The sequence below is a fragment of the Bacteroidota bacterium genome, assembly GCA_020402865.1.
Taxonomy (GTDB): domain Bacteria; phylum Bacteroidota; class Bacteroidia; order Palsa-965; family Palsa-965.
This window is the reverse complement of record JADBYT010000011.1, coordinates 1-57,671: the sequence shown is the minus strand read 5'-3', so window position 1 is coordinate 57,671 and position 57,671 is coordinate 1. Positions and strand designations below refer to the sequence as shown.

At 48.2% G+C, this 57,671-nt stretch carries 41 protein-coding genes and 1 pseudogene (1 of these 42 running past the window's edge); 29 read left to right on the top strand and 13 right to left on the bottom strand.

The window, feature by feature from the left end:
- The 10 genes from IM638_09545 to IM638_09500 form a co-directional block, all read right to left on the bottom strand.
- Positions 1-2,518: the 5' portion of a gliding motility-associated C-terminal domain-containing protein gene (locus IM638_09545; protein MCA6363271.1), read on the bottom strand. Its footprint begins 977 nt before the window's first position; only the first 2,518 of its 3,495 coding nucleotides appear in the window; the start codon lies at positions 2,516-2,518; the stop codon falls past the left edge of the window.
- Between the two features lie 342 nt (positions 2,519-2,860).
- Positions 2,861-6,391: a gliding motility-associated C-terminal domain-containing protein gene (locus tag IM638_09540; GenBank protein MCA6363270.1), complete on the bottom strand. Its 3,531-nt coding sequence runs from the start codon at positions 6,389-6,391 to the stop codon at positions 2,861-2,863.
- Between the two features lie 214 nt (positions 6,392-6,605).
- On the bottom strand, positions 6,606-9,734 hold the full coding sequence (locus IM638_09535; GenBank protein ID MCA6363269.1) for a gliding motility-associated C-terminal domain-containing protein: 3,129 nt from the start codon (positions 9,732-9,734) through the stop codon (positions 6,606-6,608).
- A gap of 125 nt (positions 9,735-9,859) precedes the next feature.
- Positions 9,860-10,411, bottom strand: coding sequence for a hypothetical protein (locus tag IM638_09530; GenBank protein ID MCA6363268.1), 552 nt, complete (start codon positions 10,409-10,411; stop codon positions 9,860-9,862).
- A gap of 47 nt (positions 10,412-10,458) precedes the next feature.
- Positions 10,459-12,354 carry a RecQ family ATP-dependent DNA helicase gene (locus IM638_09525; GenBank protein ID MCA6363267.1) on the bottom strand — a complete coding sequence of 632 codons (1,896 nt, stop codon included), beginning with the start codon at positions 12,352-12,354 and terminating at the stop codon, positions 10,459-10,461.
- Between the two features lie 220 nt (positions 12,355-12,574).
- Positions 12,575-13,423, bottom strand: coding sequence for a GNAT family N-acetyltransferase (locus IM638_09520; GenBank protein ID MCA6363266.1), 849 nt, complete (start codon positions 13,421-13,423; stop codon positions 12,575-12,577).
- 151 nt (positions 13,424-13,574) lie between these two features.
- The gene (locus IM638_09515; protein MCA6363265.1) at positions 13,575-16,838 is read right to left on the bottom strand and encodes a PD40 domain-containing protein; all 3,264 of its coding nucleotides are present in this window, start codon (positions 16,836-16,838) and stop codon (positions 13,575-13,577) included.
- Between the two features lie 149 nt (positions 16,839-16,987).
- The gene (locus IM638_09510; protein MCA6363264.1) at positions 16,988-17,542 is read right to left on the bottom strand and encodes a 2OG-Fe(II) oxygenase; all 555 of its coding nucleotides are present in this window, start codon (positions 17,540-17,542) and stop codon (positions 16,988-16,990) included.
- Positions 17,543-17,603: 61 nt separating this feature from the next.
- Entirely contained in the window at positions 17,604-18,077 is a 474-nt protein-coding gene (locus tag IM638_09505) for a hypothetical protein (GenBank protein MCA6363263.1), read from the bottom strand.
- A gap of 39 nt (positions 18,078-18,116) precedes the next feature.
- On the bottom strand, positions 18,117-19,022 hold the full coding sequence (locus tag IM638_09500) for a hypothetical protein (protein MCA6363262.1): 906 nt from the start codon (positions 19,020-19,022) through the stop codon (positions 18,117-18,119).
- Between the two features lie 111 nt (positions 19,023-19,133).
- On the opposite strand from IM638_09500, the gene IM638_09495 reads away from it, so the two are divergent.
- From IM638_09495 to IM638_09485, 3 genes are read left to right on the top strand one after another with little or no spacing between them, the layout of a single operon-like run.
- Entirely contained in the window at positions 19,134-19,730 is a 597-nt protein-coding gene (locus IM638_09495; GenBank protein MCA6363261.1) for a hypothetical protein, read from the top strand.
- A 13-nt stretch (positions 19,731-19,743) separates the two neighbouring features.
- A complete protein-coding gene (locus tag IM638_09490; protein ID MCA6363260.1) occupies positions 19,744-20,589 on the top strand; it encodes a hypothetical protein in 846 nt (281 codons plus the stop codon).
- Positions 20,586-21,413, top strand: coding sequence for a hypothetical protein (locus tag IM638_09485; protein MCA6363259.1), 828 nt, complete (start codon positions 20,586-20,588; stop codon positions 21,411-21,413). Before IM638_09490 ends, IM638_09485 begins: the two co-directional genes overlap by 4 nt.
- A gap of 9 nt (positions 21,414-21,422) precedes the next feature.
- Here the strand turns inward: IM638_09485 and IM638_09480 are convergent, their stop codons facing one another.
- Together IM638_09480 and IM638_09475 are read right to left on the bottom strand one after the other, a co-directional pair.
- Positions 21,423-21,956 (bottom strand): C40 family peptidase, encoded by a 534-nt coding sequence (locus tag IM638_09480; protein ID MCA6363258.1) that lies wholly within the window; start codon positions 21,954-21,956, stop codon positions 21,423-21,425.
- A gap of 6 nt (positions 21,957-21,962) precedes the next feature.
- A complete protein-coding gene (locus IM638_09475; protein ID MCA6363257.1) occupies positions 21,963-22,562 on the bottom strand; it encodes a methyltransferase domain-containing protein in 600 nt (199 codons plus the stop codon).
- A gap of 445 nt (positions 22,563-23,007) precedes the next feature.
- Here IM638_09475 and IM638_09470 point away from each other — a divergent pair, with 445 nt between their 5' ends.
- The 16 genes and pseudogenes from IM638_09470 (at position 23,008) to IM638_09395 (ending at position 46,054) form a co-directional block, all read left to right on the top strand.
- A complete protein-coding gene (locus tag IM638_09470; GenBank protein ID MCA6363256.1) occupies positions 23,008-23,592 on the top strand; it encodes a Crp/Fnr family transcriptional regulator in 585 nt (194 codons plus the stop codon).
- Positions 23,593-23,716: 124 nt separating this feature from the next.
- Complete coding sequence (locus IM638_09465; GenBank protein ID MCA6363255.1) at positions 23,717-24,073, top strand: nuclear transport factor 2 family protein; 357 nt, start codon at positions 23,717-23,719, stop codon at positions 24,071-24,073.
- A 54-nt stretch (positions 24,074-24,127) separates the two neighbouring features.
- Complete coding sequence (locus IM638_09460; GenBank protein ID MCA6363254.1) at positions 24,128-24,655, top strand: YceI family protein; 528 nt, start codon at positions 24,128-24,130, stop codon at positions 24,653-24,655.
- A complete protein-coding gene (locus IM638_09455; GenBank protein MCA6363253.1) occupies positions 24,652-25,062 on the top strand; it encodes a hypothetical protein in 411 nt (136 codons plus the stop codon). The genes IM638_09460 and IM638_09455 overlap by 4 nt, the downstream gene beginning before the upstream one ends.
- Positions 25,046-25,456, top strand: coding sequence for a DoxX family protein (locus IM638_09450; GenBank protein ID MCA6363252.1), 411 nt, complete (start codon positions 25,046-25,048; stop codon positions 25,454-25,456). The genes IM638_09455 and IM638_09450 overlap by 17 nt, the downstream gene beginning before the upstream one ends.
- A 5-nt stretch (positions 25,457-25,461) precedes the next feature.
- Positions 25,462-26,445: a VOC family protein gene (locus IM638_09445; GenBank protein MCA6363251.1), complete on the top strand. Its 984-nt coding sequence runs from the start codon at positions 25,462-25,464 to the stop codon at positions 26,443-26,445.
- Positions 26,446-26,641: 196 nt separating this feature from the next.
- The gene (locus IM638_09440; GenBank protein MCA6363250.1) at positions 26,642-28,957 is read left to right on the top strand and encodes a TonB-dependent receptor; all 2,316 of its coding nucleotides are present in this window, start codon (positions 26,642-26,644) and stop codon (positions 28,955-28,957) included.
- A gap of 4 nt (positions 28,958-28,961) precedes the next feature.
- Positions 28,962-29,762, top strand: a complete 801-nt coding sequence (locus tag IM638_09435) for a DUF4249 domain-containing protein (GenBank protein ID MCA6363249.1) — start codon at positions 28,962-28,964, stop codon at positions 29,760-29,762.
- A gap of 325 nt (positions 29,763-30,087) precedes the next feature.
- Positions 30,088-30,741, top strand: a complete 654-nt coding sequence (locus IM638_09430) for an esterase (GenBank protein MCA6363248.1) — start codon at positions 30,088-30,090, stop codon at positions 30,739-30,741.
- A 56-nt stretch (positions 30,742-30,797) separates the two neighbouring features.
- Positions 30,798-31,060, top strand: a pseudogene (locus IM638_09425) (ferredoxin family protein).
- A 105-nt stretch (positions 31,061-31,165) separates the two neighbouring features.
- Positions 31,166-31,516, top strand: coding sequence for a hypothetical protein (locus IM638_09420; GenBank protein MCA6363247.1), 351 nt, complete (start codon positions 31,166-31,168; stop codon positions 31,514-31,516).
- 227 nt (positions 31,517-31,743) lie between these two features.
- On the top strand, positions 31,744-32,577 hold the full coding sequence (gene prmA, locus IM638_09415) for a 50S ribosomal protein L11 methyltransferase (GenBank protein ID MCA6363246.1): 834 nt from the start codon (positions 31,744-31,746) through the stop codon (positions 32,575-32,577).
- A 31-nt stretch (positions 32,578-32,608) separates the two neighbouring features.
- Complete coding sequence (locus IM638_09410) at positions 32,609-37,138, top strand: hypothetical protein (GenBank protein MCA6363245.1); 4,530 nt, start codon at positions 32,609-32,611, stop codon at positions 37,136-37,138.
- 6 nt (positions 37,139-37,144) lie between these two features.
- Positions 37,145-37,813 (top strand): glycerol-3-phosphate 1-O-acyltransferase PlsY, encoded by a 669-nt coding sequence (plsY, locus tag IM638_09405; protein MCA6363244.1) that lies wholly within the window; start codon positions 37,145-37,147, stop codon positions 37,811-37,813.
- Between the two features lie 165 nt (positions 37,814-37,978).
- Positions 37,979-44,650, top strand: coding sequence for a PD40 domain-containing protein (locus IM638_09400; protein MCA6363243.1), 6,672 nt, complete (start codon positions 37,979-37,981; stop codon positions 44,648-44,650).
- Between the two features lie 57 nt (positions 44,651-44,707).
- Complete coding sequence (locus IM638_09395) at positions 44,708-46,054, top strand: 1-acyl-sn-glycerol-3-phosphate acyltransferase (protein ID MCA6363242.1); 1,347 nt, start codon at positions 44,708-44,710, stop codon at positions 46,052-46,054.
- An 8-nt stretch (positions 46,055-46,062) separates the two neighbouring features.
- Here IM638_09395 and IM638_09390 read toward each other — a convergent pair whose 3' ends face one another.
- Positions 46,063-46,560 (bottom strand): hypothetical protein, encoded by a 498-nt coding sequence (locus tag IM638_09390; protein MCA6363241.1) that lies wholly within the window; start codon positions 46,558-46,560, stop codon positions 46,063-46,065.
- Positions 46,561-46,816: 256 nt separating this feature from the next.
- Between IM638_09390 and IM638_09385 the strand changes: the two genes are divergently transcribed.
- The 10 genes from IM638_09385 to IM638_09340 all read left to right on the top strand — a co-directional run bounded on the left by IM638_09385 (position 46,817) and on the right by IM638_09340 (position 57,537).
- Entirely contained in the window at positions 46,817-47,020 is a 204-nt protein-coding gene (locus tag IM638_09385; GenBank protein ID MCA6363240.1) for a T9SS type A sorting domain-containing protein, read from the top strand.
- Positions 47,021-47,116: 96 nt separating this feature from the next.
- Positions 47,117-47,788, top strand: a complete 672-nt coding sequence (locus tag IM638_09380) for a hypothetical protein (GenBank protein MCA6363239.1) — start codon at positions 47,117-47,119, stop codon at positions 47,786-47,788.
- 3 nt (positions 47,789-47,791) lie between these two features.
- On the top strand, positions 47,792-48,091 hold the full coding sequence (locus IM638_09375) for a transcriptional regulator (protein MCA6363238.1): 300 nt from the start codon (positions 47,792-47,794) through the stop codon (positions 48,089-48,091).
- Positions 48,092-48,214: 123 nt separating this feature from the next.
- Positions 48,215-48,424, top strand: a complete 210-nt coding sequence (locus tag IM638_09370) for a hypothetical protein (protein ID MCA6363237.1) — start codon at positions 48,215-48,217, stop codon at positions 48,422-48,424.
- Position 48,425: 1 nt separating this feature from the next.
- Complete coding sequence (locus tag IM638_09365) at positions 48,426-48,752, top strand: hypothetical protein (protein MCA6363236.1); 327 nt, start codon at positions 48,426-48,428, stop codon at positions 48,750-48,752.
- Between the two features lie 9 nt (positions 48,753-48,761).
- Positions 48,762-49,094 (top strand): hypothetical protein, encoded by a 333-nt coding sequence (locus IM638_09360; protein MCA6363235.1) that lies wholly within the window; start codon positions 48,762-48,764, stop codon positions 49,092-49,094.
- A 176-nt stretch (positions 49,095-49,270) separates the two neighbouring features.
- A complete protein-coding gene (locus tag IM638_09355) occupies positions 49,271-51,172 on the top strand; it encodes a DUF4173 domain-containing protein (protein MCA6363234.1) in 1,902 nt (633 codons plus the stop codon).
- 80 nt (positions 51,173-51,252) lie between these two features.
- Complete coding sequence (locus tag IM638_09350; protein MCA6363233.1) at positions 51,253-51,639, top strand: diacylglycerol kinase family protein; 387 nt, start codon at positions 51,253-51,255, stop codon at positions 51,637-51,639.
- A gap of 181 nt (positions 51,640-51,820) precedes the next feature.
- Positions 51,821-55,285 carry a gliding motility-associated C-terminal domain-containing protein gene (locus IM638_09345; GenBank protein ID MCA6363232.1) on the top strand — a complete coding sequence of 1,155 codons (3,465 nt, stop codon included), beginning with the start codon at positions 51,821-51,823 and terminating at the stop codon, positions 55,283-55,285.
- A gap of 68 nt (positions 55,286-55,353) precedes the next feature.
- Entirely contained in the window at positions 55,354-57,537 is a 2,184-nt protein-coding gene (locus IM638_09340; protein MCA6363231.1) for a T9SS type A sorting domain-containing protein, read from the top strand.
- Positions 57,538-57,671 lie beyond the last annotated feature (134 nt).

Sequence of the window (57,671 nt, the reverse complement as noted above, 5' to 3'; positions counted from 1 at the left end):
TGGCTGTGATGATTTGTGTGGTGGCACCTGTGCTCCAGGTGTAGGTGAGCCCCGGATTGCCAGCATCGAGCAACTGAGCCGGCATATTTCCACAAAACAGGGTATCGCTGCCAAGTGCCACAAGCGGTGGCTGAAGTACAGTCAGGGTTATTGTAGTTGTATCGCGTACGATGCATGAACTGCTGTCTTCGGCAATGAGTGTAACGGTGTACACGCCGGGTAATGTGTAAGTGTGTACGGGAGCTGTATTTGTGTTTACCGGCGAGCCGTCGCCAAAATCCCAGTAGTAATTTACACCGTTGCTGTTATTTACAAAACTCACATTGAAAGGCGCACAGCCGGAGTTTGAAGGTATTGCTGAAGCCTGAGCCACAACACCTGTTGGCGGAAATGCAATTTTAAATGCGCACACATCATATCCTCCTGAATTATTTGTGGCGCTGAATGCACTTGACGAAACCGGGAAAATTAGAAGTGAATTCTGGCAGGTAGCATGATAAATTGTACCCGCTGAATCAAACCGGCATTTGCCGGATTCTGTATGGTTGCCACCGAAAAATGTGGCATGCGAAAGGGTCAATGCATCTTTTGATAATACGGCAATGTAAGAGCTGCCGGGCGAATTGGCTGCGGTATAAATTGCGTTGGCCGTAACCGGCGTGGTACCGTAAAAACCGGCAATATGAATATTCTCACATTCATCAATCATAAATGCTGTAAGCTGTGCCCAGTCCAGGATGTTGCCGGTTCCAATTTGTGTGGAATAAATTACAGTCTGTAACAGCGGATCAAACTTGGTAATGAACGTGGCACTGTTTGGGTTGCTGTACACACCAGCTGTGGCAGGAATACCCGATCCTCCTGTTGCATTGCCATATACATATATATTTCCTGCAGCATCGGTTTCAATAAATGCACAAAAATCAAATCCGGAAGTGCCATAATAGGTGGAGGAAACCAATGCAGTAGCTGATGAATTGAAGCGTGAAATAAATCCATCATTTATACCCAGAAAATTGCTTTGCAGGGGTTGCTGTAAGGGGAAATTTCCGCTGTTTGTATATCCGCTTACAATAATATCGCCGTTTACAGGGTCAATCACATTGTCCGTTCCCGTTTCGTCACCACTTCCTCCGAGATAAGTTGAAAAATCAAGTGTAGTTAATCCGGGCGATAAACTGAATAAAACCGCATCCACACCTCCGCCGGAGGTTTGCTGAAAGGTGCCCGCAGTAACCGGGAAATTGGTTGATAATGTATTGCCTGTAACTACAAGATGACCTGCAGATGTCAGGCTGATATCGCCCGGATCAGTGATTAATCCCCAGCCGTCATCATTGCTTCCTCCCACGTAGGTGGAGGCGAGCATTATACTTCCGGAGGCATCAATCTGGGTAATTACAAAATCATTTTGCCCGTTTGCAGTATTGTCATACACACCTGATGTAACCGGGAAATTAGTTGATGAAGATGCTCCGTAGATAAACAAATCGCCGGCGGGAGAAGTTAGCAGGGTGAAAGGCACATCAAAAAAACTTCCACCGATATAGGTTGAATATACCAATGCCGATGCAGTGCTGTTGTATTTGGTGATTGCCATATCAATTAAACCCGCAAATACAACACTGAACGCCCCCACCGTAACCGGGTATCCTGCGCCAAAGACCTGTGCACCACTTATTAAATTTCCCTGATTGTCGGGTGCTGCGCAGTTTCCGAAGGCTATAGCCGGTGAGCCCGAATAGGTAGAACCAACCAGCGTAGGATCAATAATAAGTGTGTATTCGGGATCATAACCATCCGGAAAATCAAAGCCAAGCAGATTGCCGTTTACCGTATAACGGCATTTTACAGGTACTTTACTGTTTCCGACATGTTGCCAGGCTACGGGTTGTTTTTCAATCATTTCGCCAGTACTCAATTTAATCAGCAACGAGCCGTCTTTCTGTAGTTCAATAGCTGCACCTTCGTAGCGGAGTTTAATCTCAGCTGCATCTCCGCCGGGATACACCTCAAAATCATATTTAAACCACTGCGCTTCGCTGTAGGTTTTAATATTGATATACGGATATACCCCGTACCCGGTAACATATTCAAACCGGCCTACACGCGATGCCCATTCGCTTTTATTGTTTCCGATAAAATAATTGCTGTAAGCCTCCTGCCTGTTGTGCCCTTCATACCGAATACTGTTTTGCCCCCCTTCAAAGTAAACAGCCCAGGTGTGACACTGTACTTGCTTTTGCATAGCAAGTATTTTTTCCGTTTGCGAAACGGCATCATGTAACTGTTCATGCACGTCGTGTATATCCTCCATACGCCAGGAGGAAAACAGGAGCCTGTTGTTTTCGAGAAATACACTTCCGGCCTGAAGATTGGCTTTAAATGCAGCCTGCAAAGGCCACTGCCCCTTGTTCTCCTCATATACAACCTGCGCCGGTTGGTTTTGTCCATTACTGGTTTCGTGAAAACACAAAACGATTAATACTAGTATTATTTTAATAAAAACTGATTTCATAACTAGTTGTTTGCCACAAGAAAATTACCACCTTTCTCTTTTTTCAGCAGGATAACTTTGCAACTGGCAAATCATACGTTTACTTAAATTACCGCAGTATGATAATTTTATATGATATAAATAATTGATTATCATTTTTTTAAATGGAAGGTAATTAGGCGGGTTACTAACAATGATACTGGTTAGGTTCTTGTTTTTCAGAAGCTTGATTTAATGTTGATTGAGAGGCAGTAGTTATGTATATGTGAAGAGGAATAACCATTCTAATTAATTAGATGGGAGTTAAATACAAAACGGCTGCAATCGGAAATTGCAGCCGTTTTGAGAATGTTATCATTTCAGTTACCTCAGCACATTCACATGGGTTACTTTTCGTTCCTGCCTGTTATTGTTGCAGGTGGTGCGGTAATCAATTACCACCACATAGGTATCTTCCTGCACAGTGGTGTTATTAAACTGCCCGTTCCAGCCATCGTAAATGTCGTTGCTGGTGTAAAGCAGTTGTCCCCAACGGTTGAATACGCGCATGCGGAATTCGGTAATTCCTGTGCCCATGGCAAGTAACTGTTCGTTTTTGCCGTCGCGGTTGGGTGTAAATGTGTTCGGAATGTACAGTGCGCCTTCGCCGGGCATGCCGGTTACCAGAATGCTGTCGGTAACTGTGCAGGGCCCGTTCTGAATTACCACACGATAGGTATCGGGCTGGGAAATCTGAATGGTGGGCGTTACTTCTCCGGTGTTCCAAAGGAAGGTTGCGGTGGGCGGGAATGTACCGGGATTGAGTGTGATATCAAGTACTTCGCAAAGCGTAATGGAGCTGCCTAACTCCGGTTGTGGTGTATAGGCAATGGCAATTGTATCGAGTGATGCACAGTTGTTTGCCGTAACCATTACGTGGTATGAACCTGCGGTGGTGGCGTTGAATGTTTGCGCGGCACTGCCATCCTGCCAGAGATAGGTGGCACCGGGATTGTCGGCATCGAGCAGCAGATCATCGGGTGTACACATGGTGGTGTCATTTCCAAGATTCACAACCGGATAGGGGAAGAAATGCACGTGTACGGTGTCGTAAAATACACAGGGGCCGTCGGTAATGGTTACATCATAATCGCCGGTGGTGGAAACAGTAATCGACTGAGTGGTGGCGCCGGTGCTCCAGAGCCAGGCTTGCCCGCTTCCTGCTGTTAATGTATGTGTTTGGCCTACGCAAAGCGAGTCGTTTACCAGCGGCGGCGGCGGTTGCACAAGTTGTACTACCACTGAGTCGGTATCGGAGCAGCTGCCGTTGTCGGCAATTACCCAGTAAGTACCTGCCGCAGTGGGCGAAATGGTTTGCGAAGTAGCTCCGGTGCTCCAGGTATAGGTGAGGCCGGGATTGCCCGCGTCCAGTGTGTATCCGCTTATGGTTGAGCAGAAGGTTGAATCGAGACCAAGATCAACTACGGGAGGAGCAAGTACGGTAATGGTGAACTGCAGTGTATCATGCGTTACGCACGACGTAGAATCGGAGGCAATAAGCGTAACCGTGAATGTGCCGGTTACCGTGTATGTATGCGTGGGCGAAACAACTGTGGTTGTCGGTGAGCCATCGCCAAAATCCCAGAGGTAATCTATGCCGGTACTGTTGTTGGTAAACGATACGGTGTAAGGTACGCAACCGGTATCGCTTGGTGAAGCTACCGCCTGTGCACTTACGCCCACCTGCTGGAAGTCGATTTTAAACGGACAAATATCCCAGCCCGGGCCGGGGCCGGTGTTGTAGGCGCCTGGCGTGGTGGGAAAGCCTGCACCGCCCTGACACACGCCATGATACACAATGCCCTGCGGGTCGAAACGGCTTGTGCCGCCGTCAACGTGGTAACCGCCGTAAAGTGTGCCGTAGTTAAGTGCCAGCGCATCTTTTGCAAGCACGGCAAGGTAACATGAACCGGGAGCATTGGCGGCTGTGTACAGTGCATTGGCAGTGGTGGGATAGCTGTTGCCACCAAAACCGGCAATGTACACGTTCTCGCAAATGTCAACCATAAAGGCTGTGGGAGAGAGCGTGCCGAACATAGTGCCCGAACCGATTTGTGTAGAATATATAATGCTTACAAAAAACGGATCGAGTTTGGCTACAAACATCGGGCTGTTGGGGTTGTTGTACACACCGGCTGTAATAGGAGCACCGGTGCCGCCGGGAGCAATACCGTAGATGTACACATCGTCGCCACTGTCGAGATCAAGGAAGAAGCACTGGTCATCGCCGGAAGTGCCAAAAAAGGTTGCTGCGGCAAGCATGGTGCCTGCCGGGTCGAGGTGAGCCACATACCCATCGCTTGTGCCACCCGGACTTACCGACTGGTAGGCCCAGGGTGAAGCCGGGAACGAGGCTCCAGAGGCGGTGGAGCCGCAGAAATAGACTTCGCCCGAGTTGGCACTTACGCGTACACCCTGACCGCTGTCGTTGTTTGTGCCGCCAAAGTAGGTGCAGAAATTCATGGTGGTAAGACCGGCGTTGAGCGAAAATACCACCGCATCCTGCTGGCCACCCAGTGCAGGCTGCACACAGCCCGGCGTGGTGGGGAAATTGGCAGAACTGCTTACGCTGGCCACTGCCGCATTACCGGCACCGTCCACAATAATTTCGCCACGCTGCTGATAGCCCAGCGCCATCATGTCAAGCCCGTCAGATCCGCTTCCGCCCACAAACGTAGAACCCACAAGCGCCGAACCTGTCGGGTTCAGTTCCGTAACCAGAATATCGCTTGAACCATTGTGTGTGCCATCAAAACATCCCGCTGTAACGGGATAGTCGGTTGAGTTTACACTTCCAAAGATGTAGAGGTTACCGTTGGTGTGCACAAACATACTGTGTACATATTCGTCAGATGTACCGCCTACATAAGTAGCCCAGAACAGGGTAGAAGCGGTCTGGTCGTATTTACTGATGGCAATATCCACATAACCTCCAAACGTTAAATCGTATGCGCCGGGTGTAGCCGGATATCCCTGACCGAAGCAACGACCACCGGAGAAAATATTTCCCTGATTATCAAACGTGGCTGAGTGGCCGTAGGTGGTGGCGGTAGAACCCGAGTAGGTTGCACCTACCAGTATGGGGTCAATAATGAGCGGAAGATTTTCGTTGTAGCCATCGGGAAACGAAAAACTCAGCACATTACCATTCAGTTTATAAAGGCAGCGAACCGGAATTTTTTTTCCGTTATCCATTTGCCATGCCACCGGTTTTTGTTCAATCACATTGCCTGTTTGCGGATTAAGCAATAGTGAACCGTCTTTTTGCAGCACCGGAGTTACACCTTCGTAGCGCAATTTAATTTGCGATACATCAGCTCCCTGTGCCACAATAAAATCATACTTAAACCAGCCTCCTGCACTGTATGTGCGCAGGTCAATGCCATCGTACAGTCCGTTGTAAAGTACACCGCCAAAACGCTGCACGTTTGAAGCCCAACGTTGCGGATTGTTGCCGATGAAATAGTTGCTGGTAGCCGTTTCGCGATTTTCTCCCTGCGCAGTTGTCTGCAGGTTACCTCCGTCGAAATGTACGTACCATGCATGGCATTTTACTTTTGCATTGCGTGCATTTTCCCAATCGGCATTGGTTTTTGCATCGTGTTCCATTTCATGGATGCGATCCAGATCGGCCAGACTGTGTGTGCCGAAAGTGAGTTTGTTTTTTTCGAGATACACAACGCCGCCCGGAAGATCTGCTTTGAACAGAACCTGAGAAGGCCACTGGTTTTTGTTTTCCTCGAAATAAATGTGCGGATCAGGAGCTGCTATTTTAGCTTGAGCCGGAGGGTTGCTGCCTGCATGAAGATACATGCCGGATACAGCAATAATTGTAGGGAGGAGGAGGTTTCGCATGTGCGTAACTTATTGTTTGCCAAGAGCAAGGTACGCCAGTTTTAGTATTCAGGTCAATAGGGCGGAGGATATTAATTTTAAATATCTTACGTATCCAAACCGAATTTCAAACTCATTTTCCAGACACAGATTACGTGAAATAGCTTTTTGCGGAGTGTCGCAAATAAACACGGCCGGAATTTCTCCGGCCGTGTTCAAAGGATTATCTGTGTGCTTAACGCACAATGTGTACGAATCCGGTTTCCGTCTGGCTTTCGCCTAAACAGTTTTGAAAAGTACATACCCAGTAATATACACCTTCCGATGCTGCTTTGCGGTCGAAATCGCCAAGCCATTTCACTGTCGGATCTGTTGTTTCAAACATCAGTCGCCCCCAACGATCGTATATGTGAAGATCAAAACCGGTTGATGAAGGAGTGCCTACATCAAAGGCGTCATTAATGCCATCGGCATCGGGCGAGAATACGTTTATGGGCTGGAATGCCCCGCCGGTGCCGGCATCAACCACAATTGTATCGCTTACCACACAGGGGCCGATAGTCATTTGCAGCCAGTACGTACCGGCTTGTGTAATTTGTATGGCTCTTGAGGTATCGCCGGTGCTCCAGAGGTATGAATTACCGGGGAAATTGGGTTGCAACTGGGTCGGTTCGCCGGGGCAGATGGTGAAGTTATTGCCCAGATCGGGCGGGGTAAGCGGCGCAATCACAATGGTATCACGCGCCGAGCAGGAAGCGGTGTTTACTTCCACCCAATACGTGCCCGGCTGTGTGGTGGATATACTCTGTGTGGTAGCGCCTGTACTCCACAGGTAAGCAGCCCCGCCCACGTTTGCCGATAGTGTAAGCGGTGCGGTGTTGCAAATTACCGTATCGGCACCAAGATTAACCGGGAGCTGGCTCACCACATCAATTACAATGTAGGCAGTATCCATCGGTTTGCAGCTGCTGGAGTCAATGGCAATAAGCGTTACAGTGTAAGTTCCAACTGCCGTGTAGGTATGCGTGGGGGCCGTTTGCGTGCTTGGTGGTGAATTATCGCCAAAGTTCCAGATGTAGCTGTTGCCCGTACTGCCGTTGTTGGTAAAGCTCACGGTGTAGGGTACGCAGCCGGTATCGCTGGGTGCGGCATTGGCCACCGCCTGTGTGCCCACGGCTTCAAAGTCGATTTTAAACACGCACACATCCCAACTAGGGCCCGGCCCTAAATTGTATGCATTGGGTTGTGTGGGAAAACCGCCACCACCCTGACACACGGCATGATATACAATGCCCTGCGGGTCGAAACGGCTGGTGCCGCCGTCCACATGGTATGCGCCGTAGTAAGTAGCAAAAATCAGCGACTGTGCATCGCGCTCAAGCACGGCCAGGTAACAGTTGCCCACTGAGGGGCCGGGATAAAATGCATTGGGTGTGGCCGGGTAGGCATTGGCACCAAAGCCGGCGATATATACGTTTTCGCAAATATCCACCAGAAATGCGCTGGGAGTGAGTGCCGAAAAGGAAGTGCCATCGCCAATTACGGTTGAATAAATGAGGGAGGTGTAAAGCGGATCAAATTTTACCACAAACATGGCGCTGCCTGGATTGCTGTACACCCCGGCGCTAACCGGCATAGCGCCCTGCGAGGAGCCATAGACATACACATCGCCATCGGCGTCCACATCAAGAAAATAGCCGATTTCGGCCGAAGGTGTGCCAATAAAGGTGGCGGCCGTTACGGCACTGCCGTTGGGTGTCAGATGCACGGAATAAGCGTCGGAGCCTCCCTGCAATGTGGGCTGGTAGGTGCCCGCCGTGGCGGGGAAGTTGGCGCTTGAGGTGGTGCCGCAGGTAAACACATCGCCGTTTGCCGCCACGCGCACGCCCAGACCCGAATCGTCGCCGGAGCCGCCTACAAACGTACACCAGTTCAGCGTATTCAGGTTGGCACTCAGTGAAAGCGCCACTGCATCCTGCTGCCCGTTCAGGGTTTGATCAAATGCGCCCTGTGTGGCCGGGAAGTTCGACGAAGAACTTGAACTTGAAATCACTGCATTTCCGGAGGCATCCACCACAATTTCGCCCCGCTGCTGGTAGCCGAATGCGGTTTGGTCAAGCCCGTCAGAACCGCTGCCGCCCACGTAGGTAGAACCCACCAGCGCCGAACCTGAAATGTTTAGGTGAGTTACCAGAATGTCGTCGCCGCCGTTGTGGCTGGCATCGTAGCAGCCGGCGGTGGTGGGATAATCGGTTGATTGTACCGAGCCGAAGATGTAGAGTTCTTCGTTGGTGTGTACAAACATACTGTGTACATATTCGGCAGCCGAGCCGCCCACGTAAGTAGCCCAAAGCAGCGCCGATCCGGTGGAGTTGTATTTGCTGATGGCAATATCCACGCTACCGGCAAAAGTAAGGTCGTATGCACCTGCCGTTACCGGATAGCCCTGTCCGAATGAGCGTCCGCCCGAGTAAATATGTCCTTGCAAATCATACGTGGCTGAGTGGCCGTAAGTGGTTGAGGTAGAGCCGGAGTAAGTGGAAGCCACAATTACCGGGTCAATAACCAGCGGGAGCCTGGTATTGTAACCGTCGGGAAATTCAAAGCCAAGTACATCACCTTTCAGCACATAGCGGCAGTTTACGGGTACACGCTGGCCGTTGTTTAGCTGCCAGGCCACAGGTGCCTGTTCAGTAATGGTGCCGCTGTGTGCATCAAGCAGTAATGTGCCCTGCGGAGAAAGCCGCACCTGTATGCCGTTATAGCGAAGTTGAATCAGTTCTGCACGCGCACCTGCATTAAGCAGGAAGTCGTATTTGAAATTGGTGCCGTCGCCATAAGCCTTCAGGGAAATGCCCGGATATAATTCCTGATAGGTTACGGCATTGTACCGGGGCACATTGCCTGCCCATTTGGTGCGGTCGTTGCCAATGAAATAGTTCGAATACTCTTTGCGCTGCCCCTGCGGAACTACCGTGGCATTGCGGTTTGCTCCTTCAAACTCCACATACCAGGCATGGCACTTTACTTTCTCATTGTCCGATTGGTGTGCATTGCCTGCATGTCCGTTTGTATGTGCCGACTCGTGGGCGTGAAACTCTTCGTCGTGAATACGGTTCAGGTCGGCCAGACTGTGCGTGGTCCAGGTCAGCCGGTCGCTCTCCAGCCAGACAGAACCACCGGATACATTGGCTTTGTATAATACCTGTACAGGCCATTGGGCCAAATTCTTTTCATAATAAACCGCAGCCTGTGTGTGTTGTGGTGCCTTTGCGGGCAGCCGGCCGGCTGACTGAGCATATATTCCAAATCCCCCAAGCAGGGTAATGCCCATAAAAATCTGACGTGCATACATAAGTTTCATTGTTTTACCGTTCACAATTTACAATACTATTTACGACTAAAACAAAAAAAGACACGAAAAGATCTTTCGTGTCTTACCTATTCAGCCTGAAATTAAAGGGCGAATTAATCCGGCTTTAATGTCTGCTACTTGGTGTCTTTACCAATGCTCACTTTCATCAGTCGGGTTTCTTCTTTATTGAACATCAGATACAAGTACACCCCATAGTTGGCAAAGCGGTAGCTGTTTTCCGCATAACTATCGGAAATTTTCCATTTTTTCAGCTTGGCTTTTGCCACACTGCCACTCAAACCGGGAATAAGATTCAATTTTCCCGCTTTCAAAGCACCTGTATAATTATCACTAAGGTTGTAGATATTATCATCTACGTTACGGTCGAGGAAAAACTGCACTTCACTCACCGTGCCTGATGGTTTTTCTCCGTTTTTCTTTTCAAAAATTACAATACCTTTCTTTTTATAGATATGGAGTTTATTAAATCCCACAAAAACAGAATCAGGTGCTCCCAGTTCATTGAGCAGCGGTGCAATCTGCCAGTTAGAAGAGACAAGGATTTTATTTATGCTAAAGCCTTTTTTGGAAACACCCGCTGTGGTTGATCCGCCTGTTCCGGCTGCAAAAGAAAGCAGGGTAATACAAAAAATGCCGAGCGCCAGCAGTTGGGGGATTTTTTTCATAGTGGTTCTGGTTTGATGAAGTTGCAAGATAAGCATTCTTCAGTTTTTTAGTTTTTTTCCACCCGGTCGTCCGTCACACTAATCATGCCTGAGTCGGCCATTTCGCGGATTGTTTGTACCACTTCTTTCTGCTGGGTATCCGGAAAGTGCAGGATGAGTTTTTCCAGCATTTGCGGCTGGTTGAGCAGGCTCATTATTTTTTGTGCAAGTGTATCGGTATTTTCGTGTGCTGTATTTTTTGCAGTGCGGCACACATCACATTTTCCGCAGTCTTCGGCCTTTGTTTCGCCGAAATAGTGCAGGAGTGTTGACTGACGGCAGCGGGTGTTATCCGTTACAAACTCCTGCATGGCTTTCACGCGGCGTTCGGCAGCAAGGCGGCGTTCGCGCAGGTGTTGCGGCGAAATGTACAGGTGTTTTGCATCCGCACGCTGGCTTATGAAAGTAAGCAGCGGTTGTTCGTTTTGCGGCAGGTAGCTGATCAGGTCGTGTTTCTGCAAATCGTTCAGCCACTGCACCACATCGCGCACCGGGCGGCCCAAACGTTTGGCCAGATCAAACTCGCTTATTCTGGTAAACTGGTCAAACAATCCCGAATAGCTGCGCAGCAGGAGTTTGATAAACGGTTCGTACACGGCGTTGGCCACTTCAAACTTATACAGGTTTTCGCGTGTGGTAATAATCATTACCCGTGCCGGCTGAAAAATGGCTTCGCTTACGGCAATATAGCCTTCGCGTTCGAGAAATTTCAGGCTGTTGAACACGGTTACTTTATCCAGCTTGTAGGTATCGCAAAGTTTCTGCTGGTCAAATATCACAGTAAGGCCTTCGCCGGCGCCTACGGGCACTTCGTATAAATTGGCAAGTGCCTGATAGGTGCGTTTTATCTCGTCGAGCGGTGGAAATGCGGCTTCAAGGTGTTCGTTCAGCTCGTCGAGATCGCGTTTGTGCCAGAACAGTGTGGCAAAGGCCGGCTGTCCGTCGCGGCCGCCGCGCCCGGCTTCCTGAAAATAGGCTTCGGGGCTATCGGGCAAATCGAGGTGGGCCACGGTGCGCACATCGGGCTTGTCTATGCCCATGCCGAATGCGTTGGTGGCCACCATTACACGCACTTTGTTGGTGAGCCAGAGTTGCTGGCGTTCGGTGCGCTGCTGGGGCGTAAGTCCGGCGTGGTAATACGTGGCCGTAATGCCCTGCTGGCTCAGGAATGCGGCAATTTCCTGTGTGCGTCGGCGGCTGCGCACATATACTACGCTGCAGCCGGGCACCTGTTGCAGCATGCGCAGCAGGCGGGTGGGCTTGTCGTCGGTTTCGCGCAGCACGTAGGAGAGGTTGCTGCGCGCAAAGCTGCCGCGTATAATGCGGTGGCCGGGTTTAAATTCAAGCTGTGTGGCAATATCGGCCACCACTTCTTCAGTAGCCGTGGCGGTTAGCGCCATTACCGGCACATCGGGCAGCAGTTCGCGCAGTTCGGCAATTTGCATGTAGGGCGGACGAAAATCATAACCCCATTGCGAAATGCAATGCGCTTCGTCAACCGCCAGCAAGTTCACATTCATACGCGAAATGCGCACACGCGCAATTTCCGTTTGCAACCGCTCGGGCGATAAATACAGGAATTTGATCTTGCCATACACACAATTATCAAACGCCACATCAATCTCACGCTTGCGCATGGCCGAGGTAATGGCAATGGCCTGAATGCCCCGCCGTTTCAGGTTCTCCACCTGATCCTGCATCAACGCAATCAATGGCGACACCACCACACAAATGCCCTCCATGGCCAAAGCCGGCACCTGAAAACACACCGACTTTCCTCCGCCCGTAGGCAAAAGTGCCAGCGTATCTTTGCCCTCCATCACGCTGCGGATAATGTCTTCCTGCAGCGGACGGAAGTTTTCGTGGCCCCAGTATTGGCGGAGAATGGCGTGGATGTCTTGCATGGAAATCGTATATCAAATCTACACAATACATCGTCGGCAGAAAACAATATTTTACTACGCAGGAACGAACCATTTTCACACATCAAACAACCGTCCGCTCCGGCTTTACGCTGCAAGTCCTCCCCTGACGAAAATTATCCGGGTGCGGGCTTTCCTCCCGCAATTTCTGCGGGAGCAATCCGGGTTAGATAATCAACCACCTGTGCATCAAATAACCATACTAAACTCCCCGCAAACTCATCGCCATTTCCACCTGCCTCAACACCTTTGCAAACCCCTGCTTCGTCAAAAACGCCACAGCCTCCACCGCCGAAACATCCACATTCAACACCGAAAGCGGTTTGTCGGTTTCCATGCGCACCGCGTCAATCAAAGCCGTGGCTATGTGCATACGCCTGAACATTGCATCAGTAGCCAACTGAATAATGCGGCCGCTTGCCGGGTTAAACACACAATACCCCTTCAACACATCCTCCTCAAAATATCCGAGTGTGGTGTACAACTCACCGGCGCGTACAATGCTTTCGTGCGTATGCTGCCAGGTGGGTGCATGGTGGTACCATTCACCGGCGTGTAAAATGTGGGCGCTGCATTTTCTTACCGCATGGTTATACGCTCCGGGTTTTGCTTGCTGCTCTTTAAATATATCCACCACACGCAATTCCTGCAAACCGGCATGTACATAGCTTTTGCGCGCCGCAGTGTTGTGTTCCATTACTTCCAGCAGCGAGTACTCAAAACCTTCCGACCGGTGCCGCGGAGTAATAAACGCATACATTTTTTGCGTAAGTGCATGGCCGCGATATTCGGGCAACACGCCAGTGCCTCCGTTCCAAACCGTGCGGCGGCCGAGGTATAAGTCTGACGCAAAAAGCATGAAGCCCACTAACTTTCCCTCATCAAATGCGCCTGCCGAAATGCTCAGGTCAATGCCTTCGGTACGCATTTTTACTGCCAGCGATTCGGGCGTGAATGAAATGGGCAGGGCATAGTTGGCAAACGAATAATTAAACACATTTACAAGTGTGTGCAATGAAACCGGCGTGAGTGTGGCAAATTCAATTTTCATTGAGTAAATTATTGGAGCAATACGTTTTCTGCATGTTGTGCAATCTGCGGAATAAAATTATTCCATCATCTACTTCTTTCGATTACCTGCGAAAATAAAATACCTCACCACAAATTTCGTGCAGTGAGGTATTTTATCATTCGCAAAAAAGTTAATTATGTCCGCCGTCGGTGGCTTCGCAGTTATCGTGCATAAACGAATTTGATTCTTCGTGGAACGGGAAATTGGTGGTGTAGCGGCCGCTTTCCCACCAGAACTTGCTGCGCTTTTTATCGCCGGTAGTTACTTCATGCATGGTTTCGCAGTCGTACATACGTCCGTTTACTATGGTATATTTTACATACTGGGAGTTGTAAATATCCTCAAGCGGATTTTTATCGAGCACAATTAAATCGGCCAGTTTGCCGGTTTCTATGCTGCCAATGGCGTGATCCATGCCAATGTAGTGTGCACCGTTCATGGTGGCGCAGCGCAGCGCCTGCATGTTGCTCATGCCGCCCTGTGCCAGCATCCACAATTCCCAGTGTGCGCCCAAGCCTTGCAGCTGGCCGTGTGCGCCAAGGTTTACCTTCACACCGGCATCGGCCAGTTTTTTGCACGATTGCGAAATGAGGATGTGTCCGTTTTTGTACTCCGCATCGGGAATCATGGTGCGGTGACGAGCGCGCGAGTCAATTTCGCCACGCGGGTAGAAATTGAGCAGGCGGTTGTTTTCCCACACATTGCTGTGCTCGTACCAGTAGTTTTCGCCGTTCATGGCACCGTATGCCACAATGAGCGTGGGTGTGTAGCCGGTTTCCGATGCGGCCCAGAGTTTCACCACATCATCATACACCGGTGCCACCGGAATATTGTGCTCAATGCCGCTGTGGCCGTCCAGAATCATGCTCATGTTGTGGTAAAAGAACGAACCGCCTTCGGGCACCACCATTACGCCGAGGTTGCGCGATGCGGTAATTACCTGCTGGCGCTGTTCGCGGCGCGGCTGGTTGTAGCTTTTTACGCTGAATGCACCGGCCGACTGATTGCGATACACCGCCGATTTTGCATCGTCGTAGCTGTTAATCACCGCTTTAAAATCGCCTTCGGCACCGTACAAAATCCAGCCGGTAGAGAAAATGCGCGGCCCCACCATGTGGCCGGCTTTCACCGCTTCCGACTGCGAAAACACCATTTCTGTGTTCGACGATGGATCGTGTGTGGTGGTTACGCCAAAAGCAAGATTGGTGTAGTAGCTCCACTGCTTTTGCGGACTAAGCCCCTGGCGGAATGTGCCGAGGTGGGCGTGTACGTCCACAATGCCGGGCATAATGGTTTTGCCTGCACAGTCAACTGTTTTGGCGCCGGCCGGAATGCTAACCTCGCCGGTTTTGCCCACAGCGGTAATGCGGTTGTCGGTTACCACCACGGTGCCGTTTTCAATTACCGTGTTGTTTTTATCCATGGTAATGATGCGCGCATTGGTCATGGCCACCACGCCTTTGGGCTTGTCGCTGTTCAGTTTCAGGGCAATGTCGATGCCCACGGTATCAAGGCCGGGCAGCGAATCGGGTGCGCCGGGCAGGAACTCAAAACAGTTGGTGAGGCTGCGCGAGAAATAACGGCGGCCCAGTGTCCAGTGCAGGTTTTTGCTGTCGCCGCTCCAGTGCAGGCTCTGGCCGGCATCGCGCGTTACGCAGAACGAAGGCACCTGCCCCATGTTTTGATCGAGTTCGAGCGTTTTGCCGTTGGCCGGAAATGCGCACACATACACCTTATGCAGTTCGCGGAACGCAAGCCATTTGAAATCGGGGCTGGGCATAATTTCCCACGCATAGGTTGATGAAGCCAGCGTTTGCATTTTATGTGTGGCCAGCTCAAAACTGAAAAGCTCTTTGTTGTCGCCATTGTCTATGAAGCAAATGAGCTTCTTACCATCGGCCGAAAAGAGCGGACGTGTGGCACCGTTGTAAAACTGAAACTGCGCCGCACCGCCGGTAGCTGCAATGGTGTAAATGCCCGGCTTCACCGAAAACGCATAGCCCTGGTGGTCGTTGCCTTCTTCTTTCCAGTAGGCAATTGTTTTCGCATCGGCGGAGAAGGATGGTGTGCGGAAAATGCCTTTTTCGCTGGTTACTTTCACCGGTTTTGCTTTCGGTGTTTTCATGTCAAGCGTCATTACCGCGCCGGTTTGTTCATCGTCCCAGCTTACGTAGGTAAGTTTTGCTCCGTCGGCCGAGAACATGGGCTCAAATTCAAACGCAGTTCCGTCGGTAAGGCGTGCGGGCGTGCCATCGGGCAACGTTTTTTTCCAGAGGTAGCCGGCGGCGTTAAACACCAGTGTTTTTCCATCGGGCGAGGTCACGGCATGACGGATCATTCTGGCATCAAACTGATCGGGAGCGGGTTCCTGTTTAAAGCGCAGGGCCTTGTACACGCGGTGTTTGGCGGTAACGGTAAAGGGAATATCGGTGGCGGTTTGGTTAGCCACATTTACTTTGCGGATTTTCCCGCCCGCCCAGATAATAATGTGCTGGTTATCGGGCATCCAGTTAAAGCCGGTGTACACGCCAAAAATGCACCAGGCTTCCTGCTGGTCTTTGCTGAGCTGATCATAAACCGGCCATTCTTCGCCGGTTTCCATGTCGTGCATAAAGAGCACCGTTTTTTCGCGCACGCGGCGCACAAAGGCCAGTTTTTTTCCATCGCGCGAAATCTGCGGACGGAATGCGCCGCCGGGGCCGCCGGTTACACGCTCGTTTTCGCCGGTTTCCATGTCGTAGCGGTTAATGACATAGATCTGATCGTTAGGATCTTTGTTGTACTGGAAATAACCGCCGGGATACATGTCTTCGCTGTAAAAAAGCGATTTACCATCGGGCGAAAGCGAAGGTTCGTTTACGTCCTGCTGGCTGTTTTTCTTTTTGGTAAGCTGGATGCCGTCGCCGCCGGTAATGTGATACATCCACATCTCGCCTGCACCCAGCGAGCGGGTAGAGGTGAAGTGCTTGCGTGCAATGAGGTAATTTCCGTCGGCACTCCACACCGCATTGTTCAGCAGGCGGAATTTTTCCTGTGTAATTTGTTTTGCGCCCGAACCATCGGCATTCATGGTCCAGATGTTATCGCCGCCGCCGGCATCAGACGTAAAGCATATTTTCTTTCCGTCGGGACTGTAGCGCGGCTGCGATTGCCAGGCATGTCCGTTTTGTAAAACCTGTGCAGTACCGCCGGCCACGGGCATCGAATAAATATCGCCCAGCATATCAAACACAATCGTTTTTCCGTCGGGACTTACATCCACGTTCATCCACGTGCCTTCATTTACGGTAAAGGAGATTTCCTTGTATTCGCCCGGCGGATCGTTTACGTCCCATTTCTTGGGTTTGTCGGCGCTGGCGGCGGTAATGATTACTGCGGTTGCCAGCACGGGCATCGCAATGCGGATAAATTTCAGTGTCATACTTTTTTCGGTGTAATGAATGGCATGGGAAATCGGTGCAAATTACTGAAAATAGGGAGATGGAATAATCCTTTCCTTCAACTGATCCGGGTATGGACAGAAGCAATTGACAGGCAGGATTATCAATGAACAGGAAAGTGCGTGTACATCACATCCGAACGCAATACGTATTTAGCACCCGACAATACGGGCTTTCCTTCGTGTTTTTGTTCGTGAATGAAACAAAGTGCTGTTCCGGTTTCGGGTTTTATTTCCACCTCATCAAATGCCGTTTCGCCACCTTCAAAATCATCATTCAGATAGATCATAAAAGTAATGCGGCTTTCTTCAAATGCACTTCGTCTAAAACGTCCGTCGATATGGCGTTTGAAACGCTGGCTGGAGCTGTATTTGTAAAACCTGAACATTTCATTGAGTCCGGAGGCTTTCTGTCCATCAATTTCATCGGGGCAGTAGTGCCGCAGACTTTGCCAGAATTCGGCGGCCAGTTCGGCGTTCGGGTAAAGCAGGCGGTAATTGTTACGCAGGCCTTTCATCATTTCGGCACCCGTACTGAAATTTACTTTTGCTTCTTCGTATCCTGTTGTTTCGCTTAAATGAATGAGCGAGGCACAAACGGTTTCGGGAAGAAAGTGTTTGATTGTCCAGATGGATGGTGTATGTGCGTGCAGTTGCATAAATCAAAAAAAATCCCGTTCAGCAAGATTACTGAACGGGATGTTAAAGAACGGGGAAGGATCAGAATCCTACTTTCGGAGTCGGTTTCTGTTCGATGAGAATGCCGAGGCAGGCACCATCTTCGGCCTGACCTTTAGCAGGGCCGGCACCGGGAATGCTGATCATGATGTTCATGTTGCGGGTGCCTTCGCACGAGAATTCCATGTGCTGGGCTTTGTTGTCGGTGGCATTGTCGTAAAGCACTTCTCCGGTTGTGGCGTCGGTAAGTGTAAATGCAATATCAGAACCAAGTGAAGCATCGCCGCAAATGGAAATGGAGTAGTCAAAACCGGCATAGAAAACGGCTTTGAGTTTTGATGAAGTTCCTTTTGCAAAGAGGCCGCTTTTCGACTGGGAGTTGTAAATGAATCCCGGTTCGGAAGCCTGACTGCAGCCACGGCGGCGGTGAAAGTTATTGCAGTTTGCCTGCGAAGGCAAATCAACCGATATGGTCAGAAATGCAGCAGCAAGAACAAGCGAGAGGGCTTTTTTCATGGCTTCTGTGTGTTTTTTAGAGTGTGCAGAGGATTGAGATTATTGGGCTGCGATAAAGCTGTTGCGGATTTCAGTAACCTTAGCTTTAATTGCATCAAACTGTTCTTTGGTGATGGAGGTTTTGTTTCCGCCGCCAAGTACGCGTTTGCCGTTGGTGGTTTTCATGCCGCCATCCTGTTTTGCGGTGGTCAGCGCATCAAAAAGCCCTTTGAGTTCACGAAGCTGCGTGAGTGTGGCTTTCACATCGGCATTGTCTTCGTGTTTGCTCATGTATTCGATAAGGTTGTCGAGCGAGGGTTTCTGATCGGCAATGCGTTCGGCGGCGGCTTTGTCTTTTTCAAAGTCTTTCACGGAGTTGCTCATCAGGTAGAGCGATTCAACCCAGCCACCGGCCAGCATGAGGCTGAGGTCAGCTCCGCGTCCGTTTGCGTCGAGGTTATCAAACGTAGAAAGATAAAGGTCGTTTGAAACAGCCACCAGCGAATCGGGGTTGCCCACGTTTTTGCTGATGCGTTCTTTATCTTTTTCGTTCAGCCCGGTAGTTACCTGTAAACGGTCGCTCATGCGCATGCTGGTGCCGAAGTATTGGGCCACGCGGTTGCTGAGGTTTTGCGAAAAGGTGCAGCAGTAAAGCAAATCGGCCGAATACACGCCCATGTTGAGCGCCTGAGCCTTTTTGGTTTCGTATTTTTTCTCGTTATCGGGCGAGTTGAGCAGATCGGCGCTGGCGCTGCCGGTGCCTGCCTGTTTCATAAAGGCAAACATTTCGCCGGGCGAGGGCACCTGCGCGTATTCGCGCGTGGGCATTGGCTGCACCGAATCGGTGGCGCCAACCGAATCGGTGGGCTTATCGGTGGCCGAATCGCCGCCACACGAAGCAAGTGTCCACAGCAAAAAAGCCGCAGGAATGAGGCTCAGGGCCGAAGTCGAATATTTTTTCATCATAAAGCTAAGGTGAGCTTGATTATGTGCTGAACAAAAATAACGTTTTTTCCATGCAAAATACGTGATAATTCACATCGCGGATTTTTAGAGCAATGCACTATCTTTCGGCCAATGAACCGCCTGCTGCTTATTTGCCTGACCGTTTTGTCGGCGGCCTGTTCGGCTCCCGCACCCGGTCCGCGCGAGGGCGAACTGGCCAGGCAATACAATGATTCACTGCTTGCACTCTGGCAGGAACTTGAACAGCCCCGCGCAAACTGGGCGGCTTTAGTGGCCACCAACGTCTCTTCCGATATTTCACGCGCCGCAAAAGCCTACATGGCCAAAGCCGATACATTGGCCGGTATCCTCACCGAGTATCCCGATTTTGAAGCCGACAGTTCATTGCGCTTTGCCCTGCTGCAACTTGTGAATGCCACACGCCTTGCCGCCGAACGCAGCCGCCACACTTCCGCTTTACTGCAAACCGATAACACCGTAGCCGCCGAAAACGGCGACACCATCCTCTTTACCGACAGCCTCCTGCTCCACGACACCGCCGACCCCGAAGATGCACTGGCCCGCCGCTATCTGGCCGCCACCCGCAAAACGGAAAAGGATGAGCTGGCGGCCTGGCTCAATTTTTTGCAGGTGCAGCAGGCATTTGCTGAGCGGCATGGGTTTGTGCTGGCGCGCAAGCGGAATGATTCGTTGTGGCTGGGGGAGTAATTAATTAGCTATTATGAGGCTGCTCAAAAGTCTGATGCCGGTTAAACAGGTTTTCCCCACAGCGGGAAGCAGACCTCTGCTTGTTTCAGCAAATGATTATAATGAGTATGTATGCAAGTATGTAAAGCAGGTACCGGCCAACAAACTTGCCATAGAACTAATTGTATCACACTACGCAGAACATTGGCACATTTTCACCCCCAAGGTAAATCTGATAAATATTCAGCAAGAGCATATAAGCGAAGAAGTATTGCGCAATGGTGTGCACAAAAAATGTTTCGATATGCCTTTGATAGGGTCGTTGTACTACCCTTTTTCGCGCGAAATAGATTTGCCCACCATAGAATCGTGGAAACAAAACCCAAAGCAGGTGAAGCAGATTGTAAACCGGCAGGATTTTCTGAAAGCAGCCCTGTTTGATTTATGGCTGGCGAATGAAGACCGTAACCATAACAACTACAACATATTGGTATCGAGCGTAAACGGGAAACGCTTTTTGAATTTTATCGATCACGAAAAGTGCTTTAACTCGGGCGGTATTACCAGCGAAAATTCACTTTGTCTGCTTACCGAAGATGAAACAATTCTGAATACGGAGGTATTACCTTTGCTGTATCCGAAAAAAGCCGATTTGGATGGGGATGCCAATTTTGTGCTTAGTCGGTTCAGAGATTACATAAGTTCTTGCGGTGAATTTACCAATGAAATTATGGGTAAATTGCCTGAGGAGTGGGAAAATGAGGTGGGGGAGGTAAAATTTGGGGTGAATGGGCGTATCTTTGTGGGGAAGTGGGTGAATGGGGTGGAGGAGGCGTTTAAAGAATATTTGAATACAGGTTATACAAACTTTAGCAAATGAAAACCTTTTACAGCATTGTGTATGCCAGTGTCCGCCCTGTTGCTCAGGAACGGATTAGCGTGGGTATGCTCTTGTCTGATGGTGTTCAGGCTAAGTTTGTATGTGCACATAAAAAACTGTTTCTTCTCAAGAAATTACTGCCGGTTGATGCCTATTCTCTTCTCAATCAGTTCTTAACGGGGTTGGAAAAAGAGCTCAGTATGGGTTCTGCACCCAATTCCAAACTTACTCAGGCCGGTTACTGGAGCTATGTGTCCAGCTACAGCAATTCGTTTATTACGTTCTCGGCACCTGAGCCTGTAGCGGTTCGCTTTTCGGAAAAGGCATTTAAAAACCTTTTTGAAAAGTTTGTATTTGATTACGAGGACGAGGTAAAGATGCCGGCTGTGTTTACAGAAGAAATTGGCATTTCAGGTGTTTCTAAGCGACTTTATCCTAAAATCCGGTCGCATGTAAACATCAACCAGTCCTTAACTGTAAATGATATTCCCACTTTACTGATTCCGAAAATTAAGGTTGATTTTATTGGCCGGAACAACAGGCCGGTGGCTGGTGAGATTTTTGATTTTACGGTGGGTACCGTATCCCTGTCGAATAAGATAGGCCAGTTTATCAGCCTGATTAAATCTTTTGAACTACAGAAAGAAAAGGGCAAGTATTTTATTATTGCTGATGAACCAGACCAGGTATCTATGCCAGGGCAGTTTGAAAGCTGGAAACACCTTCATTCATCCGGGCTTGCTGAAATGATCAGTACGGATGAAACCGAAAGAGTTACCGAGTACATGAAAGCGCATGATGTGCGCCCGTTTGTTTCGAACTAATTTCCGGTTTTACTCCACATACACCGGCGCTTTCAACCGCCCGCCGGTAAAGAAATACTTCTTGTAATAATCTTCTTTCAAATCGCTCACAATTACGCCGGAGTGCACGCTGGCGTGTGCAAACTTATCGTTGCCGAGGTAGATGCCTACGTGCGAAATCTGGCCTTTGCGGATTTTGAAAAAGAGGATGTCGCCTTCGCAAAGTTCGGAGCGGGGCACGGAGTCCACTTGCGGATATAAATCGCGGGAACCGCCGCTGAGTCTGATGCAATATACGCTGCGGTACATTTCGGCCACAAAGCCTGAACAGTCGATGCCTTTTTGGGTGTGGCCGGCATACTGGTAGCGCGTGCCCAGCCAGTCGTGAACCTGATAGTAGAGGTAGGGTGTTTGCGCCGAATCGACATGGAGGCCGTGTTTGGCGAAATACACTTTTACCGGATCCATCTTGGGCGTAGCAGCCGCTGGCGGATCGTCGGGGGCGGTGGCGGGCGCAAAGGCGGAGGCAACACACACGAGCAGGGCAAGCAGCAGGTTACGCATGGCAGATCAGTTTACAGGTTCAACGTGTGTGCGGGCGGTGAAGCGGATAAACACTTCGCGTCCGGCACGGGGCTGTATGGAATTGCGCGCCGGTTCAAGCGTATGCAGCTCGAAGTAAGGCGCAAAAAGACTTTTGTACTCAGCCGCCGAGCCGCTAAACGGAGGGCCGCCTTCAAATTCGGCATCAAACAGCACACCGGCCAGTGTGCCGCCGGGCGCAAGCAGGCTGTGCATTTTTTGCACATAGGCCTGACGCAGCGAAGGATGCAGTGCGCAGAAGAAGGTTTGTTCGAGCACCAGATCGTAGTGCCCGGTGTGCGCAAAAAAATCGCCGTTTATGAGTTGTGCGGCGGGGAAATCGGGTACGCGGGCCTGAAAGGCGGCAATGGCCTGTGGCGCAATGTCGAGCACATGCACATGGGTAAAGCCGTGGCGGAAAAGGAATTCGGCCTCCCAGGCATTGCCGGCGCCGGGAATGAGGATGCGCTGGTTGCGGTGCGGGAGCTGCAGGGCAAAATCAGTAAGCGGGGCAGAGGCTGCGCCAATGTCCCAGCCGGTTTTTTGCTCCAGCCAGCGTTGGTTCCAGTATTCGCGTCCGAGTTCCATGCGGGTGCAAAGGTAGGGAATTGGGGCGGAATCGTTTTTTTGGGGGGGGATTTTGGGGGGGCACCTCAAGTTGATCTTCTCTATATTTATCGGCGTAGCTGTTTTGGAGAAGGCTTCACGCGTAATGATGGAAAAGGTGGTAGCGAGAACACCCCACAGTATTATTATATTCAACTTGTGGACACATCCAACAATCTTGAAACTGTAAAAGAGAAGCTAAAAAATTATAAACTTGTGACAGGAATTCATGAGTATCCAAAAACAAAATAGAAGAAGCATTACCACTAACACGGGTTTTGCATCAGGCGGGCTGATGTGCAAACTTGAAGCTTTGTGCTTCTATTGAAGTTAAGTGCTAGCAGACAGTTTAGTGCTCCGAAACCCGCCCGAACGCCAAGCCCGAAACCGTTGGTGGCAATTTAATGACGACACAGACAATACGAAAATGATAGAAAAACTTGTACAACACATCAATGCCCGAGTTGAAAACAAGCTAACCGAAAGCGACATTAACTTGCTTTCTGAGGTTTTTCAATTAAAGAAGTTACGTAAACACCAATACTTAATTGAAGGAGGAGAGGTTTGCAAAATAGCAGCATTTGTTGTAAAAGGGGCTTTAAAAAAATATTCTATTGACAATACAGGCAAAGAAAATATTTTGGAACTCTATATCGAAAATTGGTGGGCTGGTGATAAGGAAAGTTTTTTGATAGGCACGCCAACACCCTACTATATTGATGCTTATGAAGACACTGAATTATTAGTCATAACCAAAGAAAACTTTACTAATAAACTCGGCAAACTGAATTTTATCTCCCAACTCAATAGTGTTTTAACCGAACGGAAGTCGTTTCAACTTATGAAGCGGCTACACTCTTCGCAAACACTTACAGCAGAACAAAAATTAGAAGAGCTTCAAAACAGCTATCCCGAATTTCTTCAACGATTTCCTCAGCACATTATTGCTTCATATTTGGGTATGACAAAGGAAACGCTTAGTCGTATCCGAAGCAATTCCTTAAAAAAATAGCACCTTTTATTATCCCCCCCAAAAAACGTTGATCTACATCAACGTTTTTTTTTGTCTTACCTCATCGTTTAGCCGGTGTTTGATGGTGCAATTTTGTATCGTAAAATTTAACACAAACAGCAATATGTCAAACCTACTAAATGTTAAAGACCTGTATCAAAATTATGTAAATGCAGGCAAGCTGTTAGAAGGCTTCGAAAAGTATTATGCAGAAAATGTAGTAATGCAAGAATTGGGCGAGGAGCCAAGAATTGGCAAAGACGCTAACCGCACGCATGAAATCAACTTTTTGCAAAGTATGAAGGAAGTACACGGTGCAGGTATTTTGAGTTTTGCAGAAGATACTGAAAACAACAAAACAATGGTTGAAAGCTGGATGGACTTGACTTTTGCCAATGGTTTCAGGATGAATATGCAACAGGTAGCTGTACAAACCTGGGAGAATGGCTTAATCGTAAACGAAATCTTTTACCACAAATAGTCAAAACCACAAATAATTAAAACCACAACTGTTAAACATAAAAGAAACGAAAAGATGAAAAAAATATTCTATCCGGTAATGATTGCCATACTCATTGGTACATCAGCATTCAAAGTAGTTAGCAATGCAACGCTTTGGAAAGTAACAGAAGATGCCTATTCGGTGAAATTTACCAGTAGTAAGTTTGAGGGTATCTTTAAAGGATTAAAAACCGAATTGCTTTTTGATGAAAACAACCTTGCGGCATCAAAGCTAACGGCTTCTATTGATACTAAAACCGTTAATACGGGTAACGGGATGCGTAACAAGCATGCCGCTGAGGGTTTGGATGCCAAGAATTATCAAACGGTAAAATTCGTCTCCAGTTCAATCACTAAAACCGCCAGTGGTTATGAAGCAACAGGTGATCTGACGATTAAGAATGTTACCAAGGCAATCAAAATTCCGTTCACATTTACCAAAGCAGCCAATGGCGGAGTATTTGCCGGCAGTTTTTCGGTAAAGCCTGCTGACTATAACGTAACTAAAAGCGGTACTCCGGAAGTACTGGATTTCCAACTTAATATACCCGTAACAAAATGAACTGGAAACAAACTTTCATAATGGGGATAGCAGGCAGCCTGCTATCTTCATTAGCAAGCATCATTTATTTGAATATTTACAAAGAGGCATTTATGGTGGACTTCAGTAAAATTGCCGGTACTTCAAATATTATTGCTGCTTGTTTAATTGGTTGCCTTCTTATGGTTATTGGCTATAAGTTGGCTATAAAATGGAAAGGAACTAAAACTATTGGTTGGTTAAATATTGCATATAGTGTAATTAGTTTTGCCTCAATAGCAGGAGTATTCGGGTTCAACCTGCCATTAGAGACTGAATCGCCCGAATTGTTTCCGGGTTTGATTATCCCGATGCACTTCTTCCCTGTTTTATCAATACTAACAATATTTCCATTCTTTAAATTTGATAATCATGGAAACAACAAATAAGTCTTCGAAAGTAATGAACGTCTTATTATGGACAGCACAAAGTATTCTTGCATTACTATTTATCTGGGCTGCTTATGTCAAACTGTTTCAGCCGTTAGATGAAACAGCCAAAATGCTGCCCTGGGCGAAAGATAATCCGGGCTTAGTAAAAATCACAGGCATTGCAGAGTTGTTAGCGGTGTTAGGCAGCATTTTGCCATCCACATTAAGAATACAGCCTAAGCTTACGGTATATGCTGCTTATGGCATTATTGCTTTAATGATTTCAGCCTCTGTATTTCATATTTCAAGAGGCGAAGCATCACTTATTGGAATGAATATTTTCTTTTTGTTGCTGGCTGCTTTTGTAGCCTGGGGCAGAACTAAAAAAGCACCTATTTTACCCAAAGCCTAATTATAATGGAAAGAAAAGATTTTATTAAAACCATTCTCGGCACTTCAACATTATTATTAACAATGGACGGTATATCAACATTAACAAGTGCAATGTCATTGCAAGAGGCCAACGATTTAAAGCTTGAAAATTCAGATGAAATAGCCTCTTTTGGGGCTGTTCATCTGAATAATACTTCAATTGAAAAGGCCATTACATTTTGGACAAAAGTAATTGGTATGAAGCTGAGAAGCCAGTCTGATTCAATGGCTGAATTTGGAACCGAAAATGCGACATTGGTTGTGGTTCATCAAACAGCTAAATCAGCTTTTATAGAGGGTTATAGTGGTTTATATCATTTCGCTATTCACTTAGCCACTAAAGAAGACCTGGCGAAGGCTATTTATCGCTTGCAACAAAACAAATACTCCTTTTCTCCAATAGATCATACCATGACGCAATCTCTGTATCTGACAGACTATGATAACGTAATGGTTGAATTAGCTTTAGAAACACCTGAGCGATTTAAAAGAGTGATTACAGAAGGAGGTATTTTTATGGAGGACGCGGATGGAACTATCAGAGCGGCATCGGCACCATTAGATACAGAAGAAATTCTCAAAAGCCTTCTTGAAAAAGATTTGAGTAAAATTATTAGTGATGGTGCTAAGATTGGACATATACATTTTTATGCTCAGGATGTTTCACGTAATAATGAGTTTTACAAAAAATTGGGGTTCACTCAATTTAATTTCTTCCCACAGTTTAAATACGCCGATTTAGGTGCGGGAGGAGTTTATCAGCATCGGGTGGCAATGAATTCGTGGCACGGGAACAACAGACCTTTAGCACCAACTACCGATGCCGGATTAAAACATTATCACATTGTTTTCAAATCAAAAGAACAACTCCAGTCTGCGTTAAAAGCAATTGGTAATACAAATGAGGAAGATGGTAATTATTGGGCAACCGACCCAACAGGAGTTAAGATATTACTATCTCATTCATAGAACTCATCTCAAAACTATACTCACGTCTTTTTCGCTCTGGCCTCTCTTCATTTCTTCTTCATCTCAACAATTCAGTGTAGCCAACTATGACCTGCGAAAAGATGCTTTCCATAACGAAAATACTTGTAAAAAACTCGAAAAGTAGTTTTGAGATGAGTTATAGAAAAACAGTTATAAGAAATTAATCTACGAAGCCATGCAAAAAACTATTGGTTATTTTATAGCATTTCTTTTTCTACTCCCTACGCTTGTTTTGGCTCAAACCAAGTATTCTCTAAGTGGTACTGTGAGAGATAAACAAAATGGAGAATTGCTTGTTGGCGCAACAATAAGCTTAGAAGGGAAACCCACATTTGGAACAACTGCAAATGAATATGGATTTTATTCATTAAGCTTGCCAGAGGGAAATCAAACCATTGTAGTATTCTACATTGGTTATGAAGTTCAAAAAATAAACCTGGATATTTTATCCAATAAAAATTTAGATATTTTTCTGTTACCGGCTTCTGTTGAATTGAGTGAGGTTGTTGTTTCGAGCGAAGGGAAAGATCAAAACTTATCTACTGCTCAGATGGGTACTGAGGTTATAAAAATGAAAGACATAGAAAAACTACCGGTGTTATTAGGTGAAAAAGATATACTCAAAACCATTCAACTTCTTCCGGGTATAAAAAGTAGTGGTGAAGGTAATAGTGGATTTAGTGTGCGTGGAGGCGGACTTGACCAAAACCTCATACTGCTTGACGAAGCGCCTGTGTATAATGCGTCACACTTGTTTGGTTTCTTCAGCACCTTTAATAGTGATGCACTTAAAGATGCCACAATTATTAAAGGAAATCCACCTGCACAGTATGGCGGACGACTTTCATCTGTGCTTGATATAAAGATGAAAGATGGGAATAATCAAAAGTTTGAAACAAACGGTGGTATTGGCCTTATTAGCAGCCGTTTGACTATTGAAGGGCCCATTCAAAAAGGAAAATCATCTTTTATCATTTCCGGACGCAGAACGTATGCAGATTTATTTTTGGGTTTGTCTGATCTTTATAGAGACAATAGTTTGTTTTTTTACGATTTAAATATGAAAGCTAATTTTCAAATCAATGATAAGAACAGAATCTATATTTCCGGATACTTTGGCAGAGATATATTAGGCCTGAGCAACAGCTTTAATACGAATTGGGGTAATTCAACCGGAACAATACGTTGGAACAAAATAATCAATACAAAACTATTTGTAAATACGTCATTAATTTACAGCAATTATAATTACGATATCAATTTTAGTAATGAGGTAGTAAATGTTAAACTTCAATCTAAAATACAAGACTGGCATCTTAAAAAAGATTTCTCTTGGTTTTTATCAGATAAGCACACTATCAAATTTGGTATAAATAGCATATACCATACCATTTCTCCTTCTAATATTTCGGGCAGCTTGGAAAGCATTTCTCAGAAGCCACCAAGAACTTCACTTGAAAAGGCGGTCTATATTAACGACGATTATAAAGTTTCTAAACGCCTAACCATAAGTCATGGCTTGCGGCTATCATCATTTACCATTTTAGGCGGAGACATCTATAATATTTATGAAAATGGCATTTTGGTAAACAGTGTTCAACTAAGTAAAGGAAAGCTGGGGAAAACTTATTTTAACGTAGAGCCAAGACTTTCTGCCAATTACAGAATAAATGATGTGAGTAGCATTAAAATCGCATACGCAAGAAATACGCAAAATTTACACTTGTTAAGTAATAGTAACAGCGGCAATCCAACAGACTTATGGATTGGCAGCAGCTACACTGTTAAGCCCGAAATATCAGATCAAATAAGCACAGGTTATAGTAGAAATTTTGATCATAATAATTATGAAGTTAATGTAGAAGCTTATTATAAGAATATGCAAAATCAAATCGACTATCGCGACGGAGCTGAAATTGCATTTAGTGCAGGTAGAGATATAGAAGCTGATTTATTATTTGGCAAAGGAAGAGCATATGGAATAGAGTTTATTGCGAAAAAGAAAGAGGGTAGGCTGACTGGGTGGGTTGCATATACGCTCTCAAAAACAGAAAGAAAAATTGATGGTATTAACAACAACCAATGGTACAATTCAAGATTAGACAGAACCCATGACTTATCCGTTGTGGCATCCTATAACATTTCTCCAAAGTGGTCTTTATCAGGAGTATTTGTTTACAGCACAGGCAATGCTGTTACTTTCCTAACCGGAAAGTACGAGATAAACGGGCAAACAGTTTTTCACTATGATAGCAGAAACGCAGATCGCATGCCCGATTATCATAGACTTGATTTAAGTGCTACCTACGAGGGCAATAAAGGCAAAAAACTTAAAGGCTCATGGACCATTGGTGTGTATAATGTTTATGGACGTCAAAACCCATTTAGTATTGCTTTTCAAGATAATCCAAATAATCCCGGAACTACTCAAGCGATACAAACATCCTTATTCAGATGGATCCCAAGTGTTACCTATAACTTTAAATTCTAATGAAATGAAAACAGCCAAAATTATCTCAGTAATTCTACTCTTTGTTTTAACAGGTTGTGAAAAAGAAGTAGATTTAGATTTAGACAATAAAAGTGGTCAGTTGGTTATAGAAGGGAATATTACAAATCTTGCAGAACCACATTTTGTGCGTATAACAAGATCTGTATCTTTTACGCAATCCAATCAGTACCCGGCAGTAACCAATGCTTTAGTAATAATTAGTGACAACATAAGCTTAAATGACACTTTAACCTATTTAACCGATGGTTACTACGTGACTTCAGGACTCAATGCTGGCGTACCTGGCAGAAACTATCAATTAAAAGTTTTAGTTGATAGTAAAACTTATACTGCCCAATGTGAACTCCCAGAGATGGTGCCTTTAGATGGGCTAAGGATAGTTCAAATGACAAATTTGGGAGTTACCAGTTATGATGTTTTACCAGAGTATATAGACCCATCAATACCGGGTAACTTTTATGGCTTTGCTGTAACAGCAAGTGGTCAAAGGGGTATTACTTTTGAAGTTGAATCAGATAATATTGGTAATGGGGTAGCCAATCAAAGAGGTTTAGAAATACCAAGTGCTGAAGATAATCCTGTAAACACCGGAGACACAATAACAGTAGAAATGCGAAGTATCGCCCCTCAACTTTATACATATTTTAATGCTCTTGCACAAATTGCAGGTAATGGTTTAGGAGGTGGTTCAACTCCTGCTAATCCGCCCAGTAACATTATCGGTGGAGCCTTAGGCTATTTTTCTGCTCATACCAAGCAATTACGCAGTATTACAATCCAATAACGACTATTTTAAAGCACCTTACATCAACTAATCAAAGAGCCTGTTTAAATTTCATCCTTAGGATTTCTTATCGCTCATTTGTCCTCATCCTGCGTTACTTTTCTTGTCGATATTTGCCTGATATCGCCTGCGAGATGCGCCTTGTCTGAGTAAAAATGAACTCATAATAAATATCAAAAACGGATTTTAAACAGGCTCTAATTATTCACATACATTTTTCTTCAATAAATTAATAAGAGATGATATGCTCGGGAAAACATTAATTCTATCAGTTATAAAACTAACAGTTTTTATTTGTTGCCTTGTACAAAACAAGAACGATATTATGCAAAACGACACTCCATTAGTCTATAAAATTAAGAAAACCAAATCTGCTTTGGTAAAATCTCCTTTGTTGATATTATTACATGGACACGGCAGCAATGAAAATGATTTGTTTTCGTTAAGCAACAGTATTCCTGATAATTGGATAGTAGTCTCTGTTCGTGGGCCATATCAGTTAGCCGAAAATAGTTATCGGTGGTATGATGTGAAAATGGTGAACGGGAAAATTGCTATAAATATTGATGAAGAAGAAAGAAGCAGAAAAATGCTAATGCAGTTAATTTCTGAAATAACGCAGAAGTATAATGCAGATAGTAACAAAATTATAGTTGCGGGTTTTAGCCAGGGTGCAAATATGGCTCAATGTGCAGGCCTGGGTACCCCAAATTTAGTTGCCGGATTTGGCGTGTTTAGCGGACGATTTGTAGAAGAGTTTAGTCCGTATGTCAGCCAATCAGCAACACTGAAAAGCAGTAAAGCATTCATTGCTCATGGAAGTGGTGATAATATGCTGCCCAAAACGTATGCAGCTGAAAATATAACCAAACTAAAAGAGTTGGGTGTTCAAATAACTTATTGTGAAGACACTAATGCCCACTCCATTTCGACAAAGCAATGGAGTGAATTTTCTAAATGGCTATTTAATTTCAATTAGGAAAATGAAAAATAAATTAGACAATTCAACTTGTTCGGATATTCCAGAAAAAACTGATGCCTATTGTTGACTTCAATAGCTGTGGGGGTAAAGAAGATTGCGTGGCCGTTTGTCCTTACGCGGTATTTGAAATGCGGCCAATTTCTAAAGAAGACAAGGCCAAACTGAATTTTAAAGGGCAAATCAAAACATTATTCTTCAAAAAAAGGCTTACGTTATTAATCCTGAACTGTGTCATGCTTGTGGTCTTTGTGTTCAGGCTTGCCCGGAAAAGGCGATAAAACTGCCTCCAACATCGGTTTGGCGTAATGAGGGCTGACGGCTTAATTGAACGTTAGTCCTTTTATTTACATTTATGCAAGGTTGACTGGTAGTGCTTCTAATCCCCCACCAACACCAAGCCCCAAACCATTAGCCGTAATCCATGCAGAACATCACCCAAGTCATCGATAAATTAAACTCGTATGAGTTTCACGACACGCCAGTCGCGAGCATGGAATTCAAATCTGGCCAGACCGTCGAATTGGTCCTGCATCTTTTGATATATAATGAAGGTTCCAAAGATTATGACAAGTTGCGTCTGTCCTTTCAAGAAATAAATAAACTGGAATCATCCCCTTTATTTCTAACTTCCAATTCGGAATTAGAACTTTTCAGATTCGACTATGAATACAAGGACGGTTTTTTCTGTAAATTGCAATTGCTATCAGGAATTGGAGAACCAAGCTTGTCAATTGACCTCACCTGTCAAGCTATTGATATTTCCCCTGAATAGACTTCGGCTAACAGCCGTTGCCGTTTGAAGTGCTCCCAAGATCCGCTACTGGATTACGTAGAAAAAATCAGGTAATTATTCACAGCACCTGAACAACCGCTCCCCGAAATTTAACAAACAGGTGTGTAACCGCAGGCCGGTTTTGTGCGTCTTTGTTCATAAAACACCCCTGCTGCGCATATCCCGGAACGGCTTTTGCACGTAATATTGAAGTTCCGCATCAATTTATGAACTACATCGAACTCGATATACAGGTTGAACCGCGCTATCCGGCTGCTGATCTGCTCATTACCGAGCTGAGCGAGCTGGGTTTTGAGAGTTTTGCCGACACGCCCGCCGGTTTTACGGCCTACATTCCCGAATCTGTTTACCACGCCGGTGTGCTGCAGCCGCTGCACGATTTTGATACGGCGCTGGGCACCCTGCACTGGACCGAAAAGCACATACCGGCGCAAAACTGGAATGCGGTGTGGGAAGCTGATTTTCAGCCGGTTGATATAGGCGGGAAATGTATGATACGCGCCCCGTTTCATGCCCCGCCGCCCGCCGGTGTGATGGATATTGTGATACAGCCGCAAATGTCGTTTGGCACCGGGCACCATGCCACCACGCATTTGATGGTAGAGAAGTTATTAACAATGGATGTGGCCGGTAAAACGGTGCTTGACCTGGGCAGCGGCACGGGTGTGCTGGCCATTATTGCCTCGTTGCGCGGTGCGGGGCATGTGGATGCGGTGGACATAGAAGCGCCCGCCGTGGAGAATGCCCGCGAAAACGCGGCACACAATCCGGGAGCCGCTATTCACGTTTATGAAGGCGACGACCGCTTTCTTGCCGGAAAAAACTACGACGTGATTATAGCCAACATAAACCGCAATGTGCTGCTGGCCGCCATGCCCGGCTTTGGCAATGCACTGAACCACGGCGGAACCCTGCTGCTGAGCGGCTTTTTTACCTCCGATACCGACACTCTTACTCATGCAGCCGCCGCACACGGACTAACTACCGTGGCCGCAAATGCCCGCAACGAATGGGCACTGCTGGAACTGACCCGAAACTGAACCAAGCCTTATAAGCCGAATGATGATGAAAATGCGTGTAGCCGCTCTGCTCATTACCCTTGCAACCCTTTTGATTAACGGGCCCCGCCTTGCCGCACAGCAGGTAATGCCCAAAGGATTTACCGAAGATCCGGTAAAGTTTATTGAAGAAATGAAAGCCTTCTTCGACAGCTACGACGGAAAAGCAGGGCGCGAATACATGGATGAGTTTAACAAACTCTACTGGCTGCCGGGAAAAGTATCGCCCGAGCTGAAAACCATTATGTACCAGAATACAAACATGATGGTGAAGAAGAAATTCAGACCGCAGCCCGAGTTTTATTCGTATTTCAACACCATAAAAGCACTGGTGGATAATAATGTGCCGCAAACCACCATTACAGCCTGGCAGGCCTGTTTTACACGTATTGGCGGAGGCAGGCTGAACAAACCGTTCAGCGATTTTATTAATCTTGGTGAAGGACTTTTTCTGGAAAATAAATTCTACCGATCGCCCACAGCCGAATGGAAAACCGTGGGAGGCAGCTGGGCTTTTGATTGTGATACAGCTGCCGTAATGCGGTTTACCAATGTGACACTTATTGGTTATGCCAAAGGCGACAGCACGGTAATTGCCAACACCTCGGGTACATATTACGTGAGTACCAACAAATGGGTGGGCACCGGCGGACGGGTAAACTGGAAACGTGTGGGGCTGGCCGAAAATGAAGTATTTGCCGATTTGCGCAAATACAACATAAATGTGAAACAGGTAAGCTATACCGCCGACTCGGTAATGTTTGTAAACCGCGCCTACTTTCAGGATAAACAACTGCTGGGAAAACTAACCGAAAAAGCCGTGCCCGAAGGCACCGAACTCAAATCGGCCTTCCCAAAATTTGAGTCGTACAGCAGCCGCTACCAGATCAAATCAATTTATCCGAATGTGGATTTTGAAGGTGGCTTTACCCAACTTGGTGCACGTTTCATTGGTTCGGGATCGAAGGAAATGCCATCGCGGCTGTATTTTAAACGAAACGGTAAAAACTTTCTTACCGTGTCAACCACGGCCTTTTCGTTTACCAAAGACAAGGTAGGGGCCACCAATGCGATGATTAAATTCTCGCTCGACAATGATTCGATTTTCCATCCGCTGGTGGACTTTAAATATTTTGTGGACACGGCCAAGGTTGAAATTTACCGCAGTGACGAAGGCGGATCGCAGGCGCCGTTTTACAATTCGTTTCACAAGGTGGATATGTATGTGCAGCTGATTACGTGGTTTACCAAAGACAACCAGATACAGATTGGTACACTGCCCGGCAGCACGCAGGCACTGGCCACATTTCCGTCTGATAATTATTACCGCCAGTATCAGTACGACAGGCTGCAGGGAATGGAAAGTATTCACCCGCTGATTCGCATACGCAATTTTGTGCGCGATAATGGCGGTAAGCGTGTGTTTACGACGCCCGAACTTTCGAGCCACTGGAAAATACAGCCTGAAAACATACGGCCGCTGATGGTGCAGCTTTCCAACGATGGTTTTATTTTTTATGATCCCGTGCGCGATCAGATTACCTATAAAGACAAAACCGATTTTTACATTGCCGCACGTGCCGGAAAAACCGATTACGATAATCTTGAATTCCGCTCAAATGTGGCCAGCGGCGCAATTAACGGTAAACTCAATCTGCTCAACTACGACCTTACTCTTTTCGGGGTTAAGGAAATTGCGCTGAGCGATTCGCAGAACGTGGTGGTGTTTCCGGACAAAGACATGATTGTACTGAAGAAAAACAGAAATTTCTCATTTGAAGGTTCAATCATGGCCGGCCGTTTTGATTACTACGGGCGACTGTTTACGTTTGATTACGAAATGTTTCAGCTAAACCTGACCAACGTGGATTCAGTGCGGATATACGTGGACGGTAAAGAGCGTGATCCGCGTGATCCGCGCGGCGGGTTTAAGCAGGAAAAACTGCGCAGCGTAATTGAAAATATGAACGGGACACTGAAAATTGATGCGCCCGGAAACCGGTCGGGCGTGAAATCGAAAGACTTTGCGCAGTACCCCATTTTCACCAGCGAAAAACCATCGTTTGTGTATTACGACAAACCATCGGTACAAAAAGGCGTGTATAACCGCGACAGGTTTTACTTTAAAATAGATCCGTTTACGATTGACAGTCTTGACAACTTTACGACCACGGGTTTGAGGTTTGGCGGGGTTTTACAAACGGCCGGCATATTACCCGAAGTGCGTGATTCGATTGGCGTAATGCCTGATTATTCGCTGGGATTTGTGAAACAGGCACCTCCGGGTGGTTATCCGCTTTATGGCGGTAAAGCCAAGTTTACAAACACCATTAACCTGAGTAACCGTGGTTTGCGTGGTAACGGGGAAATCAACTACCTCACGTCAACCAGCATTTCAAAAGACTTTATCTTCTTCCCCGATTCGATGAACGGCATGGCGCAGTCGTTTGAAATAAAAGAGCAAAAAGGAAGCGGCAAAACCGAATATCCGCCCGTTACTTCTTCGAACGACTACATACACTGGATGCCGAAGAAGGATTACATGCTGATAACCAATACCGATTCGCTCTTCACGGTATTTAACGGAAGAGCACAACACAAAGGCACGCTCACACTCACGCCCAAAGACCTGCGTGCAAAAGGCACGCTGGCCTTTTCCAATGCCGAAATGGATTCGAAAAACATGTTGTTTAAACACCATGTGGTGGATGCCGATACGGGCGATTTCAGGCTGAAGGCCTTTGAAATTGCCGGGCTTGCCTTTTCTACGGTAAACGTAAACGCACACATTGACTTCGATAAACGCGAAGGCGATTTTAAAGCCAATGGTAAAGGTTCGGTAGTTACGTTCCCGGTGAACCAGTATATGTGTTACATGGACAATTTTAAATGGTACATGGACAAGGCCGAAATTGAACTGAACGGAGCACAACAGGGACAAAAAACAGCGGCTGCCGATAAAATTGACCTTGAAGGGCCGGAGTTTATTTCCATTCACCCCCGGCAGGATTCACTGCGGTTCCGTGCGCCGAAAGCCAAGTACGACCTGAAAAACTATGTAATTTATGCCAAACAGGTAAAAGAAGTGCTTGTGGCCGATGCCCGCATTATTCCCGACAGCGGAAATGTAACCATTGAGAAAAATGCCGTAATGCGCAGGCTTGAAAATGCCAAGATTGAGGCCAACGTGGTAACCAATTACTATAAACTGTTTAACTGCGACATTGAAGTGTATTCCCGCCGGTCATACAAAGCAAACGGCGATTATGCGTATGTGGATGAGCTGAAACTGGAGCAGATTATTCATTTCAACAGAATTGCGCCTGATACCTCGGGCCAAACCTTTGGTGAAGGGGTAATTGCCGATTCGTCGAAATTCATGCTCAGTCCGGCCTATTCGTTTACCGGCGATGTGCGGCTGGCCGCCAGCGAAGAGTTCCTGACCTTTGACGGATCCACGCAGCTGATTCACGACTGTGCCATTGGAAAACGCAGGCTTAAATTCAAGGGCGAAATAAATCCCAACCAGATTTACATTCCCATCGGCGCCGAACCAACCGACGAAAAAGGCAATCCGATTATGGCGGGTATTATGAGCACGCTCGACTCCACACACGTGTACGGAGCCTTCCTCTCGCCCAAGAAACTGCGTACGGATGTGAATGTGGTGACCTCTGACGGATTCCTGTTTTTCGACAAAAATTCGCGCGAGTACCGTATTTCAAACAAGGAAAAACTGATTGAACGTTCGCTGCCGGGCAATTTCATCAGTTTTAGCACGAAAACCTGTTTGATTTACGGTGAGGGCAAAATGAACCTCGGAGCTGATCTGTGGCAGGTGATGCTGCTGCCTGTGGGCAATGCCACACACAATACTGTGACACAGGTAACCAGTTTTGACCTTGTGGCAGCGGTTGACTTTTACTTTGACGACGGGCTGCTGGATAAGCTGATTGAGGATGTAAACGCTTCTACCAGTCTGGCCCCGTGCGAAGTAGCCCGCCCCACCTTTGAGCGTGCCCTTACCGAAATGATTGGCAAGGAAAAGGCCGACAAGTACGTTACACAGCTTAAATTATACGGCCAATACAAGAAATTTCCCGACGAACTTAAATATACGTTCTTCTTTACCGATCTTCAGATGAACTGGAACCAGAAGACCCGTTCGTATATTTCTACCGGGAAACTGGGGTTGGGTAGTATAGGTAAGACACAAATTAATAAATTTGTTCCGGGTACGGTTATGCTGGAGCGGAAACGCTCAGGCGATGTGCTCACCATTTATTTTGAACTTGATGGCGGAAAGTGGTACACGTTCAGTTACACCAACGGAATCATGACGGCGTACTCAACCAACGAAGCGTACAACACCGCCCTCAAGGAAATGAAAGACGATAAACGCAAAAAAGAAGGCGAGAAGGGGCAGCGGAATTATCAGTTCAGGGGGGGAAGTTCAAACGACCGCTCGGTGCTGATGAAGAAGCTGAAACGGGCAGAGGAAGGTGCTGCCGATGCCCCGGAGCCTGAAGGAAGCGGAAACTGATAACGAATGACAACAACCTCAATTCTGGCGCTTGCTGCCGCTTATCTGCTGGGTTCAATTCCCACTGCGGTATGGATTGGTAAAGCGTTTTACGGTATTGATGTACGCGAGTTTGGCAGCGGTAATGCCGGAGCCACCAACACGTTTCGCGTACTGGGCAAAAAAGCCGGTATTCCGGTGTTGATTATCGACATGCTCAAGGGCTGGCTGGCTGTTTCGCTTGCTTGGCTGGTTTCATCGGCACCACCTGACACACAGCCTTTTGTGAATTTGGAAATTGTGCTGGGTGTGGCTTCGGTGCTGGGGCATATTTTCCCGGTGTTTGCCGGTTTTCGTGGCGGAAAAGGCATTGCCACCATGTTTGGCGTGGTGCTGGCCGTGCACCCGTGGGCTTGTTTAATGGCTTCGGGCGTGTTTCTGCTTGTGTTTCTGGCGTTCAACTATGTATCGCTTGGTTCCATTTCGGCGGGTATTTCCTTTCCGCTTTTCATCATTACCGTGTTTGGCGGACAGGTAGTTCCTTCGATGGTTATTTTTTCGGTGCTCGTGGCTATACTTATTCTCATTACACACCAGAAAAATATTGAGCGCCTGCTTCGTCGTCAGGAGTCGAAAATCCGTCTTATTAAAAGTCAGAATCAGCAGAAGCCTGCCGTACAGAAAATAAACAGATAATCAGTCTGTTTACATAATCCGAAACTGCCGGCTTCCACCGGCAGTTTTTTGTTTGCCTGCAATTACCTTGTTTATGTGGAAATAGCTTGTCTCCGGCATCTCATTTATGTTCGAAAACGTTAACTTTGTTTTAAGGTACAAAAGTTGATGTGTAACCAACCCTGAATGAACCAGAACACGGCTTTTGTACATCTGTCTATGCACCTTTTGCGAATGTGGCGTGTACTCATGCTGCTTGGTTTTTTTTGCCTGGCAGGTTTGCCCTTGCATGGACAGGAAGAGCAGTTGAAAAAAGAGGCCGCAGCACTGTTTGATAAGGGCGACTTTGCGGCGGCCATGCCCAAGTATTCGCAACTGCTGGCTAACTATCCCAAAGATCCTAACTACAACTACCGTTTCGGGGTGTGCATGCTGTATGGTAATGCCGACAAAGCCCGTTCACTGCAATACCTCGAATTTGCCTCGAAAAGCCCGGATGCTGAAACCGATGTATGGTTTTATCTCGGCCGTGCCTATCACCTCAATTACCGGTTTGATGATGCCATACGCGCTTACACAAAATACCGCGATCTGGCTGGTGAACGAAAGGCCGAAAAGCTGCAGGTAAATAACCAGATTGCCATGTGCCGCACGGGTAAAAAACTGCTGCGTGCCATTACGGATATTGAAGTGCTGGAAAAGAAAGAACTTTCCCGCGCCGACTTTTTCCGGTCGTACGATTTAAGCGGCTACAGCGGACAACTGCTTGTAAAGCCCGACGAGTTTAAAACGGCCCTCGACAAAAAGAACAAGGAAACCTCCATCATTTTCCTTTCGGGCGAAAAAAATGAGCTTTACTATTCATCCTACGGTGATAACGAAGAGAACGGAAAAGATATTTATGTGGTGCGTAAACTACCCAACGGAAGCTGGAGTAAAGCACAAAACGTAGGTTATCCGATTAATACCGAGTACGATGAAGATTATCCGTTTCTGCATCCCAACGGAAAAGTGCTTTACTTTTCTTCAAAAGGGCACAGCAGCATGGGCGGATATGATATTTTCCGTTCGGAACTGAACGAGGAAACCAACACCTGGCTAAAGCCTGTGAACCTTGATTTTGCCATCAATACGCCCGACGACGATATTCTTTACATTACCGATTTTGAAGAAAAGACCGCCTACTTTGCTTCCTCGAGAAACAGTCCTGACGGACAAATGACCGTTTATCACGTAAGCATTGAACGAAAGCCGGTGGAGTATTGCCTGATTAAGGGCAATTTTCTGGCTATGCAGGATCAGCCAAGCCGTTCGGCCCGCATTATCGTGAAAAATCTGGAAACAGATGAGATGGTGGGGATTTTTAAAAGCAATGAGCAAACCGGCGATTACCTGCTTAATTTGCCTAACGGCGGCAAGTTTCAGTTTACGGTGGAAAAGAGCGGCATGGAAACGCAGAACGAGCTTGTGCTGGTGCCGCCACAGTATCAGATTAAGCCGGTAAGGCAGGAAATGGGATATAAGGAAATGGGAGGGAAGATGGAGCTGTATGTGATTACCTATTTTGATGATGATACGGCCGGACTTTCACCCGATTTCCTGCGTGATAAAGCCAAGCTGGATGTAAATGCCGGGCAGGGCCGCGAAGCGGTTGACCTGAGCGCGGCCAATACCGGCGGCAAGGATCCGGCAGGCAATGAAAACACGACAAACAGCACGGCCGAAAATACCACACAAACCAACACCACGGCTGGCGGCAATACCAGCGGCGAACCCAAGGCCGTAACCAATGCCGAGCTGGTTAATATTGCCTACGAAGATGCCGCCACGGCTAAAACTGAAGCTACCGAGAAAAAACAACAGGCCGACCGTGCACTTGCCTATGCGGCAGAGCTTAACGCGCTCACACGCGAAAAACAGAAGGAAGCCGACGAGGCAAAAGCAGCCGGTAACACCGCCGAAGCCGGCCGCCTGCAAGCCGAAGCCAATGCGCTGGCCATACAAACGGTGGCCGCGGCTACTCAGGCCGAAGCCATTGGCCGCGATGCCGGCGTAAAACAGCGTGAGGCCGAACTTGCTCAGCAGTATGCCAAACAGCTGGATGCCGCCGTGAAATCGAAAAAGCCCGGCGAAATTGAAAAGCTGGAAAAAGAACAGCAGCAGCTTGAACTGCTCTCCGAAACCCGCTCCGAAGCCGACGCCACGCTGAGCAACCTGCAAAGCAACGCCGATAACAAACGCGCAGAAGCCGAAAAAGCCACCCAGCAGGTAAACGAGCTGAAAGAAGAAATTGCCCTGCAAAAAACACAGGCCGATAAACTACGCACCGACGCCAAAAACGAGCGCGACAAAGACATCCGAAAAGGACTTGAAGAACAGGCGCTGGGCATTGATGAAGACCTTGAACTGCTCAATGCTGATTTGGCTAAAGCCCAGACAAAAGCCACACAACTCACCAGCGAAAGTAACCTTGCGGCACAACAACTTGCCGGCGCCAGCCAAACCAGCACACAGTCGCAAAACGAAAACTTTACTGCTGCAGTGCCCGATGCAGCTGCACGCGAAGAGCTTATGACGGATGTGCGCGGCTACGAGCGCAAAGTGTCGGAAGCAGGAAACACACTGGCAGTAAAAAACGCGAACAATCCGCAGCAGACTACATCCCCCGGTGAAAACCAAACCACCGCACAAAATCAGATCAACAATACCCCGAACGGCAACAATGCTGAATCAACCGGTGAAAATTCGACCACATCAGCCGGTGAAAATACAACTGCATCAACCGGAGAGAATACGAATGCGACAACCGGTGAAAACACGGCTGAAAATTCTACCGCTTCCACAAGCGAAAGTACCCGTGTTGCATCGGCCGAAGCTGAAGCACAATACACAGATGCGCTCAAAGCTGCCGGTGAACTTCCCGATGCGCAGGCCGCAGCTGCGCGTAAACTTGAACTGGACACCAAACGAAGTGAAGAGCTGAAGGCCGCAATTGCCGAAACACGCGAAGCAGCGAAAACGGCTCCTGACAAAACCACCAAAGCTGCTTTGCAAACTGAGGCCGACGAGCTGGAAAAGAAATTGAAAACCGTGCAGCAAAATACAGCTCAGCACGAGAAAGAACTGAACACGGCCCGTGCGGTGCAGGCGGTGGTTCAAACGGCTGCCTCGCCTATAGATAATTCGTTTAACGGGCAGCTTCAAAACGTAACCGGTGAAACACCTTCGGAAAAGGCCGGTAATGAAGCGCAGGTGTACAACAACTGGGCTGATGCACTGGATAAGGAAGCCGATAAGGTTGAAAAACAGGCAGCCTCACAACGCAAGCCCGAGCAAAAGGAACAAAATCTGGCCGCTGCTGCTGCTTTGCGCAAACAGGCCGAAGACAAACGTGCTCTGGCTGAAAAAGCGGCTGCAGCGGAACAGGTGGCTGCGGTTGCCGCAACTTCGGGAAATACTGAAACCGGACAAACAGCCACGGCCGCTGCGGGTGAAGTACAGCTTAACAACACTGCCGCACAGCAGCAAATGCAGGCGCGCACGGCCACACTGGCCGCTGCCGATGCACTGCGCAGCAAACGCGACTCGCTGAACACGGCTGCGGCAAATGCTCCGGCTGGCACCGAGCGCGACAGGCTGCAGCGTGAAGCAACGGCCGTGCAGCGCGATCTCTGGGCCCGTGAAACGGAAGCTGCACAGCAACTCGGACAAGCCAACAACGCACAGTTTAACGACAATGCGTTGCGTATTGAGGCATTGAAAAATGCAGCTGCCGGAAACAGCAGTACCGATGTAGAAACAGCCGGTATGCTTGCCGATGAAGCCGCTCAGCTACAGCAAAAGGCTGCCGCCGAACGTAAGGCCGCCGCTGCTGCCGCCAATGATCCGTACACCCGAAACGAAAATCTGGATGCCGCCGCCGCACATGAGCAGCAGGCTATACTGAAACAACAGCAGGCACTGCAACGCTATCAGGCGGCCGGAATTACCCCTGCTGTGGCATCAACGGCTTCGCAAACAAACAACACAGCAGCGCAAAACAACACAGCAGCGCAAAACAACACGCCCGAAAACACAACCACACAGGCATCCACAGCCGGAGCCAACGAAACAGTGGCTGCACTTGCTGCTCCTTTCAACACACAGCTTGCTGATGCTGCCAACATGCAGGATCCTGCCGCACGCGCACGCCGCGAAGCCGAAATTTACGATCAGTGGGCTGAGCAGCTCGATAATTCAATTGCAGAGCGTCAGGAAAAACTAAATGCGGCCAGTGATGCCGCTACACGCAATGCACTGCAAAAAGAAATAAATGCGCTTCAGGCCGAGTTAGACACCCGGCAGGCGCAGGCCGCTGCCAGCACCACACGCGCGCAGGAACTCGAAGCAAAAGCCGCTACGGTATCCGGCACAACCAGTACCGCCAACGAAAACACCGGCACAACAGGCAATACAACCACCGCACAAACCATCGGAAATACAACTGAAGTAACCGGCGGCAACGAAACAATAGGTACACAAAACAGTGCGGTTGCCGATTCGCCGGAAGCACAAATCGGTGCGCCGTATGCTGCGCAACTTTCACAGGCTGCCGCAATTACCGATCCCGCTGCACGCGCACGCCGCGAAGCTGAAATTTACGACAACTGGGCCGGAACACTCGACAGTGCGCTTACAGCCAGACAGGAAGAATTGAAAAAAGCGCCGGCCAACAAGCGCAAGGCATTGAGTGATGATATTGCTGTGTTGCAGGGTGAACTCGACAAGCGCCAGACTCAGGCGGCTGATGCAGTAACACGTGCGCAGCAGCTGGAGGCGCAAAACCCGCAAACCACGGTTGAAAACACCGCCACCAATGCGGCCACTGCCACCACAACTACATTACCCGAAAACAACACTGTGGCGCAAAATACCACTACTTCAACCACCACGCCTGCAAACACGGGCGATGATGGTGATCCGAAAATTGTGGGTGTGGTAATTAATCCGGCCACCGGTGAGCCATTTAAAGAAGATGAGCTGGAAGTGGTACGCAACAGCGAAGCCTACCGCAACTATACCGAACTGGCTGCCGAAGCCGATGAAGCAACCGTAGAAACCGCATCGCAGCGCCGGCAGGCAGCTAAATACGAAGCTTCGGGCAATGCACACGTGGAAGAAGCACAGCGTTTTGTTGACCTTGCATCGAATGAAAACGATGCGGTAAAACGTCAGCAGTATTTCGATCAGGCGTCGCGTGAAAATCAGCTTGCCAAAGAAGATTTTGCCAAACGCGATTCTGTAAACGAACTGGCGGATAACACCGATGCATCGGCACGCGCCAAACGAAACGAAGCCGAATTGTTTTTGCAGGAGGTGGACAAAACCAGCTACGAACAAATTAAAGCCGTAACCAAAGCCGAAAAAGTGGGAAGTCCCGAATTGCCTTCACTCACGGCTTCTGCCGGTACCAACACGGCCAGCACGCCTGAAAACAGCAATACGGCTCAGAACACATCCGCTACAACCGGCACTCCGGAAAATACAACGGGCAGCAACACAACTTCCGCAAATACTACAGCCGCTTCTACCACTTCTGCAAATTCTTCGGCCGGTAACACCGGTTCCTCCAACACTGCGGCATCAACTGCAACGCCGGTAAACAACACGGCTCCGGCCTCCGCCGAATTCCGTATCAGTGCGGGCATACGCAATAACCCGGCAGCCATTCCCATCAATCCACCCTTGCCCGAAGGACTTGTGTTTAAAGTGCAGGTTGGCGCCTTCCGCAATCCGATTCCGGCAGGTACATTCAACGGCTTTAGTCCGCTTACCGGCGAAACCACTCCGCAGGGGCTTACCCGTTACATGGCCGGACAGTTTAACCAGTTTAATACAGCCAACGGCGCCAAGCAGCAAATCCGTAACCTCGGGTACCGTGATGCATTTGTGGTAGCATTTTACAATGGAAAACGTATTACGCTGGCCGAGGCGTTGCGACTAAGCGGCGAATCGGTATCGGCTGAAGTGCTGGCAGATGCCGCCGGTTCGCGCGGAACGGCTGGCGGAAATACCGGAAGCACCGCCGCAAACACCACCGCAAACACCACGGTAAACACCGCAACTTCGCCTGCTGCAAACAATAACGCATCCGCCGCCAATGCAGCTCCTGCCCGTGATGTAGCGGCTGTGAGCGGTTTGTTTTACACCGTGCAGGTAGGCGTGTTTTCGCAACCCGTACCGGCTGCCCGTCTTTACAACCTGAGCGGACTGAATGCCGAACGTATGCCGAACGGGAACATCCGTTACTCCGCAGGTGTGTACAACAACATTGGCAATGCAGTGGCCGCCAAAAACAATGCAGTTAGTACGGGCATCAGTGATGCATTTGTGACCGCCTACTACAACGGCCGCCGTATTTCGCTGGCCGAAGCACGCAGCCTTGAAGCGCAGGGCACCGTGCCTGTAAACGGCAGCAATACTGCACCTGCGCAAAATACAACTCCCCAAACCACCACACCGCAAACTACGGCACCGGCTTCCACCGCAGCGGCTTCTGTACCGTTCAGCACACAGGTGAGCAGCAGCACGCCGGTGAACGACAGCGGCATTGTGTTTACCGTGCAGCTTGGCGCGTTCCGCGAACAGGTGCCGGTAAGTGTAGCCAACAGCTTCCTCCAGTTTGCCGGTCGCGGCGTGCGCCATTATGTGAATCCCGAAAACGGTTTTACCGTGTTTATGACATCGCCTGTTACTACGTATGAAGCGGCTGCTGCCATTCGCGAAGAATGTGTGCAGAAAGGCATCAGCGACGCATTTGTAGTGGCGTGGAAAAACGGTAAACGCATTTCGGTGACACAGGCCCGCAATGGCGGTTGATTTTCTGCATCCTAATTTCGCGCTGTGGTTTTCAAAGCATAAATTCAATTCATATTCATGCTTTACAATTTCTTCTGGCTCCTTTTCCGCATCACGTTTCGTTTCTTCTTTCGCGAAGTGGCGATACACAACCGTGAGCGTATTCCGCCCAAAGGGCCGTTGCTGATTTGCGCCAATCACCCCGGTGCATTGCTTGATCCGTTGGTGATTGCGGTACTGCTTGGGCGCAGGGTGCATTTTCTTGCAAAGGCGGTGGCATTTAAATCGAAGTTTGCGCAATGGCTTTTGCCCAGGCTCAATATGATTCCCATTTACCGCAAGCAGGATGATCCTTCGCAAACTCACCGCAACGAAGAAACGTTTATAAAATGCTACGAACAGCTTGCCAAAGGCGCGGCCATTCTCATTTTCCCGGAAGGCATCAGCATTACCGAGCGCAAACTCCGCGAGCTGAAAACCGGAGCCGCACGCATTGCACTGGGGGCGGAAGAAGCGAATAATTTTTCGCTTGATGTACATATCCTCGCTGTGGGTTTAAACTACGACGATCCGCACACATTCGGCCGCGATATTCTGATTCAGGTGGCCGAGCCGATTGCGGTGAGTGCGTACACGGCACAGTGGAAAACCGACAAATTTGCAGCAGCTGATGCGCTTACCGAAGAAATCCGCCGCAGACTGGAAGCGCAGATTATCCACATCGAAAACAGTGAAGACGATCGTTTTGTGCATCAGCTTGAGCGGCTCCATGGCGAAGAAATCAGTCGCAAACTTCAGCTTCCTGCTGATTCGGCTCAGCACGAATTCAGACTTACACAGCGGCTTGCATCACTGGTACAATGGTTCAGGCAACACGATAATGAACGCCTGAACGATTTGCGCAGCGGCATGAGCAGCTATTTCTGGAAACTGGAGGCGCTGGGCCTGAACGACAAAACACTGCGCGGCACGGAAGTAAAACCCATTCATCACCGCCTCGTACAACTGTTGGCCGCCGTAATTGGCTTTCCGATTTATTTATGTGGTTTGCTGCTGAATGGTGTGCCGTTTTTTGTGGCGCACAATCTCTCACAGCGTTTAATTAAACAGCGCGAATTTCAGGGCGCAGTAGGTGTGGTTACCGGTGCATTGCTTTTTCTGATCTGGTATGTACTGTGGAGTGTGCTGATGTATAAGCTAACGGATAATGGCTGGCTGGCTGCGGGTGTTGTCTGTATAGCCATTCCAACAGGTTTGTTTGCCTGGTATTATCACCTTCAAATGCGCGAATTGCTCAAGCGCCGCCTGCTAAGCAGTTTGTTTAAACGCCGCCGGGTAATGATTGTGGAACTGGTTCGCCAGCGCGAAGAATTAATCAGGCAGTTGAATGCGGCAGAGGCGTATTACCGCAGCCGTGCTATCTGAAAAGGCGCTTACTTTTTTTCTTCCGCATCCTCAGCCGGAGCCGCTTCGGTAGATGTTTGCTGAAGTGATAGCAGGTGATTGCCCGCCACACTGATTTCTGCAATAATTTCATCGCCCGGTTTGAGTGTGGATGCCTGTGACGTGCTTACCTCAAATTCCTGTCCGGCACAAAAAACGGTGCGGCCCTTGAGTCCGTTTATTTCTCCGTGAACAATTTTTTTCTGCCAGCTTTTCATGGCTTTGGTATGCGCAAGAACATAATTGGCAAACAAACGCAGCGCCAGCAATGAAATTAATACACCCGCCACGCTAATGGTGCCGCGCACATTTTCGTTATAGATACCCAACGATAACGGTCGGTTATTCACCCAGATTACTGCACCACCCACAATAAAAAACACCGGCAGGTAAATTATGGCGGCTTTGATTAGCCGGCTGCGTGTAATGGAATACAGCTTGGCTTTATCGCTGCTGCTCAGGTCATGAAGGGATACAGGCATGTTCATGTGGCAAAGTTACGCAGCGCATTCGATTTGAAATCAGCTCTGCTTCAAATGTATTCCTATGCCGTGAAATTCTGGTTTAACCGCGCAATTCCGCAGCAGCCGGGCACACCGTTTGCAGCGACAAACTTTTTATTTGCTTCTACTTCTTCCTGTTTGATTACAGTAACTGCCACCGACAAGAATATTATGTGTTTTGTTTTCTGAGTATGAATGACACGCATTCGTTGCCGTTCAGGCAATTGTATTTCCAAATCCGGTGAGTGAGGTGTTTATGATTGATGTGAAAGAGCCTGAAAATGGTTTTGCTGAGGTGGTGGATGCGGAAGGCAGGTTGATGATGCGTTGTGAACTGGCTGGTGGTTTGCACGAAGTAAATTGCAGTAGCTGGCCGCCGGGCAATTATATGGTGCGTATTGTTTCGCAAAACCGGCGTGTGGTTTATCCGTTGGTGAAGCAATAAACAGGATTTGATTTTCTGCGCTTTTTGTTAAAAAACTGAAAAGTACTTGACACGTAAAGGTTTTCTTTCTTTACTTTGAACCGCAAAGTACTTTTTATGTCATCCAAACAACAGCATTTAGACACCCTCGGCGAGATCCGCGATTTGATGAACCGGTCGTCGCGTTTTGTATCGCTGAGCGGGCTTTCGGGCATTTGCGCAGGTGTGTTTGCCCTGGCCGGAGCGGCGGCAGCCTACCTGTATCTGGGCGGTGATCTGTTTTTCGGGCTGGAGGTTTTTGGACCTGACAGCCGGGCCGATTATCACACCATCCGTTTGGCGGAAAAAATGCGCGAGATGGATTTTTATCCGTTCATGTTGCTGGATGCGGGGCTTGTGTTGCTGTGCGCGCTGCTTTCGGGCACCTATTTTACGTGGCGCCGCGCACGCCGTGCAGGGGCGAAATTGTGGGACGAAACCTCACGCCGGTTGCTGGTGCAATTGTTTGTGCCGTTGGCCGCCGGCGGTCTGTTCTGCCTTTTTCTCCTTCTGCACGATCAGGCCGCTTTGCTGGCGCCGGCTTCGCTGGTGTTTTATGGCATTGCACTTTTCTCGGCCGCAAAATATACGTTTAACGATGTGCAGTATCTCGGCCTCTGCCAGATCGGGCTGGGCCTGCTGGGGTTGATTTTTCCAACCTACGGGCTTTTTCTCTGGACGCTGGGTTTCGGGGTGCTGCACATTGTGTATGGCGCGGTGATGTATTACCGTTACGAGCGGAATAAGTAAGGTATGAGCAACTATTTGCATCAGTTGAATAAAGCGTTTGAAAACCGCTCGCGGCTCGGCATTATGTCGGTGCTGGCGGTGAATGAACGTGTGGATTTCAACCGGCTTAAAGAATTGCTCGAACTCACCGACGGCAATCTGGCCAGTCACCTCACCGCACTCGAACGCGAAAATTATATAGAAGTACAAAAACAATTCATCGGCAAAAAACCAAACACTTCGTATTTGCTTACTGATGCAGGCCGTGCAGCTTTTCGTTCGCACCTGGATGCGCTGGAAGCAATGCTGAGGGAAATGAGGTAACACTTAATCTGTAAAACAATGTGCGGTTCTTCTGTAAATCTGCTCCAGCTTGCCATTACCGGGCTTTTGTTTTTGCTGATGCTCGTGCAACTTGTATTTGCAGCAATACGAACAATTCACCGAATGAGCAGTAAAGCACCATTAAAGGGATGGTTGATTTACTGGGCAATGATTGTCTTGCTGGCTGTATGTATTTTCGGAGGTGCGTTTGCAAATGAAGAAGCGTTTGTATTGCTCGTAGCAAGTGTGACTGTACCCGGCATCTGGTTCTTTTTTGCGGGGAAAGTGAGTGATAAACTTTATCAACGTACCATTCATTCAACTCTTAGCTGACATGGAAGAATTGGGAGATACAATGATTATTTGGGGGTACAGGATTGGTTTTTTTTTCGCAGCAATCTTTCCCTTCATACTTGCATTGGTTCAGGTTCCGCTGGCAATTTTATATTGTATTCGCCGTATCCGGACGAAAAGAGGCGTCAAAGGCTGGGTTGTGTATTGGCTTCTTGCTGTAGGTTATCTTATATATCTGTTTTGCGGAGAGCCTTACGGACTTACCGGTGTACCTCAATTCTTTTGGCTTTGCTATGTACCTGGCATCTTTTTTTTCTTCGCAGGGAAAATGAGCGATCGCTGGAGCATAAATCAACAACTAAACTAATCGCTGCACATGGAAGGAATGGTTGGAATGGGTGATGACTGGGGGTTTATACTCCTTGTTTTTCTCATTGGCATTTTGCCGGTAATTCTCGGAATAGTGCAGCTTTTACTTTCGGTTGTGTATGTATTACGCAGAAAGCGAAGCGGGAAGGGCATTTCAGGCTGGCTGATTTACTGGGCATCTGTTGCAGTATTTCTTGCCTACTATTTTGTGGCCCCCAAACATGGCATGGCACAAATTCCTGATTATTTCCTGCTGTGTTATGTACCGGCACTCTGGTTCTTTGTGGCGGGACGTTTCAGTGATAAAATGAAAAAAACGAACGCATCACTTCAGACATGAAAACAATAGTATTGATCAAACTCATTTCCCTACCGCTGTGGTGGCTGTTGTTGCTATTACCGGCATTGTATCTGCTGCTCAGAAGTGTAGTGGAGGAAAAGCTGGAAACACTTCAGATCAATCAACACAGCCATTCATACCGAATTCATTAATTTAATCCCATTAATCAAACCACAATGAAACGCAACGACTGGATTTTTCTGCTTACGGTAGCCCTTTACAGCTTTTTGTTCTGGGAGCAGCGCTGGGGAATGAACATGCTCATTTTCAGCGGAGCCGTGGTGCTTGGTACGGCGCTGATGAATCCGCAGGCGGTGCGGCGCCGGGGCTGGATTGTGGCTGCTGCCGCGGTGCTGATTACCGGTTTGGGCGGCTACCTCAATGGCTCGTGGCTGGGGCTTGTGGGCAATGCGGCGGCGCTGCTCCTGCTGGCCACACAAAGTATGCACCCCGGCTCGTCGGTGCTGGCGGGTATGCTGGTGGGCATTAGTTCTGTGGCCGGCTCGTTTGTGTTTATGATTACCGATACCGTTGAGCGGCGCAATGCTAATCTGCAGGCCGCACAGCAAAACCCGAATGCCCCGCAGCGCAAGCCCGGCCGCATCTGGGCGGTAATTATTTCGATTGTGGTGGTGATTGTGTTTTTTGTGATTTACCGCCAGTCGAGCGTGCTGTTCAAAGAACTCACCAAGCACATCAACCTCGATTTTATTTCGCTGGGCTGGGTTATTTTCACCGCTATCGGCGCCTGCATTGTATATGGCATTTACTACCTGCACGGCCCGCACGATGTGGCCCGCGACAGCAGCAATTTCAAACGCAACCTTGAGCCGCAGCTTTTCGGCCAGCAGGGCTGGGGCGACAAGCTGCTGAGTGCCGATAACGAACGTTTCATCGGCGTACTCGTATTTGCATTGCTCAACGTACTTACCCTGCTTGTGGCCGGCGGCGATTTACTCTTCCAGCTCGGTGAGCGCGAACTGCCCGAAGGCGTAACCTACACCAGCTACGTGCATCAGGGCGTGGGCGGATTAATCGTCTCTATTTTCCTGGCTATGGGGCTGGTGCTGTTTTTCTTCCGCGGCCGCCTCAATTTCGATATGCGTTACAAAACACTGCGCATACTGGCGCTGGTGTGGCTGGCGCAAAACGTGCTGCTGCTGGTGCTCACCGGCATGAGAAGCAACATGTACACGCTCGAATTCGGACTTACCTACAAACGCCTCGGGGTTTATTTTTACCTGTTGCTCACGCTTGGCGGCTTAATTACTACCGCCATTAAAGTGATGAACCGGAAAACCAACATTTGGCTCTTTCATGCCAACACCTGGTTTTGCTTTATGGCGTTTTCCCTCAGTACACTGATCAGCTGGGATCGGTTCATTACGTATTACAATGTGACGTATCCCAAATCGCTCGATAAAGCGTATGTATCAAACCTCACCGGTGCAAACATTGATTTACTGGCAAAAATAAACCGCAACAAAGCCGGGGCAGGGAAGAAGCCCGGAAACAGCAGTTTTGATGAGGATTCGAACATTGATTTTGACGGACTGCTGGATGTAATTTATAAAAACCGCTGGACCGACAAGGAAAGTTTTTCAGTACGCTTATATACCCGTATTTACAAACATCTGTATATCAGCCGTACCATCGACTGGCGTTCGGATGTGTATCTGGGGCGTCATGTGGCTAAACAGCTTGAATCAATGCCCGATTTTGGTACGGATACTTTCCTTTATGTGGGAAAACAAAATCTTGGAACATTGTATTATTTTAATGGATTTAAATATATCACTTTACTTGATGCTTCGGATAATGAGCTTGAAAGTCTGGGAGAGGTTAGTAAATTCCCTGCGCTTCGTCACCTGAAAATTTCTGGCAACCGAAACCTGAAATACCTGAAAGGGCTTGAAGGCTGCCGCAATCTGGAAATACTCGACATCGCTTATGTACCTGCGGGTGATTTCAGTGTGTTGCGTAATTTGACAAAACTGAAGTATGTGAATGTGTCAGACAGCAGGCAGAAAGAAGCCATTCAACGTATCCGTCCTGATATTACTGTGAATGAGCAATAGGTATTTCGGGAATAGGGAACAAGGTATGCTGAATTTTCGGTGCCTGATCGTATCAAATCTGATAACAGCAGAGCAACGCAATGGCTGAGAAAAAAAGCAGTCTGTTTGCCAGTTTCGGTTATGCCTGGCGGGGATGCCTGCTTTTGTTTGGCAGTGAGCGAAATGCGCGTATTCAGCTTGGGCTGATTGTATTTGCCGTATTGGCGGGTTTGGGGGTAGGTTTAACGACAGTAGAATGGAGCATCGTAGCGATCAGTTCTGCAGCCGTAATTGCAGCCGAGGCATTCAACACCGCGATCGAGCATTTATGCAATCATCTTTATCCCGAAAAACATCCCGCAATCAGGAATGTAAAAGATCTTAGTGCAGCGGCGGTGCTCATTATTTCGGCCGCGGCCCTGGTTTCAATCGGATTTTTACTGTTTCCGCGCATTTTAATGCTCGTTTTTTATCCGGCATCAGTTTGAGCTTCATCTAAAGAAAACAAGGGTTAGTCTTTAGATATTCTGCCTTCATGCCGAAAAACTCTGAATTGTGGATAAAGGGTGCATTAAAATTTAGTACTAATTCGTGTTAAGTAATCTGATCTTGTTGTAACTTGCTGGTGGCAAACAAGTTTTCTTAACGAGAATTACACACATCTAACGCATGAATAAAGCGCTACTCCGAATTCTGGTGCTATTCATTTTTGCTGCATTCTCCCATAAGGCAGCAAAAGCATGTCACGGTCTTCCCTTGGTTGGATATACTGCTGTGGTTGGTCCCACGGGTGTTACCATCAACGCCAGCTCTGATCCGGCAACCTGTGGTTGCGGTCCTTACTGGCTGGAAGTAGAGGTAACCTGCCTTTCGGCAGCCAACTTTACCGGTAATCCCCCGGCATGGAACGCCCCCAACTGGAACCTGTATCCCTGGTATCACTCCGCACTGAACGTTCCCACACACACCGCCGCTCAAGGCTGGCTCGAAAACTGTGTGCTGGAGCCGTACAGCCCTGTGTTTGTACCTTTCACCGATCTTTGTCCCGGCACAACTTACTTCCTTCGCTCACGTGAGCGCATCGCAGGTCCGGGTGGAACAAACGGTCCGTGGACAGCGGCCACACAATTTACCACACCCGGCACGCCTCCGGTTTTTGTGCTCAGCTCATCGGCTTCTACCAATAATATTTGTCCCGGGCAGCCCATTACGTTCTCTGCCAACCTCACTCCCGCCAACACCTGCGGAAGTTCGGGCAACACAGTTTATACCTGGACAACCGTTCCCGTGCAACCCGGCACACCTGTAACCGGCGCCACCGTTACCATCAGCCCCACTGTATCTTGTGTGGTTACGCTTAATGCTACCGGCGGCCCGCTTGCCTGCTACACCACACCTCCGGCCACACAAACAATTACCGTTACCCCGGCACCCACGGTAGGTACTTCATCCGTATCGCCTACAACAGTGTGTCAGGGCGGATGTGTAACGCTTTCACTCACCTCATTTACCAACGGCTCCATTCAATGGCAATCTTCGCCCAACGGAATTACGTGGACCAACATTGCGGGAGCTACAACAAATCCCTATCAGTATTGCCCGGTTAACTCGCTCATGTACTTCCGCGCAATGATTGACGGAGCCTGTACCGATGTGTTTTCGAACATTGTAACGGTGGGTATTATTCCCACTCCCAACGTTAACATTACGGCCACATCCACATCCATTTGTCTGGGGCAAAGTGTAACGCTTACTGCAACCGGAGCCTCATCCTATCAATGGAACGGAGGAAACTTCAACAACACGCCAGGTTCTTCGCAAACGGTTACGCCAAGTGTAACAACTACTTATACAGTTTCCGGAAACCCCAGTTCGGCTTGTCCCGGTACACGAACAGTTACAATTGTCGTAAATCAACCGCCGCAACTTACTTTTAGTCCGCCCACAGCCTCCATCTGTCTTGGCGATGCAGTAACCGTAACCTGCGGCCCCGACAGTAATACTTATAACTGGAACGGAGGCCCCGGTCTTACTTCGCTCAATCCGGGTATAAACGATTCAGTGTTGTGTGCGCCTACCTCAACTACCACGTATAATGTAACCGCTACTTCGCCTGCAGGCTGTACGGCCAACGGTACGGTAACGGTTACTATTTCGCCTACGCCCGTACTTATTCCCTCATCCGATTCACTTGATATCTGCCCCAACTCACCCGATACACTTACCATTACCGGTGCAGCCAGTTATTCATGGTCGCCGCTGGTGGGGGCAAATATTCTGAATGCCAATGGTTCGATGGTTGAGTTTTACCCGGCCGCTTCGCAGGGTTACTGGGTAACCGGTACCTCGGCTGCCGGCTGTGTGGATTCAATTCCTATTTATGTAACCGTTTCCAACAACATTGTGGTAACGGCCGGTCAGGATGATACCATTTGTCCCGGTACGCAAACACAGCTTACCGCCACAGGCGGCAACCAGTATTTGTGGACAGCCAGCAATCCCGGCCCGATCGGTAATTCGCAAACTTCAACCGCAACCGTTGCGCCTTCAACCACCACTACGTATGTGGTAAACGTAGCCAACTCGGCTGGCTGTACCGGTTCAGACACCGTTACCGTGTTTGTACGTAATTTGCCCACCATTCTTGCCCCTACAGATACGATGCTATGTGCGGGTAACAGCATTATTCTTAATCCGGCCACAGGCGGTGTAAACTACGTATGGACAGGCGTGGGCATAACCTCCGGTGGCAACACAGCCACGCCAACAGTTTCGCCTTCTTCAACTACTACATACGTAGTTACAGGTATTGATGCCAATGGCTGCCAGAATAACGATACCATGCAGGTTACCGTAAACCCGCTGCCATTAGCCAATGCAGGTGCGGATGTATCAATCTGCGATTCGTGCTATCAGCTTTCTGCTTCAGGTGGGGTGCAGTATGCATGGTTCCCGACTGGCAACCTCAGCAATGCGCAAATAAACAACCCAACCGCCTGCATCAGTGCAACAACTGTGTACACCGTAACCGTTACCGACGCTAACGGATGTGTGAATACGGATGCCATCACGATAACTGTTTATCCTGTGCTTACTGTAGCAGCCTCCTCCAATGCGGCCATCTGCGCGGGCGGGCAAACCACACTCTCGGCAAACGGAGGTGGTGGCGACGGCGGCCCGTATAACTATGCATGGACACCGGCTGCTGGTATTATTGGTAATGCCAACCAGCAGAGTGTTAACGTGTCGCCCTCGGTAACAACTACTTATTACGTAACAGTAACCGACCAGTGCGGCTCTGAGGCCGTAGTTGATTCGGTGCTGGTTACTGTAAATGCGTTGCCCGTGCTCACCGTAGTGCCTGATCTGGCACAGGGCTGCGTGCCGCTTTGCGTAAACTTCACCACCACATCGCAGCCTGCAGCCGTAACCACCAGTATTGATTTCGGCGACGGTAACTTCAGCAGCACCGCAAATGCAAACCATTGCTACAACACCGCCGGCGCATACGATATAACGTACACCGTTACCGATGTAAATGGTTGCACCAACACGCAGGTATTTGCAGGTATGATTAATGCCTGGCCGCTGCCCATTGCAAACTTTACAGTAACACCAGGCGTTACCTCCATTCTCAATCCGTTGATCAGCATTTCATCATCGCCGTGCATCGGTTGTGATTCTACATGGTATGAAATGGGATTGCCAAGCGATACAACCATTTTCAATCTTGGCCAGCCGTTTGATTTCTTGTATAGTGTGCCCGGAACCTACACCATTACGCAAACCGTAAGCAACCAGTATGGCTGCCGCGATCAGTCAACCGAAGTGGTGGTTATTGAGCCTGATCATTCGTTCTACGCTCCCAACGCATTCTCACCCAATGCCGACGGTATTAATGATTTCTTCTACACCTACAGCGATGGCATTGATGTGGCCACCTTCGAACTTATGATTTTCGATCGCTGGGGCAATCTCATTTACTTTACACGTGATATTGCCAAAGGCTGGAACGGAAGCGTAAATAACGCAGGCCCGCTTTGCCAGATTGATACGTATGTGTGGAAAGCCACCTACCGCGATAACAAGGGTGATCCTCACGAAGCCATCGGGCACGTGAACCTGATTCGCTAAAGAATATGTTTTAAAAGAGGGTTTTCGTGAATGCGGAAACCCTCTTTTTATTTCAAGAGAAACCTCCGATGAGAAAACTAGTTTTTGCACTGCTTGTTTTGCCTGTTTCGCTCATTGCGGGCGATTTTGAACGCAATTCAGGACAGATCAGATACACCGGCGGCGAACCTGCACAGGACGTGTTTTACCGGCTGCGCACCACATCCATCGACTGGTATTTTACACGGTTTGGTTTTAGTGCCGTGAAAAAAACGTATGTGGCAGGAGGTGAGCAGGTGAGTTTGAAACGGGTTGATTTTGTGATAGATAAAAAAGGGGCATTAACCTGTGCCGAAACGGCCGGCTTTACCAAACAGATAAGTTTAACAGCGCGCGATGGTTCGGTATTGAGTTTTAGTGTGTTTGAAGATGTAATGACCATGCAAAGCAGCAAAGGTGCTGATGCTTCATTGAGTTTTGAGTTGCGGGGGGCAATGCCGGAGGTGAATAATACAGATTCGGGATATTTTGAGATCAATGCGGGCGAAGGAATTAGCTGGTATCAAATGAATGTATCTGGTTCCGCAAACCGTAATGCAGAAATTCCTGAGCCGTTGGTAAAACAAAACCGCATCAGTTACCAGCATGTTAATCTTACTTCACTGGCATGGGTAACGTATTGCGGTGGTTTTGATGCAGATGAATTGTATGGTGAAGCACTTTGTCCGAACGGTGATTTATTGGTGGCCGGCCGTTCGCAGAGTTTGAATTTTCCGGTGGATACGAATGCGGTACAGGTGAACAATGCGGGCAGCTATGATGCCGTGATTTGTCGTATAAAGCCCGATGGTACGAAGCGGTGGAGCACGTATCTCGGCGGCAGCGGTTTTGATAATGCCTGGAGTGCAGCGGCCATTGGCGATGATTTTGTGGTGTGCGGTAGTACTAACAGCATCAATTTCCCGGTGCTCAATGCCGCGCAGCCGGCTATTGGTGGCAGCTTTGATGCGTTTGTAACCCGGTTCGACAGCAATGGCACGGTAGTTTGGAGCACTTACTTCGGCGGTTCGGCGGCAGAGCAGGGGCTGGCTGTGGCAGTGGATGCAATGGACAATATTTTCATTGGCGGTTCGGGCAATTCGGCCAATATGCCCATGCTTAGTGGTGGCTGGCAAACCACGCCCGGCGGGCAGCTTGATGCTTTTATTGCAAGGCTCACCAGCACCGGTGTGCCGGTATGGGCCACTTTTTGCGGCGGAACTGCTACCGAAGATGTGCATGATTTAACTACCGGCCCCGGCGGACTCATTGCGGCCTGCGGCGAAACATTCAGCAACAATTTTCCCACTACACCCAATGCGTTTCAAACAAGCGTAACCGGTATCAACGATGCGTATCTGCTTGTGATGGATACGGCTGGCAATCGTGTGTACAATACCTGTATTGGCGGCTTTAATGGCGAGGATGCCAACGGCGTACGGTTTGATGCGGCCGGAAATCTCTACATCACAGGCTATACACAAAGTCCTGATTTCCCGGTTACCGGTGCACAATATCAAAACACGCACAACGGTGGCAGCGATGTGTTTGTGGCCCGCTTCAACAACAACTGGCAATTAAACTGGGCCACCTTCATGGGCTCGCCCAACGCCGAGCAGGCCTACTGCATGGCGCTTTCGGGAAAATACATTTACGTAGGCGGCTACACCGACAGTCCTGTGTTTCCGGTTTCAACCTTGGCCGATCAGGATTCGCTGGCAGGCAGCAGCGATGCATTTTACTGCAAATTTGATACAGCCGGCAACTGGATAACCGCCAGCTATTTTGGCGGTACGGGTGTGGATGCAGTTTACGGCATTGTTGTGAATGCCGATACGATGGCTTACCTGGTGGGCAATACATTCAGCAACAATCTGCCCACGCTGCCCGGTGTGTGGCAGCCTGCTTATGTTTCGCTCGGCGATGGTTTCATTGCTTTCCGCAATCTGAGCGAAGAGCTCAGTTCAAACAGCAACAGTGCTGATGTACAGAACGGGATGCAAAGCGGACTGACTATCGGTCCGAATCCCGCAGGCAATGAACTTTTGCTGCAAGCCGAAACCGCAATCGTGTTTGCCTCACTTACCGATTTATCAGGTAAAACAGTGCTGAAAAGCAGCCCGAACAGCAATCAGTTTACATTCGACCTCTCGCGGCTTTCGCCCGGGGTATATGTGTTGGAAGTGGTGCAGCTGAACGGAAGCTTGCAGCGAATGAAAATTGTACACAAGTAGCAAAGCGTAAGACATCCGGTGATTTCGACAAGCTCAATCACCGGAGCCTTTTTCTCCCGGTGATTTCGACAAGCTCAATCACCGGAGCCTTTTTCTCCCGGTGATTTCGACAAGCTCAATCACCGGAGCCTTTT

What these genes read in the sequence shown, in the direction of transcription:
- IM638_09540 (MCA6363270.1), bottom strand. Translation starts at nt 6,391, where the DNA reads ATGCGAAACCTCCTCCTCCCTACAATTATTGCTGTATCCGGCATGTAT.
- IM638_09535 (MCA6363269.1), bottom strand. Translation starts at nt 9,734, where the DNA reads ATGAAACTTATGTATGCACGTCAGATTTTTATGGGCATTACCCTGCTT.
- IM638_09530 (MCA6363268.1), bottom strand. Translation starts at nt 10,411, where the DNA reads ATGAAAAAAATCCCCCAACTGCTGGCGCTCGGCATTTTTTGTATTACC.
- IM638_09525 (MCA6363267.1), bottom strand. Translation starts at nt 12,354, where the DNA reads ATGCAAGACATCCACGCCATTCTCCGCCAATACTGGGGCCACGAAAAC.
- IM638_09520 (MCA6363266.1), bottom strand. Translation starts at nt 13,423, where the DNA reads ATGAAAATTGAATTTGCCACACTCACGCCGGTTTCATTGCACACACTT.
- IM638_09515 (MCA6363265.1), bottom strand. Translation starts at nt 16,838, where the DNA reads ATGCCCGTGCTGGCAACCGCAGTAATCATTACCGCCGCCAGCGCCGAC.
- IM638_09510 (MCA6363264.1), bottom strand. Translation starts at nt 17,542, where the DNA reads ATGCAACTGCACGCACATACACCATCCATCTGGACAATCAAACACTTT.
- IM638_09505 (MCA6363263.1), bottom strand. Translation starts at nt 18,077, where the DNA reads ATGAAAAAAGCCCTCTCGCTTGTTCTTGCTGCTGCATTTCTGACCATA.
- IM638_09500 (MCA6363262.1), bottom strand. Translation starts at nt 19,022, where the DNA reads ATGATGAAAAAATATTCGACTTCGGCCCTGAGCCTCATTCCTGCGGCT.
- IM638_09495 (MCA6363261.1), top strand. Translation starts at nt 19,134, where the DNA reads ATGAACCGCCTGCTGCTTATTTGCCTGACCGTTTTGTCGGCGGCCTGT.
- IM638_09490 (MCA6363260.1), top strand. Translation starts at nt 19,744, where the DNA reads ATGAGGCTGCTCAAAAGTCTGATGCCGGTTAAACAGGTTTTCCCCACA.
- IM638_09485 (MCA6363259.1), top strand. Translation starts at nt 20,586, where the DNA reads ATGAAAACCTTTTACAGCATTGTGTATGCCAGTGTCCGCCCTGTTGCT.
- IM638_09480 (MCA6363258.1), bottom strand. Translation starts at nt 21,956, where the DNA reads ATGCGTAACCTGCTGCTTGCCCTGCTCGTGTGTGTTGCCTCCGCCTTT.
- IM638_09475 (MCA6363257.1), bottom strand. Translation starts at nt 22,562, where the DNA reads ATGGAACTCGGACGCGAATACTGGAACCAACGCTGGCTGGAGCAAAAA.
- IM638_09470 (MCA6363256.1), top strand. Translation starts at nt 23,008, where the DNA reads ATGATAGAAAAACTTGTACAACACATCAATGCCCGAGTTGAAAACAAG.
- IM638_09465 (MCA6363255.1), top strand. Translation starts at nt 23,717, where the DNA reads ATGTCAAACCTACTAAATGTTAAAGACCTGTATCAAAATTATGTAAAT.
- IM638_09460 (MCA6363254.1), top strand. Translation starts at nt 24,128, where the DNA reads ATGAAAAAAATATTCTATCCGGTAATGATTGCCATACTCATTGGTACA.
- IM638_09455 (MCA6363253.1), top strand. Translation starts at nt 24,652, where the DNA reads ATGAACTGGAAACAAACTTTCATAATGGGGATAGCAGGCAGCCTGCTA.
- IM638_09450 (MCA6363252.1), top strand. Translation starts at nt 25,046, where the DNA reads ATGGAAACAACAAATAAGTCTTCGAAAGTAATGAACGTCTTATTATGG.
- IM638_09445 (MCA6363251.1), top strand. Translation starts at nt 25,462, where the DNA reads ATGGAAAGAAAAGATTTTATTAAAACCATTCTCGGCACTTCAACATTA.
- IM638_09440 (MCA6363250.1), top strand. Translation starts at nt 26,642, where the DNA reads ATGCAAAAAACTATTGGTTATTTTATAGCATTTCTTTTTCTACTCCCT.
- IM638_09435 (MCA6363249.1), top strand. Translation starts at nt 28,962, where the DNA reads ATGAAAACAGCCAAAATTATCTCAGTAATTCTACTCTTTGTTTTAACA.
- IM638_09430 (MCA6363248.1), top strand. Translation starts at nt 30,088, where the DNA reads ATGCAAAACGACACTCCATTAGTCTATAAAATTAAGAAAACCAAATCT.
- IM638_09420 (MCA6363247.1), top strand. Translation starts at nt 31,166, where the DNA reads ATGCAGAACATCACCCAAGTCATCGATAAATTAAACTCGTATGAGTTT.
- prmA (MCA6363246.1), top strand. Translation starts at nt 31,744, where the DNA reads ATGAACTACATCGAACTCGATATACAGGTTGAACCGCGCTATCCGGCT.
- IM638_09410 (MCA6363245.1), top strand. Translation starts at nt 32,609, where the DNA reads ATGCGTGTAGCCGCTCTGCTCATTACCCTTGCAACCCTTTTGATTAAC.
- plsY (MCA6363244.1), top strand. Translation starts at nt 37,145, where the DNA reads ATGACAACAACCTCAATTCTGGCGCTTGCTGCCGCTTATCTGCTGGGT.
- IM638_09400 (MCA6363243.1), top strand. Translation starts at nt 37,979, where the DNA reads ATGAACCAGAACACGGCTTTTGTACATCTGTCTATGCACCTTTTGCGA.
- IM638_09395 (MCA6363242.1), top strand. Translation starts at nt 44,708, where the DNA reads ATGCTTTACAATTTCTTCTGGCTCCTTTTCCGCATCACGTTTCGTTTC.
- IM638_09390 (MCA6363241.1), bottom strand. Translation starts at nt 46,560, where the DNA reads ATGAACATGCCTGTATCCCTTCATGACCTGAGCAGCAGCGATAAAGCC.
- IM638_09380 (MCA6363239.1), top strand. Translation starts at nt 47,117, where the DNA reads ATGTCATCCAAACAACAGCATTTAGACACCCTCGGCGAGATCCGCGAT.
- IM638_09375 (MCA6363238.1), top strand. Translation starts at nt 47,792, where the DNA reads ATGAGCAACTATTTGCATCAGTTGAATAAAGCGTTTGAAAACCGCTCG.
- IM638_09370 (MCA6363237.1), top strand. Translation starts at nt 48,215, where the DNA reads ATGAGCAGTAAAGCACCATTAAAGGGATGGTTGATTTACTGGGCAATG.
- IM638_09365 (MCA6363236.1), top strand. Translation starts at nt 48,426, where the DNA reads ATGGAAGAATTGGGAGATACAATGATTATTTGGGGGTACAGGATTGGT.
- IM638_09360 (MCA6363235.1), top strand. Translation starts at nt 48,762, where the DNA reads ATGGAAGGAATGGTTGGAATGGGTGATGACTGGGGGTTTATACTCCTT.
- IM638_09355 (MCA6363234.1), top strand. Translation starts at nt 49,271, where the DNA reads ATGAAACGCAACGACTGGATTTTTCTGCTTACGGTAGCCCTTTACAGC.
- IM638_09350 (MCA6363233.1), top strand. Translation starts at nt 51,253, where the DNA reads ATGGCTGAGAAAAAAAGCAGTCTGTTTGCCAGTTTCGGTTATGCCTGG.
- IM638_09345 (MCA6363232.1), top strand. Translation starts at nt 51,821, where the DNA reads ATGAATAAAGCGCTACTCCGAATTCTGGTGCTATTCATTTTTGCTGCA.
- IM638_09340 (MCA6363231.1), top strand. Translation starts at nt 55,354, where the DNA reads ATGAGAAAACTAGTTTTTGCACTGCTTGTTTTGCCTGTTTCGCTCATT.